The sequence below is a fragment of the Mesorhizobium sp. M0062 genome (assembly GCF_040323125.1).
In the GTDB taxonomy this organism is placed as follows: domain Bacteria; phylum Pseudomonadota; class Alphaproteobacteria; order Rhizobiales; family Rhizobiaceae; genus Mesorhizobium.
Map to the genome: position 1 here is coordinate 391,962 of NZ_JAMYUO010000002.1, position 47,483 is coordinate 439,444.

General features: G+C 63.3%; 37 protein-coding genes and 1 tRNA gene. 23 read left to right on the forward strand and 15 right to left on the reverse strand.

Translation table 11 applies throughout. The features are described 5' to 3' along the window. Nucleotides 1-54: 54 nt before the first annotated feature. Nucleotides 55-1,188 (reverse strand): ornithine/lysine decarboxylase, encoded by a 1,134-nt coding sequence (odc2, locus tag NKJ64_RS04085; RefSeq protein ID WP_023671923.1) that lies wholly within the window; start codon nt 1,186-1,188, stop codon nt 55-57. Nucleotides 1,189-1,727: 539 nt separating this feature from the next. On the opposite strand from odc2, the gene NKJ64_RS04090 reads away from it, so the two are divergent. The 4 genes from NKJ64_RS04090 to NKJ64_RS04105 all read left to right on the forward strand — a co-directional run bounded on the left by NKJ64_RS04090 (nt 1,728) and on the right by NKJ64_RS04105 (nt 5,771). Then, a complete protein-coding gene (locus NKJ64_RS04090) occupies nt 1,728-2,927 on the forward strand; it encodes an amidase (RefSeq protein ID WP_023820666.1) in 1,200 nt (399 codons plus the stop codon). A gap of 2 nt (nt 2,928-2,929) precedes the next feature. Beyond that, nucleotides 2,930-3,829, forward strand: a complete 900-nt coding sequence (locus NKJ64_RS04095; RefSeq protein ID WP_023671925.1) for a LysR family transcriptional regulator — start codon at nt 2,930-2,932, stop codon at nt 3,827-3,829. Nucleotides 3,830-3,918: 89 nt separating this feature from the next. Then, nucleotides 3,919-4,587, forward strand: coding sequence for a DUF1007 family protein (locus tag NKJ64_RS04100; protein WP_023804726.1), 669 nt, complete (start codon nt 3,919-3,921; stop codon nt 4,585-4,587). An 8-nt stretch (nt 4,588-4,595) separates the two neighbouring features. Next, the gene (locus NKJ64_RS04105) at nt 4,596-5,771 is read left to right on the forward strand and encodes a nickel/cobalt transporter (RefSeq protein ID WP_502902855.1); all 1,176 of its coding nucleotides are present in this window, start codon (nt 4,596-4,598) and stop codon (nt 5,769-5,771) included. A 10-nt stretch (nt 5,772-5,781) separates the two neighbouring features. On the opposite strand, the gene denD is transcribed toward NKJ64_RS04105, so the two are convergent. The 4 genes from denD to NKJ64_RS04125 are packed head-to-tail and all read right to left on the reverse strand — an operon-like array spanning nt 5,782 to nt 8,716. Continuing rightward, nucleotides 5,782-6,765, reverse strand: coding sequence for a D-erythronate dehydrogenase (denD, locus tag NKJ64_RS04110; RefSeq protein WP_352462019.1), 984 nt, complete (start codon nt 6,763-6,765; stop codon nt 5,782-5,784). Nucleotides 6,766-6,777: 12 nt separating this feature from the next. Further along, entirely contained in the window at nt 6,778-6,984 is a 207-nt protein-coding gene (locus NKJ64_RS04115; RefSeq protein ID WP_023701051.1) for a hypothetical protein, read from the reverse strand. Between the two features lie 58 nt (nt 6,985-7,042). Beyond that, entirely contained in the window at nt 7,043-8,014 is a 972-nt protein-coding gene (locus NKJ64_RS04120; RefSeq protein WP_023695719.1) for a cation diffusion facilitator family transporter, read from the reverse strand. Between the two features lie 15 nt (nt 8,015-8,029). Next, nucleotides 8,030-8,716, reverse strand: coding sequence for a GNAT family N-acetyltransferase (locus NKJ64_RS04125; protein ID WP_023701049.1), 687 nt, complete (start codon nt 8,714-8,716; stop codon nt 8,030-8,032). Nucleotides 8,717-8,799: 83 nt separating this feature from the next. Here NKJ64_RS04125 and NKJ64_RS04130 point away from each other — a divergent pair, with 83 nt between their 5' ends. Continuing rightward, the gene (locus NKJ64_RS04130) at nt 8,800-9,984 is read left to right on the forward strand and encodes a pyridoxal phosphate-dependent aminotransferase (RefSeq protein ID WP_023701048.1); all 1,185 of its coding nucleotides are present in this window, start codon (nt 8,800-8,802) and stop codon (nt 9,982-9,984) included. Between the two features lie 12 nt (nt 9,985-9,996). Here NKJ64_RS04130 and NKJ64_RS04135 read toward each other — a convergent pair whose 3' ends face one another. Both NKJ64_RS04135 and NKJ64_RS04140 read right to left on the reverse strand, forming a co-directional pair. Then, complete coding sequence (locus NKJ64_RS04135; protein ID WP_023671933.1) at nt 9,997-10,758, reverse strand: SDR family oxidoreductase; 762 nt, start codon at nt 10,756-10,758, stop codon at nt 9,997-9,999. Nucleotides 10,759-11,091: 333 nt separating this feature from the next. Then, nucleotides 11,092-11,829 carry a tellurite resistance TerB family protein gene (locus tag NKJ64_RS04140; RefSeq protein WP_023671935.1) on the reverse strand — a complete coding sequence of 246 codons (738 nt, stop codon included), beginning with the start codon at nt 11,827-11,829 and terminating at the stop codon, nt 11,092-11,094. A 203-nt stretch (nt 11,830-12,032) separates the two neighbouring features. Between NKJ64_RS04140 and NKJ64_RS04145 the strand changes: the two genes are divergently transcribed. Next, nucleotides 12,033-12,395: a YybH family protein gene (locus NKJ64_RS04145; RefSeq protein WP_023671936.1), complete on the forward strand. Its 363-nt coding sequence runs from the start codon at nt 12,033-12,035 to the stop codon at nt 12,393-12,395. A 23-nt stretch (nt 12,396-12,418) separates the two neighbouring features. Here NKJ64_RS04145 and trhO read toward each other — a convergent pair whose 3' ends face one another. Then, nucleotides 12,419-13,345 carry an oxygen-dependent tRNA uridine(34) hydroxylase TrhO gene (gene trhO, locus NKJ64_RS04150; protein WP_352462020.1) on the reverse strand — a complete coding sequence of 309 codons (927 nt, stop codon included), beginning with the start codon at nt 13,343-13,345 and terminating at the stop codon, nt 12,419-12,421. Nucleotides 13,346-13,519: 174 nt separating this feature from the next. On the opposite strand from trhO, the gene NKJ64_RS04155 reads away from it, so the two are divergent. Continuing rightward, entirely contained in the window at nt 13,520-14,158 is a 639-nt protein-coding gene (locus tag NKJ64_RS04155; protein WP_023804721.1) for a 2-dehydro-3-deoxy-phosphogluconate aldolase, read from the forward strand. A 138-nt stretch (nt 14,159-14,296) separates the two neighbouring features. Here the strand turns inward: NKJ64_RS04155 and NKJ64_RS04160 are convergent. The 3 genes from NKJ64_RS04160 to NKJ64_RS04170 all read right to left on the reverse strand — a co-directional run bounded on the left by NKJ64_RS04160 (nt 14,297) and on the right by NKJ64_RS04170 (nt 18,245). Continuing rightward, a tRNA-Gln gene (locus tag NKJ64_RS04160) sits at nt 14,297-14,370 on the reverse strand. 120 nt (nt 14,371-14,490) lie between these two features. Further along, entirely contained in the window at nt 14,491-16,317 is a 1,827-nt protein-coding gene (mepK, locus tag NKJ64_RS04165; protein ID WP_023686395.1) for a peptidoglycan L,D-endopeptidase MepK, read from the reverse strand. A 389-nt stretch (nt 16,318-16,706) separates the two neighbouring features. Next, nucleotides 16,707-18,245, reverse strand: a complete 1,539-nt coding sequence (locus tag NKJ64_RS04170) for a sigma-54-dependent transcriptional regulator (RefSeq protein ID WP_023686396.1) — start codon at nt 18,243-18,245, stop codon at nt 16,707-16,709. 145 nt (nt 18,246-18,390) lie between these two features. Here NKJ64_RS04170 and NKJ64_RS04175 point away from each other — a divergent pair, with 145 nt between their 5' ends. The 12 genes from NKJ64_RS04175 (at nt 18,391) to NKJ64_RS04230 (ending at nt 32,751) form a co-directional block, all read left to right on the forward strand. Then, nucleotides 18,391-20,229 carry a M3 family oligoendopeptidase gene (locus NKJ64_RS04175; RefSeq protein WP_352462021.1) on the forward strand — a complete coding sequence of 613 codons (1,839 nt, stop codon included), beginning with the start codon at nt 18,391-18,393 and terminating at the stop codon, nt 20,227-20,229. 414 nt (nt 20,230-20,643) lie between these two features. Further along, on the forward strand, nt 20,644-21,360 hold the full coding sequence (locus NKJ64_RS04180) for a helix-hairpin-helix domain-containing protein (RefSeq protein ID WP_352462022.1): 717 nt from the start codon (nt 20,644-20,646) through the stop codon (nt 21,358-21,360). A 163-nt stretch (nt 21,361-21,523) separates the two neighbouring features. Then, nucleotides 21,524-22,669: an aminodeoxychorismate synthase component I gene (locus NKJ64_RS04185; RefSeq protein ID WP_352462024.1), complete on the forward strand. Its 1,146-nt coding sequence runs from the start codon at nt 21,524-21,526 to the stop codon at nt 22,667-22,669. Further along, nucleotides 22,618-23,280 (forward strand): aminotransferase class IV family protein, encoded by a 663-nt coding sequence (locus NKJ64_RS04190; protein ID WP_352462026.1) that lies wholly within the window; start codon nt 22,618-22,620, stop codon nt 23,278-23,280. The genes NKJ64_RS04185 and NKJ64_RS04190 overlap by 52 nt, the downstream gene beginning before the upstream one ends. 52 nt (nt 23,281-23,332) lie before the next feature. After that, nucleotides 23,333-24,256, forward strand: coding sequence for a heme-dependent oxidative N-demethylase family protein (locus NKJ64_RS04195; protein ID WP_352462027.1), 924 nt, complete (start codon nt 23,333-23,335; stop codon nt 24,254-24,256). Between the two features lie 2 nt (nt 24,257-24,258). Beyond that, nucleotides 24,259-25,497, forward strand: a complete 1,239-nt coding sequence (locus NKJ64_RS04200) for a hypothetical protein (protein ID WP_352462029.1) — start codon at nt 24,259-24,261, stop codon at nt 25,495-25,497. A 127-nt stretch (nt 25,498-25,624) separates the two neighbouring features. Continuing rightward, nucleotides 25,625-27,070 carry a homospermidine synthase gene (locus NKJ64_RS04205; protein ID WP_023828222.1) on the forward strand — a complete coding sequence of 482 codons (1,446 nt, stop codon included), beginning with the start codon at nt 25,625-25,627 and terminating at the stop codon, nt 27,068-27,070. A 188-nt stretch (nt 27,071-27,258) separates the two neighbouring features. Then, the gene (locus NKJ64_RS04210) at nt 27,259-27,636 is read left to right on the forward strand and encodes an Omp10 family outer membrane lipoprotein (protein WP_023683250.1); all 378 of its coding nucleotides are present in this window, start codon (nt 27,259-27,261) and stop codon (nt 27,634-27,636) included. A 196-nt stretch (nt 27,637-27,832) separates the two neighbouring features. Next, a complete protein-coding gene (locus tag NKJ64_RS04215) occupies nt 27,833-29,860 on the forward strand; it encodes a bifunctional metallophosphatase/5'-nucleotidase (protein WP_023695712.1) in 2,028 nt (675 codons plus the stop codon). Between the two features lie 156 nt (nt 29,861-30,016). Next, complete coding sequence (hemH, locus tag NKJ64_RS04220; protein WP_023828224.1) at nt 30,017-31,081, forward strand: ferrochelatase; 1,065 nt, start codon at nt 30,017-30,019, stop codon at nt 31,079-31,081. A 158-nt stretch (nt 31,082-31,239) separates the two neighbouring features. After that, a complete protein-coding gene (locus tag NKJ64_RS04225) occupies nt 31,240-32,190 on the forward strand; it encodes an SPFH domain-containing protein (RefSeq protein ID WP_023686408.1) in 951 nt (316 codons plus the stop codon). A 96-nt stretch (nt 32,191-32,286) separates the two neighbouring features. Continuing rightward, a complete protein-coding gene (locus NKJ64_RS04230) occupies nt 32,287-32,751 on the forward strand; it encodes an NfeD family protein (protein WP_023686409.1) in 465 nt (154 codons plus the stop codon). An 82-nt stretch (nt 32,752-32,833) separates the two neighbouring features. Here NKJ64_RS04230 and NKJ64_RS04235 read toward each other — a convergent pair whose 3' ends face one another. Beyond that, complete coding sequence (locus NKJ64_RS04235; protein WP_023828225.1) at nt 32,834-33,829, reverse strand: KpsF/GutQ family sugar-phosphate isomerase; 996 nt, start codon at nt 33,827-33,829, stop codon at nt 32,834-32,836. Nucleotides 33,830-33,979: 150 nt separating this feature from the next. On the opposite strand from NKJ64_RS04235, the gene NKJ64_RS04240 reads away from it, so the two are divergent. Further along, entirely contained in the window at nt 33,980-35,764 is a 1,785-nt protein-coding gene (locus NKJ64_RS04240; protein WP_031202662.1) for an outer membrane beta-barrel protein, read from the forward strand. Here NKJ64_RS04240 and galU read toward each other — a convergent pair whose 3' ends face one another. Then, nucleotides 35,765-36,670 (reverse strand): UTP--glucose-1-phosphate uridylyltransferase GalU, encoded by a 906-nt coding sequence (gene galU / locus NKJ64_RS04245; RefSeq protein ID WP_023828227.1) that lies wholly within the window; start codon nt 36,668-36,670, stop codon nt 35,765-35,767. Nucleotides 36,671-36,877: 207 nt separating this feature from the next. Between galU and NKJ64_RS04250 the strand changes: the two genes are divergently transcribed. Together NKJ64_RS04250 and NKJ64_RS04255 are read left to right on the forward strand one after the other, a co-directional pair. Continuing rightward, complete coding sequence (locus tag NKJ64_RS04250) at nt 36,878-38,101, forward strand: lytic murein transglycosylase (protein WP_023828228.1); 1,224 nt, start codon at nt 36,878-36,880, stop codon at nt 38,099-38,101. Nucleotides 38,102-38,205: 104 nt separating this feature from the next. After that, a complete protein-coding gene (locus tag NKJ64_RS04255; protein ID WP_023828229.1) occupies nt 38,206-39,411 on the forward strand; it encodes an SGNH/GDSL hydrolase family protein in 1,206 nt (401 codons plus the stop codon). Here NKJ64_RS04255 and NKJ64_RS04260 read toward each other — a convergent pair. Then, on the reverse strand, nt 39,408-40,862 hold the full coding sequence (locus tag NKJ64_RS04260) for a glutamate synthase subunit beta (protein ID WP_023671207.1): 1,455 nt from the start codon (nt 40,860-40,862) through the stop codon (nt 39,408-39,410). The genes NKJ64_RS04255 and NKJ64_RS04260 overlap by 4 nt on opposite strands. 140 nt (nt 40,863-41,002) lie before the next feature. Further along, nucleotides 41,003-45,754, reverse strand: a complete 4,752-nt coding sequence (gene gltB, locus NKJ64_RS04265) for a glutamate synthase large subunit (RefSeq protein ID WP_027049817.1) — start codon at nt 45,752-45,754, stop codon at nt 41,003-41,005. 508 nt (nt 45,755-46,262) lie between these two features. Between gltB and NKJ64_RS04270 the strand changes: the two genes are divergently transcribed. Further along, nucleotides 46,263-47,312 (forward strand): threonine aldolase family protein, encoded by a 1,050-nt coding sequence (locus NKJ64_RS04270; protein WP_023728416.1) that lies wholly within the window; start codon nt 46,263-46,265, stop codon nt 47,310-47,312. The last annotated feature ends 171 nt before the right edge of the window (nt 47,313-47,483 follow it).

A 47,483-nucleotide genomic window follows, 5' to 3' on the forward strand; every position in this document is an offset into this window, starting at 1 on the left:
GCGAACCCGGGCGGACGCAAACGTCCGCCTGGGGTGATCTGAAGGCCGAAGCCGTCAGATCACGTAGGATCGGAGAGGCTCGAAGCCGTTGAAGGCGACCGCCGAGTAGGTGGTCGTGTAGGCGCCGGTGCCTTCGATCAGCACATCGTCGCCGATGGTCAGCGACAGAGGCAGCGGATACGGCGTCTTCTCGTACATCACGTCGGCCGAATCGCAGGTCGGGCCGGCGAGCACGCAAGGTGCGGTCTCCGAACCGTCATGGCGGGTGACGATCGGATAGCGGATCGCCTCGTCCATCGTCTCGGCCAGACCGCCGAACTTGCCGATGTCGAGGAACACCCAGCGCACATTGTCGTTTTCGGCCTTCTTCGAGATCAGCACGACTTCCGACTTGATGACGCCGGCATTGCCGACCATGCCGCGGCCCGGCTCGATGATGGTCTCAGGGATCGCATTGCCGAAATGCTTGCGCAGCGCCGAGAAGATGGCCTGGCCATAGGCCTGGGCCGCCGGCACGTCACGCAGATAGCGCGTCGGGAAACCGCCGCCCATATTGACCATCTTGAGGACGATGCCTTCGTCGGCGAGCGTGGCGAACACCTTCTTGGCGTCGGCCAGCGCACGGTCCCACGCCGTCAGGTCGGTCTGCTGCGAGCCGACATGGAACGACACGCCATAGGCGTCGAGGCCGAGCGTCCTGGCGTGGCGCAGCACATCGACGGCCATCGCCGGCACGCAGCCGAACTTGCGCGACAGCGGCCACTCGGCGCCTTCGCCGTCGGTCAAAACGCGGCAGAACACGCGGGCGCCGGGAGCGACGCGGGCGATCTTGTCGACCTCCTCGACGCAATCGACGGCAAACAGCCGAATGCCGAGCTGGTAGGCGCGTGCAATGTCACGCTCCTTCTTGATGGTGTTGCCGAAGGAGATACGGTCCGCCGGCGCACCGGCGTCCATCGCCATCTCGACCTCGGCAACGGAAGCGGTGTCGAAGGACGAGCCCATCGCAGCAAGCAGGCGCAGGATTTCCGGCGCCGGATTTGCTTTCACCGCATAGTAGATCCGGGAATCGGGCAGCGCCTTTTCGAAGGCGCGAAAATTGTCGCGCACGACATCGAGGTCGACGACGAGGCAGGGGCCGGACGGACGTCGGGTGGCGAGGAAGTCAAGGATGCGCTGGGTGGCCATGGGGTCTCTCCATAAACGCCTTGCGGCGCGCAATAAGGCTGCGGACGCGGGCCCTCGGCCTCGCGAACACGCGGTCAAACAAAGGCGGGACGGAAATCCATGGAACCAGCCGGTGGAGACCCCGGAACCATGAAACGCCATCTCGCGGCGGTGAACCTTGGCCTTGCCCGGCCTCGGTTCGCTTTGTCTGCCTTGGCTTGGATGGGAGACCCGTCCGCACTGCCGGCAATGAAGGTGTGCCTCTTCAGTAACCCCGGTCTTTGGACGACCGGCAGAACACCAGAAAGGCCCGCACCGTCGTTGCTTCAAGGTGTCCTCGGGCTGGCGGTTGGCCGCTAGACCGACTGGAGGGGTTAGCTCCAGTTACCTCACCGATTTCCCTCACCATTCGAGGATCGGCGGACACCCACAGGCACGTGCGACTTTGGGCAAGCGCGATATAAGATCGAAAGATTTCACAATCAATAAAAATCGTATCCCAGGTTGTAAAATTTCCGGCATCGAACAATGCTGGGCCTACTGTATACGGATATCGAACGATGCCAGGCACGCACGGCCCGCTCAACGCCTTTCTTGACCTGCGCCGCATGCCGGTCGCCAATGCGGAACTGGGGCCGCTGGCCGGGCTCAGGCTGGCGGTAAAGGACATTTACGACGTCGCCGGCTACCGCACCGGTTGCGGCAATCCGGTGAAGTTCGACGAGGCGCATGCCGCGTCCAGCACGGCACCAGCCGTGCAGATGATTCTCGACGCCGGCGCGCGCTTCATCGGCAAGACGCAGACCGACGAGTTCGCTTTCTCGCTGATGGGCCAGAACGCGCATTTTCCGTTTCCGGTGAACCCGGCCGCTCCCGATCGCGTCACCGGCGGTTCCTCGTCAGGCTCGGCGGCGGCGGTGGCCGGCAAGCTTGCCGATATCGCTACCGGCTCGGACACCGGCGGCTCGATCCGCGCCCCGGCGAGCTTTTGCGGATTGATCGGGCTGCGCACCACGCATGGCCGCATTTCGCTCGAAGGCACGATGAAGCTGGCGCCGAGCTTCGACACATTCGGCTGGTTCGCCGACGACATCGAGACCTATGAGACGATCGGCAAATTGCTGCTCGGCCGCGACCCGCATCCATATCCGCTCACCCGGCCGCTTTCGATCCGCTGGCTGGACGCTTTCGTGGCCGGCCCCGCTGAGGCAGCCGAATATGCCAGGATGAGAGCGCTGGCCGCCAGTCTTGTCGGTGAGCCGGCGCCGGTAGAGTACAGCTTCGCCTCCTTCCCCGACGAGCTCTACTGGTGCTTTCGCCGCCTCCAGGCCGCCGAGGCCTGGCAGCAGCATGGCGCCTGGATCATTTCTGGCGAGCGCGATCTCGGGCCGGGCGTCGAGGAGCGCTTTGGTTTTGGCCGCACGATCGACGAAAAGACCGCGCGGGCCGAGGCGGTGCGCCGCCTGACGTTCCGCTCCGAGCTAGCCGCGCTGCTCGGCCAGGACGGGTTTCTTGTCCTGCCCACCGTTCCAGGCCCCGCACCTCTGGTCAAAAGCGAGCCGCAGCAGCTCCAGGCCTACCGCGAAAGGGCCTTGCATCTTTTGTGCCTTTCGGGTCTGTCAGGCTTTCCGCAAATCACCCTGCCGCTGGGCTCGGTTGACGGTGCCCCTTTCGGCCTCTCGCTGCTCGGCCCTCCCGGCAGCGACATTGCCCTGATACGGCTCGGCCGGCGAATTCTCGATGCGGCACGAAAGGCCTGATGATGGATACACTGACCCGCATGCGCGCCTTCATCGACGTCGTCGAGGCCGAAGGCTTTTCGGCGGCCGCGCGCAAGATCGGTCGCTCCAAGGCGCTGCTGTCGAAATATGTGCGCGAACTCGAGGACGAACTCGGCGCGCTGCTGCTCAACCGCACCACGCGGCAGTTCTCGTTGACTGAGGCTGGCCATACCTATTACAGCCGCGCTTCGGAAATCGTGCGCGAGGTCGACAGCCTGGCCGACGCCGTGCGCGAATCCTCCGGCGACGTGCGCGGCAGGATCAAGCTCTCCGCGGCGCGCACCTTCGCCGACGCGCCGATAGGCCAGTCGCTCATCGACTTCGCCAAGCAGCATCCCGACATCGTCCTCGACATCCATCTCGACGACCGCTTTGTCGATCTGGTCGAGGAAGGTTTCGATCTTGCCGTGCGCATCTCGCGGCTGGAGAACTCATCGCTGATCGCCCGCCGCCTGGGGCCGTTTTCGATCAAGCTTTGCGCCTCGCCGGAGCTGATCGCCAAGCACGGCAAGCCGACGCGCCCGCAGGATCTCGCCAACTTGCCCTGCATCGTCGACACCAATGGCCGCTCGCTCGCCAACTGGCGCTTCAGGGGCGATGGCGAGGAGTCAGTCAGTGTCAACGTATCGGGTCCCATCGAGGTCAACAGCCCGATGGCAGCGCGAGCCGCCGCCGTGTCCGGCCTGGGCTTCACCATCCTGCCCGATTTCATCGCCGCCCCCGACCTCGCATCCGGGCTGCTGGTGTCGTTGCTCGACGACCGCATCCAGTCGGGCAGCGGGATTTTCGCCGTCTACCCGCACCGTCGCTATCTGCCGGCCAAGGTCCGTGTCTTCGTCGATTTTCTGGTGCAGTGGTTCAAGAACCGCGAGAGCGCCTGACCCGGTCTTGCCGTGCCGCGGTCCCAATTTCGCCCCGTTTCTGGTAACCTCTCGAAATCTCTCCGAGGCCGATGGAACAGCGACCGAGAATGCATCTGAAACGGCACGCAATCATGCTGGCTTCGGCCTTGGCGGCGCCTTTTGCCGCCGTTGGAGCGGCTGGCGCGCATCCTCATGTCTTCGCCGAGGCCCGCCTCGACGTGATCCTCTCTCCGGATCACCAAAGTGTGAAAGCGCTGCGTCACCTCTGGCGTTTCGATGATCTGTTTTCGAGTACGGTGATGATGGAGTTCGACAAGAACTCCGACCTGAAGCTTGACGACAAGGAGCTGAAGGATGTCGCCGACACCGTTCATGCCTCGCTGGCCGAGTTCAATTATTTCCAGCTCGTCACCGTCGACGGCAAGGACGTGCCGATGACGCCGCCACCGCATCTTATGGCCAATTTCGAAAACGACCAGCTGATCATCCTGTTCGAATCCGAACCCAAGGTGCCGATCAAGCTCGCCGGCAAGATCGATTTCGGCGTCTACGATCCAACCTTCTATACGGCGATCGACTTCACCGAGGATAGCAACATCACGGTGGAAGGCCTGCCCTCGAACTGCACCAAGAGCGTCATCCGGCCTGATCCGGACGAGGCGATCAAGGAAAACCAGAAGACCTTGACGGACGCGTTCTTCAACGACCCGACAGGCACCGACATGAGCAAGATCTTCGCCACCAAGCTCGAACTGAATTGCCCGCCAGAAGGATAGATCCGGTGATGAAACCGTCCCTGCGTTTGGCATTCGGCCTCGTGGCCGCTGCCCTGCTGATGACGCACTTTCTCGGGCAGGCCCATGCCCAGAGTTCACTCGGCATCGGTGTCAATGACGGCATGGCGCCCACCACCGGCCCGTTCGCCCACATCCTGATGTGGATCAATCTGCGCCAGCAGGAATTCTACCGCGCACTGGCCACCGCGATGAAGGCGATGCGCGAGGACGGCAGCAAGATGTGGCTGCTGATCGGCCTGTCCTTCGCCTATGGTATTTTCCACGCCGCGGGCCCCGGCCACGGCAAGGCGGTCATCTCGTCCTACATGGTGGCCAATGAAGTGGCGCTCAGGCGCGGTATCCTGCTGTCCTTCGTCTCGGCGCTGCTGCAGGGCCTGACCGCGATCCTGGTGATGCTGCTTGCCTATTTCGTCCTGCGCGGCACCGCGATCTCGATGACCGACGCAGCCTGGTTCATGGAGATCATGAGCTATGTCTTCGTCACTTTGTTCGGCGCCTGGCTGCTGTGGCGCAAGCTCGGGCCTACGGTCCTGCGCTGGTTCGGCAAGGCGCCCGCCTACAGCCGCCTGTCGGCAGCCCACGCCGGTCATTCCCATAGCGGCCATTCGCATGCCGCTCACAGCCACGCGGCGCATGCGCATTCGCACGCCTTGCATGTGCATCACGACCATTCGCATGATCATCACGATCACGCTGCGCACGACCACGACACACACGATCATTCCCATCACGACCACGCTCATCACGATCACGCCGCTCACGATCACCCAGCCGGCGAGGTCTGTGGTACGTGCGGCCACTCACATGCGCCCGATCCGGCGCTGTTGTCGGGCGACCGCTTCGACTGGCGCACGGCCTGGTCGGCTGTAGCCGCCGTCGGCATCCGCCCCTGCTCCGGCGCGCTGATTGTGCTGAGCTTCGCTTTGCTCAACGGCCTGTGGCTCGGCGGCCTGCTGTCGGTGCTGGCGATGTCGATTGGAACCGCCATCACAGTCTCGGCGCTGGCAACGATCGCAGTCACCGCCAAGAACTGGGCGGTCTATTTCGCCGGCGACGGCCGCATGGGCAACCGCATCCACACAGTCGTCGAAATCGGCGGCGCCGCCTTCGTCTTCCTGTTCGGGCTGTTGCTGTTGTCGGCGAGCCTGTCCGGAGCTGTGTGACCTCGGCGGGTCAGGCCTGACCCGCGATCATTCCGCCCAGCTCATCCTCGATATGAGCGCGGATGATTTCATCGAAACTGTTTTCGGCGCTGAAGCCGAGGTCCCTTGCACGGCGCGCCTCGAAGCGCGTCGGCCAACCCTTGACGATCGCCCAGATCGTTTCGTCGGGCTCCTCACGGATCAGGCTCGCCACCTCGGCGCCTGCAGTGCGCTCCAGCGCCTCGATCTGCTCGCCGACGGTGACGGCAACGCCGGGCATTGTGAGGTTGCGGCGCGGCCCGACAGCGGCACCGTCGAGCCCAGCGGCATGGATCAGGAAACCGACCGCAGAGCGCGGGCTGGCATGGGTGTGCAGCACCGAGCGCGGCACCGGCAGGATCGCCTCGTGGCCGCTCAGCGGCTCGCGGATGATGCCGGAGAAGAAACCTGACGCCGCCTTGTTCGGCTTGCCGGGCCGCACGCAGATGGTCGGCAGCCTTATGCCGATGCCGTCGAAGAAGCCGCGCCTGGAATAGTCGGCCAGCAGCGCTTCGCTCATCTGCTTCTGCGTGCCGTAGGAGGTCAGCGGCGTCGGATGAAAGTCGTCCGGGATGACATCGGGGAACGGCGCGCCGAACACCGCGATCGACGAGGTGAAGACCAGACGCGGCGAAAAGCCCGCCAGCCGGACCGCATCGAACAGAGCCCGTGTGCCATCGAGATTGACGCGGTAGCCGAGATCGAAATTCGCCTCCGCCTCGCCCGACACGATGCCGGCGAGATGGAACATGACGTCGGGGCGTGACGCCACCAGGCTCTCGGCAGCACCGGCGTCGACAAGGTCGCCCGTATGCGTGGCGATGCTGACGCCATCCATCGCCGGCGCCTGCGGCGGCACGATGTCGTGCAGGTCGAGCCCGGTGATCTTGCGGCCGTTGAGCGTGCCGTCCTTGGCCAGCCGGTCGACAAGTTTGCGGCCGACCATGCCGGCGGCGCCAGTAATCAGGATGCGCATTTCGAAAGCCTCTTATTTGCCCTTGTTCTGGTTGCGGCCCCGCAACCAGAACACCAGAAAAAATGCCAGCACGAAGGCGATGCCGACGATGCCGGCAAGTACGGTCGAGACATTGCCGACGGCCAGCATCACGGTCGGCAAATAGAACGCCGCGATGCCGAACAGCAGCATGATCCAGGCTGCGGCAATCAGCGCGTTTCGCGTGTCGCGGTCCATCATGCCGTCCCACCACAGCGGGAACTCGTCAACTCGGATGCCAATGCCATGAAATTCCCTGTCAGTGATAATGGCCGTGATGCGGTGGCGCACCATGGTCGTGGTCATGATCGTGCTCGTCATGGCTGTCGGCGCACTGGCCGAATTCCGGTTCAACCGTGGCGTGGCTGATGCCGTGTTCGGCGGCGAGCCGCTTCTTGATGGCGCTGACCGCCTGGTGCGGATCGACGCCATCGTTGAGGCAGGCATGCAGCGTCGCCATGTTGCTGGACCCGTCGAGCGACCAGACATGCATGTGATGCACTTCGCGCACGCCGTTGACGGTGCCGGCAATGTCCTTGGCGATGAGGTCGCGGTCGAGGCTTGCCGGTACGCCTTCGAGAAGGACGTGGGCGGCTTCGCGCATCAACGACCATGCGGTGGACAGGATCAGCACCGAGACCAGCACCGACAGAATCGGGTCGATCGGCGTCCAGCCGGTGGCCAGGATGACCAGCGCCGCCACGATCGCCGCCGCCGAACCGAGCAGGTCGCCCAGCACATGCAGGATGGCGCCGCGCATGTTGAGGCTGTCGTGGTCGCCGCCATGCAGCACGAAGAACGAGGCGAAGTTTACCAGAAGGCCGGCGATCGCCACCACCAGCATCGGCCCGCCCAGCACCGGCGCCGGCGTCATCAGCCGGCCCCAGGCTTCGTAGACGATCCACAAAGCAATGGCGAAGATGGCGATGCCGTTGGTGTAGGCGACCAGCGTCTTGACCCGGCCGAAACCATAGGTCAGGCGCACTGTCGCCGGCCGTCCGCCAAGATGGAAGGCGTACCAGGCAAGGCCAAGCGCGATCGAGTCGGCGAGCATGTGGCCGGCGTCGGCCAGCAGCGCCAGTGATCCCGTCAAAAGGCCGCCAAGCACTTCGGCCACCATGAAGCCGGCGGTCAGGCAGGCTGCGATCAGCACACGCTTCTTGTCGGTCGAGCCATGCACGTGGCCGGCGCCATGCCCAGCATGCGAACCATGATCATGGCTGTGCGCCATCGGAAAAAACTCCTGTTACGCGCCGAACTCGGCGCGGAAATCCTCGAGCCGCCGCTTCTGCCGGCCTTCGCCATCGAAATTGGCGGGATCGAGCCATGCCTCATAGGCTTTGCGCAGCGCCGGCCATTCCTTGTCGATGATCGAGTACCATGCGGTATCGCGGTTTTCACCCTTGACCACAAGATGCTGGCGGAAAATGCCCTCGAACTTGAAGCCGAACCGTTCCGCCGCGCGCTTTGACGGCTCGTTGCGGTTGTTGCATTTCCACTCGTAGCGGCGATAGCCGAGCCCGTCGAAAATATACTTCATGAACAGGAACTGCGCCTCGGTCGCTGCCGGCTTGCGCGAGATCAGCGGCCCCCAATAGATGTTGCCGATCTCGATGACGCCATAGGTGGGATCGATGCGCATCAGCGTCTGTCGCCCGGCGACCTTGCCGCTGGCCTTGTCGATGACGGTGAAGAACAGCGGATCCTCGCTCGCCTCGACCTTGTCCAGCCATGGCTGGAAATCGGCGCGGGTTTGCGGCGGGTAGTCGGGCAGCCAGGCAAAGCGTCCATCGATGTCGGGCACGGACGACGCCTCGTACAACCCATCGCCGTGCTTTTCGGCGCTCAGCGGTTCGAGCCGGACATAGCGGCCGTCAATGGGCTTGCGCTCGGGCCGCGGACGCGCTTGCCAATCTTTGAGATTTTCCGACACGCAAAACTCCAATCCGTTTGACTTTTGTGAGCAGACGCTCACAAAAACGCGGCCTAACAGCAAGAACCACACGGACGGGAAAAATGCTCCACACGATTTCGGCCTTCGACCGCCTCGGCGAGGAAAACGCCTTTGCCGTGCTGGCGCGCGCCACTGCACTGGCTCAACAGGGCCGCGACATCGTCAATCTCGGCATCGGCCAGCCCGACTTCAAAACGCCGCAGCACATTGTCGAGGCCGCGATCAAGGCGCTGCGCGACGGCCACCATGGCTACACCCCGGCCAATGGCCTGCTGGCGACGCGCGAAGCGGTGGTGCGGCGCACGCTGACCACTACCGGCGTCGAAGTCTCGCCCGAGAATGTAATGATCCTGCCCGGCGGCAAGCCGACCATGTTCGCGGCCATCTTGATGTTCGGCGAACCCGGCGCCGAGATCCTCTATCCAGACCCAGGCTTTCCGATCTACCGCTCGATGATCGAGTTCACCGGCGCCGCGCCCATTCCGGTGCCGATCCGCGAGGAGAACGGCTTTGCCTTCTCGGCCGAAGAGACGCTGGCGCTGATCACGTCGAAGACCAGACTGCTAATCCTCAACTCACCGGCCAACCCGACCGGCGGCGTCACGCCGCGCGCCGAGATCGAGAAGTTGGTGGAGGGGCTGCAAGCGCATCCGCAGGTCGCTATCCTCTCCGACGAAATCTACGACGTCATGACCTATGACGGCGAGACGCATTTTTCGCTGCTCAATTTTCCGGAAATTCGCGACCGGCTGATCGTGCTCAACGGCTGGTCGAAGACATGGGCGATGACCGGCTGGCGCATGGGCTGGTCGATCTGGCCGAATGGCGACAAGGGCGGGCATCTCTACGACAAGGTCCGCAAGCTGGCGGTCAATTGCTGGTCCTGCGTCAACGCGCCGAGCCAGTTCGCCGGCATCGCCGCCATCGACGGCCCGCAGGACGATGTCGACAAGATGATGCGCGCCTTCGACAACCGCAGGAAGATCGTGGTCGAGGGGCTGAACGCGCTGCCCGGCGTCTCCTGCATTACGCCGAAAGGCGCATTCTATGCCTTCCCGAATGTTTCGAAGACCGGCTGGAAGGCCAAGAAGCTCGCCTCGGCACTGCTCGAGGAGGCCGGCGTGGCGCTGATCGGCGGCCCCGATTTCGGCATTCTCGGCGAAGGCTACATCAGGCTTTCCTACGCCAATTCCGAAGAGAACATCTTGCACGCGCTGGAGCGGATCGAGGCGTTTTTGAAGAAGTAGGCCTTCGGCTGTTCACCCACGCCCCACGAACGGCATCTTGGTCGCCATCACCGTCATGAACAGCACGTTGGCGTCGAGCGGCAGGCTGGCCATGTGGACGACGGCGTCGGCGACGCGCTGGACGTCCATCACCGCTTCGGCGGCGATGGTGCCATTGGCCTGCGGCACGCCGACCGTCATTGCGTGCGCCATATCGGTCAGCGCGTTGCCTATGTCGATCTGGCCGCAGGCGATGTCATAGGGCCGGCCGTCGAGCGCCAGCGTCTTGGTCAGCCCCGATATGGCGTGCTTGGTCGCGGTGTAGGGCACCGAGCCCGGCCGTGGCGCATAGGCCGACACAGAGCCATTGTTGATGATGCGGCCGCCCATTGGCTTTTGCTTGCGCATGACGCCGAAGGCGGCGCGGGCGCATAGGAACGATCCGGTGAGATTGACGCCGACAATATCGTTCCAGACCTCGACCGGGATCTCGTCGATCGGCGTCGACTTGTAGCTCATGCCGGCATTGTTGAAGAGCAGGTCGACGCGGCCGAAGGCTGCGGCCACCGTCTCGAACAGGTCATCGACTTCGCCGGCCTTGCTGATGTCGCAGGCAACTGCCAGCGCCTTGGCGTCCGCTTTCCCGGCTTCGGTAATGGCGGCGTCGAGCACCGCTTTGCGGCGGCCGCAAAACACCGTGTTCCAGCCCGCCTTGAGCAGCGCCGTGGCGACGCTCTTGCCGATGCCGGTGCCGGCGCCGGTGACGATGGCGGTTTTCTCTGTGAGGGCTGTCATGGATTTTGCTCCTGCGCGCCGCGCATCCCCGGCACAGATCGGGGTGCATCCGAATGCACCGACCCATCGCAAATGAGGGCGATCATGGCAAGCCGGACACTAATGCATGTCGCTCAAAAGTGGCCCCGGTTCTGAGAGAACGACATGCATCCGGACAAAAACATGAAGCGCCACGCGCTTTATGTGATCGGTCCGACAAAAAGGGCGGTCATTGGCGACCGCCCCCTGATCTGAACCGGGCTTGGGAGGAGGAAAAGCCGATCCGACTAACTAAAATCATGCGCTTCCTCGGTAAACGAGAAGTTAACGCTTTTCCCGCCGCGGCTGCGTTGTCTACCAGCGCGGGTTCGGCGCCGTGCCTGACGGAACCGGCACCTTGGCCGCCGACACCGTCGCCTCGACATGATCGACGAGCGCATCCGGCAGGCCGAGCCGGCCGGCGAGCAGGTCGAGATAGCCGCGTTCGGCGCGCGTATCGGGGTCGATCGTCAGTCGGGACGCCGTGTAGAGCTCGAGCCTCTGCTCATCGGTCTTGGCGCCTGCGACCAGCGTATCGAGGTCGAGCGGGCTGTCCAGCTCGGCCATCAGAAACTTTTCCGCTTCCGTGCCGATGCCGGCCAGACTGAGCTTGCCGGCGATCTTTTGGCGTTCCGCGTCATCGACATGGCCATCGGCCTTGGCCGCCGAGATCATCGCCCGCACCAGGGTCAGCGTGAACTCGTCCTCCCCCTGTGGCGCCTGTGAAGGATGAAAGCCGGTGTCGGCGGGCGGCGGCAGCAATTCCGGCTGGCCGGCCGCCGGCGCCTGCTCGGGTGCATTGCCGGCCTTGTAATTCTGGTAGGCCTTGTAGGCGAGACCGCCGATCGCAGCCAGTCCGCCGAGCTTCACGGCCGTGCCGGTGACCTGCCGTCCCGTGCCGGTTCCAAGCAGCACCGCGGCCAGCGCACCGGCGGCCAGCGGATTGTCCTTGGCCATCTGCACAGCCTGCCCGGCCTTGTCGCGAACGGTGCCGGTTGTGCCGGGAACTTGCGAGCCGAGCAGATCGTCGAGAAGCTTCTTGGGGTCGAACATGGTGCCTCCAGAAAAGGGCCCGCGCCAACGTGGACGGGCAGGTTTTGGACGTTGCAGACGTAGGTCCCGATTGTTGACATTACAATGACGGACCGGCGCTTTGCTATCGGCGCCGGCAATGCCGCAAATCAAATTCGATGTGTCGAAACCCGCCTCGGCTTCGGTTAGTGTCGCCGCAACGTCGGCGAGGGAGGAGTTTTGCCGTGACCGATCAGCCAGACCGCGACCAAGCACGAGATCCCCAGGATCTGGAGCGCCTGCTAATTGATCGGCAATGGGCGGGAGACATTGAGGGCATGGTAGCGCTGTTCGAACCCGATGCCGTCATCGACACCGGAGCAGCCGAATTGACGCGTGGCCATGAGGCGATCCGCGCTTTGTTCGAAGCCTTTGCCGCGAGCTGGCGAAAATTCCAGCGCGGCGAGCAGCGCCCGGCGGCCATTAACGGCGACCTCGCGTTGACGTCGACCAGGCTTGCCGACGGCTCGATAACCTCAGAGGTCGCGCGCCGGCAGGCCGACGGCACATGGCTGTGGGTGATCGACCGCTATTCTGTCGTGTGGTGATCCAGTCAGGGCGTCGGCGGCACTTAACTGCCGATATGTCCCCTGCCCTGCGCCTGCGCAAGTTCGACCTGGCGCTGGCGCTCGGCATAGCGGGTGCGATCCTCATCCGAGCGTGCCTCGTAGCAATGCGGGCATGACACGCCGGTGGAAAAATGCGGCGACAGCCGGTTCTCCGGCGTCAGCGGATGCCGGCAGGCGCGGCAGAGTTCGGCCTCGCCTTCGGTCAACCCATGCGACACCGAGACCCGCTCGTCGAAGACGAAACACTCGCCCTGCCACAGGCTGTCTTCGGCCGGCACCTCTTCAAGATATCTGAGGATGCCGCCCTTGAGATGGAACACATCCTCGAAGCCGAGCGACTTCACATAGGCCGTCGCCTTTTCGCAGCGGATGCCGCCGGTGCAGAACATCGCAACCTTGCGGCCGTCGAGTTGGTCGCGGTGTTTTTCCACCCAGGCCGGGAATTCGCGAAAGCTCGACGTGCGCGGGTCCACCGCGCCCTCGAACGTCCCGATCGACACTTCGTACGCGTTGCGTGTGTCGATGACGATGGTGCCGGGGTCCGAGATCAGCGCGTTCCAGTCGGCCGGCGCGACATAGGTCCCCGCACCCGTCGCCGGGTCGAGGTCTTCGACGCCCATGGTGACGATCTCGCGCTTCAGCCGCACCTTCATGCGATGGAACGGCATTTCGGCGGCAGTGCTGTATTTGACCTCGAGATCGGCAAGACCCTCGATGGCCTCGAGATAAGCGATCAGGTCGGCTATGTCGGCTTCGCTGCCGGCGACCGTGCCGTTAATGCCCTCCTGCGCCAGAAGCAGCGTGCCCTTGATGCCGCGCCCGCAGCAGAAGGCGGCAAGCGGCGTGCGCAAGACCCGCAGCGCCTCGAAGTCGCCCAGCCTCGCAAATTTGTAGAGCGCGGCAACGCGCACGGGTTCACGGTTGGTCATCGCCAAGCCACTAAACCGTGGTCAAAGCGGATTCAAGGCAGAGCTAAAGACACTTCGTCGGTATTCGCCCGCAGGCTCGTTGGCCGACATGTGACATCGCGGCAGGCCGGGTTTCGTGGACTCGGAATCGGCCTTCTGCTAATCGGTTGAAATCACCTAGGGAGAGACAAGCCAATGCTCAGCAAGACCGAAACGCTCCTGTCGCTGCTCAATGGCCAGCCGGTCATTCCGGTGCTGAAGATCGCCAATGTCGCGGACGCCGTCCTGCTCGCCCGGGCGCTGGCCGCCGGCGGCCTGCCGGCAATCGAGATCACGTTGAGAACCGCCGATGCGCTGGAAGCGATCCGCCGCGTCGCCGGTGAGGTCGAGGGCGCCATTGTCGGCGCCGGCACAATTCTCGATGCCAAGCAGTTCGACGAGGCAGCGGCCGCCGGATCGAAATTCATCGTCAGCCCCGGCATCACGCGAGAGTTGCTGGCGGCGACCAAGGACAGCGACGTTCCCTTGCTGCCCGGCGCCATCACGCCCGGCGAGATCATGGCTGCCCGCGAGGCCGGCCTGCGGTTCCTGAAATTCTTCCCGGCCGAACAATCCGGCGGCATCGCCTCGCTGAAGGCCTTTGCCTCGCCGCTGGCCGACGTGAAATTCTGCCCGACCGGCGGCATCTCGGCCAAGAACGCCGCCGACTATCTCAGCCTGTCCAACGTTATCTGCGTCGGCGGCTCGTGGGTGGCGCCGGACGAGTTGGTCAAGGCCGGCAAGTGGGATGAGATCGAGGCGCTCGCACAGACCGCGAGCAAGCTCGGAAAATAACCTCCGCTACTTTGTCTTTGCGCAATTCCCAAGGGAAGCGCTCCGCGCTTTTCCGGGAAAATCACAGTGTTCCCGGAATTGCACTCGGCACAAAAACCCGCCAGCTGCGCCGACCGGGTTTGCTACGCGTTGAGATTTTGGTTCCCGCTCATGGGCTCGAACCACGATTCACGCCTTCAAAGGGCGCTGTCCTACCATTAGACGAAGCGGGAATGCAGCTTGGTGGTTAGCATTCTGTGGCGATGGAAGCCAGTGCTCGAGATCTCGCTAAAAACAAAAGCCGCACAGGTTGCCCAGCGCGGCTTCGAGTCGATAACGCCCCGGTCACGCCCTTACTTCGTCTGGAAGCGGGCGACCGAAAGGAATTTTACGGCATTGCCGGTGAAGCGGTTGGCATCGGCCATCTGGTTGTCCGCCTGGAAGCCTGCGGTGTAGACCTCGCTCGGCGGCGTATGCACGATGTTGTAGGCATAGCGCGGCGCTGTCGTCGGGCTGGAAACGGTGGCGATGTTGTCGCCGCTGCTCAGCGCCCAGCGGGCCGCCTGCGGTTCGGCCGCCACCACCACTGCCTTCGGTCCTGGCTTCAGGTCGCGGGCCGAAGCCCTGGCTTCCTTGCGTGTCGTCTTGACGCCGGCGCCGATCACCGAGGCTGGATCGGTACCGGCGGGACGGGCAGCAATAGCGCCGCGCGGCGATGCGGCATCGACACCTGACGGATCGTTGAACGCAGAGCGCGGCTCAAGCGACGCAACCTGATAGTCGTCGGTAGCACCGGCTGTATCGGCGGCGCTGGCCTGTTCGAGAACCGCCTTGACCTCGTCCGGACGCTGCGACGGCAGCACCGAGAACGCGTCGGTTGCGGTCTGCTTGTGGGCAGCCGTATCGGCCAGCGCCAGCAGAACGCCCTTGTCCTGCGGCGCAAGCTCAGCCGGCGGCGAAGAGCGGTCGGGACGCCAGGTCGGCAACGGGACGTTGACCGCGACCTGCGCCGGAGCGGCAGCTTGATCGGCCCCCTGGTCGGCATTGCTCGCATCGGCCGTGCCGAACGGCACATTGGCCGGCGCCTGCGCCGTCGCCACCGTCTGTTCGGTGGTGGCATCGGCCACGCCGAACGGCACGGTCTCAGGTTGTTGCGCGCCGACATCGGCCTTCGGCCGCGGTGCGAAAGCGGGCAGCGGCACTTCCTTGGCGGGCAGCGCGGCGATGATCGTCTCCGGCGTGTCCTGCGGCTCCGCATCGTCAGCGCTGTCGTCGGCAAGCTGCGGAATGTTGGCGCGCTTGGCGTTCTGCGGCGACACGATCGCGATGCCAGGCAGATTGCTGTTGTTGTTGCTCGTGGCAGCCAGCACCGGCTTCACGCTTCTCGGCGGCGGCGCGGCGGTAGCGACATCGGCGCTGTCGTCGGCTTCGTCTTCACCGCCACCGCCAAAGAACGCGGACAGGAAGCCACCGGATTTCTTGGTGCTGCCGCCTGCGCTGGCCATCATGATGGCAGGAGAACCGGCGCCCTTGCGTGCCTTGTAGGAGGCGAGCGCTTGGTCATAACCCGGCAACGGCCTGCCGTCGCTCGGCACATGCAGCGTCTTGCCATTGGGGAACAGGCTGACCAGTTCCTGGCGGCTGATGCCTGGCCAATGCCGCACATTGCCGACGTCCATGTGGACGAAGGGCGAACCCGACGACGGATAGTAGCCGACGCCGCCGCCCTGCATCTTCAGGCCGATGTTGCGCAGCTTTTTCAGCGGCACACCCGGAATGTAGAAGTCCATCGCCTTGCCCAGCATATGCTGGCTTTCCTTGGCGACACCGCGGCTGCGGCTGCGCAGCATCGAATTGGTCGACGGCGAGCGATAGCCGCAAACGACCTGGATGTAGTCGGTGGCGCCGGCCTGCCGGTAAGCTTCCCACACCAGATCGAGCAGGCGCGGATCCATCTTGGTCGGTTCGTTGCGACGCCAGTCGCGCAGGATGATGTTGATCTTCCTGAGGCCTGCCGGATCGTAGCGGCCATTGCGCTTGTAGACGATCTCGGCCTTTTCGTGCGTGTGGAGGTGATAGAGCTTGAGCGAGCGCGTTTCAGCGCTGGCGCCGGCAGCAGTTGCGGCGAGGAAAGCGAACGCAACGATCAACGCTGCCAGCCATCTCGGCCAGACGCCCATGTGATCGCGCCGCCCGTTTCTGTGTCGTTCGACTTTGTTCAAATCAAAAGGCCTTGCAGGCTGCCGTTTGTCCCCGGATTTGTCCAAACGGATGCGTGGTTCTCACATCCGAATATCGATCCTAATGGTTAATCATCGCTTATTGAAGCCGAAATGCGGTAACACCGTGGCGATATCCCGTCAAAAATAATACACAGGATTTCTTGGTAAACTGCTGGTTTAGATCAAGATTCAGCCTTTTCCCGCTACACGATCTGTTACCGCTGGCCTTAATGCGTGAACAACGGCGTCGCATCAGCCATATTCCCGCCCCAACCCCTTATGCAGCGCCGGATGTGGCATGGCAAGCTGGTCCCGGCGTTGCGTTGGCAAGCTGTGGAATTCGGCGTTCAGGAGGCAAGGCGGTCGAGGCGGCCGGTTTCCGGGTCGATGCCGTATTCCTTGAGCTTGCGGTAGAGCGTCGAGCGGCCGATGCCGAGACGCCGTGCGACCTCGCTCATCTGGCCGTTGTAATGGTCGATGGCGAGCTTGATCATTTCGAGTTCGACATCGGCCAGCGCACGCACATTGCCACGCTCGTCCAGCGCCCTCAATGTGCCGAAACGCTGAAGCAACCTGGCCGGAGGGGCGAGCTCGGCAGCTGCCGTACCGGCGTCATCAGTCTGCGCGCCATCGCCTTGCGATCCGGTGCTCAAGGCCATGCCGGGGTCCGACAAGGACGCATCGGCGTCGAGATTGACGGTGCCGTCGACCTGCGCCCGGATCTGCGGAAATTCGTCAGTCGTGAGCACATCGCCTTCGGCAAGCACCGAGGCCCTGAACACGGCGTTTTCCAGCTGCCTGATGTTTCCCGGCCAATCATAGGCCTGCAGCATGGCCAGTGCGGCATCCGAGATGCCGTGCAGGCGATTGCCCGCCGGCGCCACCTTGTCCATGAAATGCTTGACCAGATAGGGGATGTCGTCGCGGCGGTCGCGCAGCGGCGGCACGACGATCGGGTAAACGTTGAGCCGGTAGAACAGGTCCTCGCGAAACTTGCCGTCCTTGACCTGCTGCAGAAGGTTGCGGTGCGTGGCCGAGATCAGCCTGATGTCGACCCTGACGGTGGAACGGCCGCCGACCGGATCGACCTCGCCATCCTGCACGGCGCGCAACAGCTTGACCTGCACGTCGAGCGGCAGGTCGCCGATCTCATCCAGGAACAGGGTGCCCGAATGCGCCTCGACGAACTTGCCGGTGTGCTTTTCGGTGGCGCCGGTGAACGAACCTTTTTCGTGACCGAACAGGATCGATTCGACCAGATTGTCGGGGATGGCGCCGCAATTGACGGTGACGAACGGCTTTGTGCGGCGTTCGCCGCTGCCCTGGATGGCGCGCGCCACCAATTCCTTGCCGACGCCCGATTCGCCCTCGATCAGGATCGGGATGTTGGAGGCCGCAGCCTTCTGGCCGAGGCGGATCACCCGGTCCATCGCCGGGCTGTGCGTGATCATGTCCTTGAAGGTCAGGTGGCCGCCGCGACGCCGCGACGTGCGCTTGACCTCGTCCTCGACCGCCTCGACCTTGAGCGCGTTGCCGATCGCGGTCTGCAGCCGGTCGGGAGACGCCGGCTTGACGACAAAATCGAAGGCGCCGTGGCGCATCGCCGAGACCACCGTTTCGATGCCGCCCTGCGCAGTCTGCACAATGACGGGAACAGTGATGCCGCGCTCGCGCATCGCCTTCAGCACGCCGATGCCGTCGAGGCCCGGCATGACAAGGTCGAGGATGACTGCCGAAATATCCCTCGCATTGGGTCCGTCAAGCGCGCTCAGACCGGCCTCGCCGCCATCGGCAACGATGGCGCTGTGGCCGAATTTCGTCACCGCCGCTTCGAGCAGCCGGCGCTGCACGGGATCGTCATCGACTATAAGAATGGAACCTGTCATGACTGATTTGAGTTGCCCGCCTGGGAAATTCCCATGGATCATCTTGGCACAGGGTTCTAAACAAGGTTTCAAAAAACCCGGTGAACGAATTCCTTAGGATTTGACCGGCTTGTCCTTTCCCCTTGATTCCAGAAGGTAATTGTTGATGAGCAGGATTCTCGGTCGGCAGCTTGCGGCGGTAGCGTCCGGTCAGGGCGCGGCGGAACTCGGCGACCTGCCGGAATGGAATCTCGCCGATCTTTATTCCGGCATGGAGGCGCCCGAACTGAAGCGCGACCTTGCCAAGGCGGCGGCCGATGCCGTCGCCTTCGAGAACCGCTGGAAGGGCACGCTGGCTGCGGAGGCCGAGCGCGGCAGCGCCGGCAGGCTTGGCGAGGCGCTGACAGCCTATGAGGCGCTGGAGGAACTGATCGGCCGCATCGTGTCCTATGCCGGCCTGATCTATGCCGGCAACACCGCCGATCCGCAGCGCGCAAAGCTCTATGGCGACATCCAGGAGAAGATGACCGACGCCAGCGCGCATCTTTTGTTCTTCGCGCTGGAGCTGAACCTGATCGACGACAAGGCGCTAGAAGCAGCCCTCGCCGCCGACGCCGGCTTTGCCCATTACCGCCCCTGGGTGCTCGACCTCAGAATGGACAAGCCCTACCAGCTCGAGGACCGGGTCGAGCAGCTGTTCCATGAGAAATCGATCACCGGACGCGGTGCCTGGAACCGGCTGTTCGACGAGACGATGACCGATCTGCGCTTCGACATAGACGGCGAGGAACTGACGCTGGAGCCGGCGCTGAACCGCCTGCAGGACGCCGATGGGGAGGTCCGCCGCCGCGCCTCCGAAGCGCTGGCCGCAACCTTCCGCAAGAGCCTGCGCACCTTCACGCTGATCACCAACACGCTGGCCAAGGACAAGGAGATTTCCGACCGCTGGCGCGGCTTCGAGGACATCGCCGATTCACGCCATCTCGCCAACCGCGTCGAGCGCAGCGTGATCGATGCGCTGGCGTCGGCCGTGCGCGAAGCCTATCCGCGCCTGTCGCATCGCTACTACGCGATGAAGGCGCGCTGGCTCGGCATGGAGGTGATGAACCACTGGGACCGCAACGCCCCCTTGCCCGAGACGCCGCAGGCCGTGATCCCTTGGGACGACGCCAGGAACACCGTGCTGTCGGCCTATCAGCGCTTTTCCCCCGATATGGCGGAGATCGCCCGCGTCTTCTTCGACCGCAACTGGATCGACGCGCCGGTCAGGCCCGGCAAATCGCCCGGCGCCTTCGCCCATCCGACCGTGCCTTCGGCGCACCCTTACGTGCTGCTCAACTACATGGGCAAGCCGCGCGATGTGATGACGCTGGCGCATGAACTCGGCCACGGCGTGCATCAGGTGCTGGCCGGCGGCCAGGGCGCCCTGATGGCTTCGACGCCGCTGACTTTGGCCGAGACGGCCTCGGTATTCGGCGAGATGCTGACCTTCCGTTCGCTGCTCGACCAGACCACCGACAAGCGCGAGCGCAAGGCGATGCTCGCCCAGAAGGTCGAGGACATGATCAACACGGTCGTGCGCCAGATCGCCTTCTACGAGTTCGAGCGCAAGGTGCATGCCGAGCGCAAGAATGGCGAACTGACCTCCGACAAGCTCGGCCAGTTCTGGCTCGAGGTGCAGGCCGAAAGCCTGGGGCCGGCGATCAAGCTGCGCGAGGGCTATGAGGTCTTCTGGACCTACATCCCGCACTTCGTCCACTCCCCCTTCTACGTCTACGCCTATGCCTTTGGCGACTGCCTGGTGAACTCGCTCTACGCGGTCTACCAGAACGCCGAGCATGGCTTCCAGGACAAGTATTTCGAGATGTTGCGCGCCGGCGGCACCAAGCATCACTCGGAGCTTCTCGCCCCCTTCGGCCTCGACGCCACCGACCCCGCCTTCTGGCAGATCGGGCTTGGCGTGATCGGCGGCCTGATCGACGAGTTGGAAGCGCTCGACAGTTAATGCGCGCACCCATTGGACCGATGGCGCAGAGTGACAGGTTCAGCAGCGGTCTCGACTTTGCTGAATCGCAGAACAGTTTAGCCGGAATGCATGTGACGGCAGCGCTGTTCTTGTTCTAAATACCTGTTCTTGAATAACTCTCCGGCGAAATTTTCCGTTAGCTTTCCCGAAGCCGTATGATAGCTTTCCGACCGAAGCTCAGCCGGGCGCGCGGCTTAAGGCCGGACAGCATCCCGGCCCATGGCAGCGGCCTGGCGGATGCGACAGCGACGGTTGGCAATGGGCGGCAAAGCCGAACTACGACAGTCGACGACAGACCGGCTGTTCCCTGAGCCGCCGAACCACATTGGATGATCCGATCTGCCAAGGTCATGACTTGGGACGGCGGCGGACGGATCCGACTGGAGAGAGACGATGACCTTCTTTTACATTGTCCTGGCGTTCCTTGTAGGCGTGTTGGTTGGCTGGTTTATCTGGGGCCGGCTGCGCGGCGAACTTGACAGCCTGCGCGGCGATCTCGACCGCACCCGCAGCGAGCGTGACAGACTGCGCGCCGACGCCGATCGTCTGACTGGCGAACTCGACGCCTGCGGCAAGACCCGCGCCGATCTCGAACGCCGGCTGCGTGAAACATCAGCTCCATCCGCCAAGCCTTCAAGTTCGGCGCCGGCGACGCTGGTATCGACAGCGGCAAAGGCCAAGTCCGCCCCGGCCGCGAAACCGGCCCCCGCCAAACCCGCCGCGGCCAAACCAGCTGCGGCCAAATCCGCGGCCGCAAAACCAGCGGCCAGCAAACCTGCCGCCGCCAAGGCCGCGCCCAAAGCCGCTGCTTCAAAGCCCGCCGCCGTCCCGAAGAAAGCCGCCCCGGCAGCTGGGAAGGCCGATAATCTGCGCCGCCTGATCGGTATCGGCCCGGTCAACGACAAACTGCTCAAGGGCCTTGGCGTCACGACCTACGCGCAGATCGCCGGCTGGACCGCGGCCGACGTCAAGCGCATCGAGGACACGCTGAATTTCGACGGCCGCATCGCCCGCGAAAAGTGGGTCGAGCAGGCCAAGCTGCTTGCCACCGGCGACGAAAAGGAGTTCGCACGCCAATTCCCGAGCGCCGGGACCGCCAACAACAGCTGATCCGTCATCGGCAACATAACCAGAAGGCGGCGCTTTCGGGCGCCGTCTTTGTTTTTGCATTCGCCACTGTCTTTGCGCCCTGCGACGCCGCTCCCTCGATTGCACGCCGCCCGGCCCCCATATAGAGCGGTTCTGGCGTCATCGACCGCAGTACCCGAGCCCCATGCCCCTGCCCTCTGCCATTTTCCGCAACGATGAAAGCGGCCGTCAGTTGGTCTTCGACCACCAGGCCGACATCATCATTGCCTATGATGCCAAGGATTTTCTGCCGGCGCTGGTGGCCGCGCAGGCGGCGAGCGATGCCGGCAAATGGCTGGCCGGCTATTTCTCCTACGAAGCGGGCTATCTGCTCGAACCGAAACTGGTGCCGCTGCTGCCTGAAGGCCGGCGCGCGCCACTGGTTTGTCTGGGTGTGTTCGATGCTCCGGTCGAAGAGGCCGTGCCGCGCAACGATGCGCCGGCCACCAATGGCCCCATCCTCGACGCCAAGGCCAGTTGGTCCGCTCAGGACTACGCCAAACGCTTCGCGCGCCTTCACGACCACATCCGCAAGGGCGATTGCTACCAAGGCAACCTGACCTTTCCGGTCCGTGCCCAATGGTCGGGCGATCCGCTTGCTGCCTTCGACGCACTGACAGGACGCCAGCCGGTCAAGTATGGCGCGCTGATTTCGCTCGGCGATCCCATCGTCTTGTCGCGTTCGCCCGAGCTGTTCTTCGAGATCAATGCCGAAGGCATGATCGAAACCCATCCGATGAAGGGTACCGCACCGCGCGGCGCGACCAAGGCCGAGGACGCGCGGTTGAAGTCCTTCTTGCGCAGCGACGAAAAGAACCAGGCCGAGAACCGAATGATCGTCGATCTCCTGCGCAATGACATCTCGCTGATCAGCGAGGTCGGCACGCTGGAAGTGCCGGAACTGTTCCGCATCGAGAGCTACCCGACCGTCCATCAGATGGTGAGCCGTGTGCGGGCGAAGCTTCTGCCTGATCTCGGCATCCGCCAAATCTTTGGCGCGCTGTTTCCCTGTGGCTCGATCACCGGCGCGCCGAAAATCCGCGCCATGGAAATCCTGCACGAGCTGGAAGAGACACCGCGCGACGTCTATTGCGGCGCCATCGGCTGGATCGCGCCTGCCGGCATGATGCGCTTTTCGGTGGCGATCCGCACCATATCGCTCTTTTCCAGTGGCGAGGCCGTTTACAATGTCGGCGGCGGCGTCGTCTTCGATTCGACGGCGCAAGAGGAGTATCAGGAGTGTCTGCTGAAGGCGCGCTTCGCGACGGGGACACCGCCGATTTCGAGCTGATCGAGACGATGCGCTGGGAGCCCGGCCAGGGCTTTCTGCGCTTCGAACGCCATCTCGCGCGCCTTTACGGCTCGGCGGAAGAACTCGGCTTTGCCTGCGATCCGCAGCGGATCGGCGAGGTGCTGGCGAATACTATCGGGGCGCAGCAAAAGGCGCTGCGCACCCGGCTCGTCCTGCAGTGCAATGGCGAAGTGACCGCCTCGGTCCAGCCCTATGAGCCGTTCGCCGCCGACAAGGTCTGGCGGCTGCAGCTGGCACGGGTGCGGCTCTCCTCCACCGACACGCTGCTGCGCCACAAGACCGGCCGGCGGCAAGTCTACACTCACGCCCGCTCCGAATATCTGATCACCCAGGCCGACGAAGTGTTGCTCGCAAATGAGCGCAGTGAAATCTGCGAAGGCACCATCACCAACGTCTTCGCCGATTTCGGTGATGGCATGCTGATGACACCCAGGCTCGACTGCGGCCTGCTGCCTGGCGTATTGCGCGCCGAGCTGCTGGACGAAGGCCGCGCCCAGGAGGCGATCTACAGCTATGACGAGTTGAAATCCGTCAAAACACTGTTCGTCGGCAATTCTCTGCGCGGCTTGATCCCGGCAACATTGGCCTGATACGAAGCGGCTGCGAGAATAACCGCCGGCATTGGACACTTTCTAGCGAAGCATGAATTCTCGTCAGCCCACGCACACGCCCTATGATGGCTCCTCAAAGCTCTTCACCATCGGGCTGAAGCCGCTCGAGCTCGACAAGTGGATCGAGGTCGACCGGTATCTCTTCGACCATCTCGCCGAAAAGCGCCGGCTCTATGCCGAGATTCCCGACAAGGTGTTTGTCGAGGAAGACGGCACGCGCGACACCCAGCGCGAAGTGCGCGGCCTCATCGAAGCACATCTGCTGTCGACATTTCCCGGGATGTACCGGCGCACCAATGCCGGGGTTGAGGTCATTGGCGCCAAAGCCGACTCTGACGCCACCTTCCCCGATGCCCCGCTGGTCGCAGCGTCGCTGCTCGTCCAGGAAGACCTGATCCTGATGCGCCGTGACGACACCGGCTGGCGGCTCGCCGCCGGCTCGCTGTGTTTCCCGTCATCCTGGTCGCTGGTCGAGAAATTCGGCCGGCCGCTGCAGCAGATCCACGCACCGGTGCCGGGCTTCGGTCCGGGCACCAGGCCGGCCGAGCTCATCAACCGCATGTTCGACGGCCTTCAGGGTCAGGCCGTCGAACGCTTCAACTGGTCGATCCAGGCCGGCGACGCGCTCTATCACCCGCTCTCCAATGTCGAGCGCATCGACCGCGCCACCAGGCGCCCCTCGCGATTTCCCGACGGCGACGTCAACACCCACGCCTTCATCCGCGTGGAGCGCCAGACGCTGCGCAAACTGCCTCTGTCGCGCGACATCCTGTTCACCATCCGCATCCATCTCGACCCGCTGAAAGTGCTGGCGCGGCATCCCGACCGGGCAACGCTTGCCGCCTCTTTCGCGGCGCAATTGCAGGCGCTGGATGAGGCTCAACTCGACTACAAGGGGATGACATCAGACCGTGACCGGCTGGTGCAACGCCTGCAAACCATGGCTAAGGAGTGACGATGATCCGACATGTTCTGAAGCTAGCCGTCCTGCTCGGTGCATTCCTGGCGTTGCCGGCAACAGCGCATGCGGAACCGGTGACCTATGCGGGGAAGCTCGGCAACATCGACATCGTCGTCGAGTTTACCGGTGATCCGGCGACGGCTGGAGAGGCACTGGCGGCGCGCTATTTCTACCGCTCCAAGGGCGTCGATATTCCTCTGCAGGCGAAGTCGAGCAAGGGCGCCACCTTTCAATTGGCCGAGGAAGAAGCCTGCGATGCCAAGAAGTGCGGCGACGGCCAGGCTCCACCCATCGGCGCCGTCTGGCGGTTGAGTTCCGCCGACAAGGGCAAGACGCTGGAAGGCACCTGGACGGCCAAAAAGACCCTGCCGCTGAAGCTGACAAGGATCGCCAGCCGTGCCCAGACGGAGACGCCGGCGACGACGCCACGCGATCTCTATGATTTCACCGACATGACATTCTCGGGCGACGATGCGCCGATCACCATGGCGGCATCGCCCTACGACTATCTCAAGCTGGATTTTGCGCCCAAGGCAGACGCCAAGGAAGGTTGGCCGGATGCAGCCTACAACTATGTCACCGATCCGCGCACCAAATTCGCCAGGCCGCGCATCGTCGATCTCGCCGGCAGGGCGCCGATCGAAGCCGCCAATGCCTTGCTGCAGAACCGCCATTGGCATGACAGCCTCAGCGCCTTGACGTGCGCGGCGCTGCAATATGCCGGTTTCCACGACGGGCCGCCGATGGAGGGCATGGACGACGATTCGCTTGGCGGCTATGAAGACACGACGTCCAAAGTTACGTCATTGACGCCGAAGCTGATGAGCTGGTCGGAATCCGGCAGCCTCTATTGCGGCGGTGCGCATCCGAACAACTATTCCGACGCCTATGTCATGGACGTGCGCCGTGGCGCCTTGCTTACCCTTCAGGACATGTTTTCCGATACGGTCGACGGCAAGCCAGGCCCCTCGCTGGCCACCTTCGTCAAGGAGAAGCGCAAGAAGCCAAGCGACCAGACCGAGGTGGATTACGAGGCCGAATGCGGCATCGACGATTTGATCGGCGACTATCTCGGCGCCAGCCTGAAGCGCGATGGCGACAGGCAGGTTCTGGTCTTCGGACTGCAAGGTTTGCCCAACGTCATCCAGGCTTGCGCCGGCGATCTCGTTGAAATCCCGGACTCCGAAGCACAAGCGCTGCTCACGCCGGAATTCGCGAAACTGCTCGAACCGTAGGCGCATCTGCGCCGTCGGGAACTAACCTTATCCCTGCTTTTCGCTTTATTGTGACAATGATCTATGGTTTGTCGCGCGGCGGTCGAACGGCCGTTTTGGCGCGTTGCTTGAAGGAGTGCTCGATAAAATGGCGAATGAAAACTGGCCCGTTTACGGTGAAATCACCGGCCCTGTCGTGATGATCGGCTTTGGTTCGATCGGACGGGGAACGCTGCCTCTGATCGAGCGCCATTTCAAATTCGACAAGTCGCGCATGACGGTCATCGACCCGCTCGACACCGACCGCAAGCTGCTCGACGAGCGCGGCATCGCCTTCGTGCAGGAGCACGTGACCGAGAAAAACTACAAGAAACTGCTGACGCCGCTTTTGACCAATGGTGGCGGCCAGGGCTTTTGCATCAATCTGTCGGTCGATACCGGCTCGGTCGACCTGATGCGGCTCTGCCGCAAGCTCGGCGTGCTCTACATCGACACCGTCGTCGAGCCGTGGCTCGGCTTCTATTTCGACGCCAAGGCCGACAATGCCAGCCGCACCAACTACGCGCTGCGCGAAGCCTTGATCAAGGAGAAGCACGACAAGCCCGGCGGCGCTACCGCGGTTTCGACCTGTGGCGCCAATCCGGGCATGGTCTCGTGGTTCGTCAAGCAGGCGCTGCTGAACCTTGCCGGCGACCTCGGCCTCGAGTTTTCCGAACCCGCGCAGGACGACCGTGACGGCTGGGCGAAGCTGATGAAGAAGGCCGGCGTCAAGGGCATCCACATCGCCGAGCGCGACACCCAGCGCACCAAGAAGCCGAAGCCGATGAACGTGTTTTGGAACACCTGGTCGGTCGAGGGTTTCATCTCGGAAGGGCTGCAGCCGGCCGAGCTCGGCTGGGGCACGCATGAGAAATGGATGCCGAAGAACGGCAAGGAGCACAAGCATGGCTCCAAGGCTGCGATTTATCTCGAACAGCCCGGCGCCAACACCCGCGTGCGCTCCTGGTGCCCGACGCCGGGCGCGCAATACGGTTTCCTGGTGACGCACAATGAGGCGATCTCGATCGCCGACTTCTTCACCGTGCGCGGTAAGAAGGGCAAGGTGCAATACCGCCCGACCTGCCACTATGCCTATCACCCCTGCAACGACGCCGTGTTGTCACTCCACGAAATGTTCGGCGCTGCCGGCAAGCCGCAGCCGGTCCACCATGTGCTTGACGAAAACGAGCTGGTCGATGGCGTGGACGAGCTTGGCGTGCTGCTCTACGGCCATGCCAAGAACGCCTACTGGTACGGTTCGCAGCTGTCGCTGGCCGAAGCCCGCAAGCTGGCGCCCTACCAGAACGCTACCGGCATGCAGGTCACCTCGGCCGTGCTCGCCGGCATGGTCTGGGCGCTGGAAAACCCGGAAGCCGGCATCGTCGAGGCCGACGAGATGGACTACAAGCGCTGCCTGGAAGTGCAGTCCCAGTATCTCGGACCAGTCAAGGGCTACTACACCGACTGGACGCCGCTCGATAACCGTCCGGGCCTGTTTCCCGAGGACCTCGACAAAAGCGACCCGTGGCAATTCCGCAACATCCTCGTTCGATAGCGGTTCCATACCCCTGCCTCACTGCCTTGCAATCGCCCGGAAATCGGGCGATTGAAGGGATGCGGACGAGAGCAGTGTGCATCCATTTGGACGCACGAGGGACGGCTCTGGAAACTTGAGGCCACGCACATCGTGTTCTCCAAAACGTCGTTTGACGATTGGGCCGATGCGTCAGGAGAGGATTTGATATGACGATTGCGCGCAAAATTCTTTCTGCGGGCGCGGCGGGCGCTCTTGCGACGATGCTTGCCGCCTGCACCACCGGCGGCTCCGACGGGCCACCGATCTCATCGCAGGCGCGAGGCGTCGAAGGCTCATGGCTGAACGCCGAAGGCAAGGCGGTCTCGACATTGAACGGCGGCGTCTTCACCACCGTTTCGGCGGAGACCGGTGAGAAATTCGCTGACGGCAGCTACACCAAGACCGGCGCCACCTCGGTCGAGATCAACGGAACCTCGCTTATCCGGCAGCAGCCAATCGCTTTCAACTGCCTGCTGGTGTCCATAAACCAGCTGAATTGCACCAGCTCCGCCGGGCAGAACTTCGTGCTGACCAGGCGCGGCTGAACCTTTCCCATGCGGCTTTGCGGATGGCGGCGGCGCGATGCCGCCGCCTTTTTATGCCGGCAAACCGATGCCGGTTATCCGCCCTGATTCTTCTTGCATCGCCACAACCGCGATGTGAACATACCCGAAATGCTGGCTGTTATCCTGCAGTCGGGCAAGAGCGTTAAACGCCTTTGATCATATCCGGGAGACGAAGATGAAGAAGCTCGCCGCCATTGCCGCCCTCTCTGCCTCGACACTCGGCCTGTCGGCCGCACCATCCTTTGCCGACTACACGTTGAACATCCTGCATTTCAACGATTGGCACAGCCGCATCGAAGGCAACAACAAATACGAGTCGACCTGCTCGGCCGAGGAAGAGACCAAGGGTGAGTGCATCGGCGGCGCCGGCCGGCTGGTCACCGCGATCGCACAGGAGCGCAAGAAGCTCGAAGGCCAGAACGTGCTGCTGCTCAATGCCGGCGACAGCTTTCAGGGATCGCTGTTCTACATCACCTACAAGGGCACGGCGGAGGAGGAATTCCTCAATCAGATCAAGCCCGACGCGGTGACGCTCGGCAACCACGAATTCGACGATGGCGAGAGCGCGCTGGTGCCTTATCTCGACAAGGCGAAGTTCCCGATCGTCAGCGCCAATGTCGTGCCCAACGACAAGTCCGGCGCCGCAGGCAAGATCAAGCCGTCGATTGTGCTTGAGGTCGGCGGCCAGAAGATCGGCATTGTCGGCGCCGTGACCAACGACACGCCGGAACTCGCCTCTCCCGGCCCCAACATTACCATAGAGGACGACGTGAAGTCGATCACCGCCGAGGTCGAGAAGCTGAAGGCGCAAGGCGTCAACAAGATCATTGCCGTCACCCATATCGGCTACAGGCGCGAGCGCGATGTCATCGCCAAGATCCCGGGCATCGATGTGGTGGTCGGCGGCCACAGCCATTCGCTTCTGTCCAACACCGACCCGAAGGCGGAAGGCCCCTATCCGACGATGGTCGACAACCCCGACGGCTCCAAGGTGCCTGTCGTGCAGGCCGCGTCCTATTCGAAATATCTCGGCGAATTCAAGGTCGTGTTCGACGACAATGGCAACGTCAAGGAAGCCAGCGGCGACCCGATCTTCCTCGACAAGTCGATCACTCCCGATCCGGCCGTTCTTGCCCGCATCAAGGAACTCGGTGCGCCGATCGAGGCGCTGAAGAACAAGGAAGTGGCCGAGACCACCGAGGCCATCGACGGCAGCCGCGAAAGCTGCCGCACCAAGGAATGCGCGATGGGCAACCTCGTCTCCGACGCCATCCTCGACCGCGTCAAGGGACAGGGCGTCGAGATCGTCGTCTCGAATGGCGGCGGCCTGCGTGCTTCGATCGACAAGGGCACCGTCACCATGGGCGAGGTGCTGACCGTGCTGCCGTTCCAGAACACGCTGGCGACCTTCCAGATTTCCGGCAAGGATCTGGTTGCCGGGCTGGAAAACGGCGTCAGCCAGGTCGAGGACGGCGGCGGCCGCTTCCCGCAGGTGGCAGGTCTCAAATACTCCTTCGACAAGTCGGTCGCGCCCAATGCCGGCCGAGTCAAGTCGGTCGAGGTGATGCAGAACGGTGCCTGGGCGCCGATCAATCCGGACAAGGACTATCTGGTCGCCACCAACAATTACGTCCGCCAGGGCGGCGACGGCTACAAGGTCTTCGCCGAGAAGGCCAAGAACGCCTATGATTACGGCCCGGGCCTCGAACAGGTGGTCGCCGACTATCTCGCCGCGCACCGGCCCTACACGCCCAAGCTCGACGGCCGCATCACCGAGGTTGCCGCAACCGTAGCGGCTGCCCCGGCCGCCGAGCCGGCAAAACCAGCCGAACCGGCACCTGCTCCAGCGGAACCGGCAAAACCGGCCGAGGCTGCACCGGCGGAGCCGGCGATGCCCGCATTGCCGGCAGGCTCCGGCGACATCACCACCACGCCGCCGACTGTCCCGGCGGAAACCGCCCCGGCAACGCCGGCTCCGGCCGAACCGGCAAAACCGGCCGAAGCCGCACCTGCTCCGGCAAAGCCGGCTGACGCCGCCCCGGCCGAAGCCAGCCATGTCATCGTCGCCGGCGATACCTATTGGGATCTCGCCAAGAAGGCCTACGGCGACGGCGCCAAGTGGAAGGTGATCTCCGAGGCCAACAAAGGCTACGAACCACGCCGGCTTCCTGTCGGCGCGACCTTGACCATTCCGGCGAAGTAACCTCGCTTCGCACTTGCGACCAGCAAAACCCGTCCGGGTAACCGGACGGGTTTTTGGCTTTCAAGGTAAGGTGCGGCCAGACGCAGCATTGAAAACTTGCTCCGCATCGCTAGTTTCGCCCGACATCGTCGGTTTTCGCGGTGTCGGGAGACCTTCATGACGCTTTCCACGCCTGTCGACCCCAAAGCCGCGAAAGCGCTCGACCCGCTACCGGCCGGACATCCGCCGGTAAAGGCAGGCAAGATCGGCGTCATGTTGGTCAATCTCGGCACGCCCGACGGTACCGATTTCAAGCCGATGTGGCGCTATCTCCGCGAATTCCTGTCCGATCCGCGCGTCATCGAACTCAACAAGGCGATCTGGTATCCGATCCTCTACGGCTTGGTGCTGACCACCAGACCGAAGAAGTCCGGCGCCAATTACGCCAGGATATGGAACCGCGAGAGGAACGAGTCGCCGCTGCGCACCTACACCCGGGCGCAGGGCGAAAAGCTGGCCGCAGCGCTCATCGACCTACCCGATGTCGTGGTCGACTGGGCGATGCGCTACGGCAACCCCTCGACCGCGAGCGTCGCTCAAAGGCTGGTCGAGCAAGGCTGCGACCGCATCCTGTCGTTCCCACTCTACCCGCAATATTCGGCGACCACGACCGCCACCGCCAATGACCAGCTTTTTCGCGCGCTGATGAAAATGCGTCGCGCACCGGCGGTCCGCAGCGTGCCGCCCTACTATGACGAGCCGGTCTACATCGAGGCGCTCGCCCATTCGATCGAACGGCATCTGGCAACGCTCGACTTCGAGCCGGAGGTGGTCATCACCTCCTATCACGGCATCCCGAAGCCCTATTTCGAAAAGGGTGATCCCTATCACTGCCACTGCCAGAAGACGACACGACTGTTGCGTGAACGACTGGGGTGGGATGAAAAGAAGCTGATCATCACCTTCCAGTCGCGCTTCGGCGTCCAGGAATGGCTGCAGCCCTACACCGACAAGACGATCGAGAAACTGGCGAAGGACGGCGTCAAATCGATCGCCATCGTCAATCCAGGCTTTTCCGTCGACTGCATCGAGACGTTGGACGAAATCGGCCGCGAGGCGGCCGAGACCTTCCATCACGCCGGCGGCGAGAAATTCGCCCACATCCCGTGCCTCAACGACAGTGCAGAAGGCATGGCGGTGATCGAGGCGATGGTGCGGCGCGAGCTGTCGGGCTGGGTCTGAGGCCGCCACGTTGCGGCGATCGACCGCCGCAGTTGCGCTATTCCATGCACTAATAATCAACGATCACCTGATTGTAACATTATTGAAACACACCTAAGTGTTTGGTGAAGTCGGTTGCATGGAATCAACGCCATGGCCGGCATCTGAGGGAGATTCAAATGGACTTCAGTGGTTTCGGTATTGCGATTGGTGCGCTTGCCTTTCTGGTATTGGTGCTTCTTATCAAAGGCATCCGGACAATCCCGCAAGGCTATAATTATACGGTGGAGCGCTTTGGTCGTTACACCAAAACACTAAGCCCCGGCCTCAACCTCATCGTGCCGTTCGTCGACCGCATCGGCGCCAAGATGAACATGATGGAGCAGGTGCTCGACGTTCCGAGCCAGGAAATCATAACGCGCGACAACGCCATTGTCGGCGTCGACGGCATCGCCTTCTACCAGATCCTCAATGCGGCGCAGGCCGCCTACCAGGTCGCCGGCCTGGAGAACGCCATCCTCAATTTGACGATGACCAACATCCGTACCGTCATGGGCTCGATGGACCTCGACGAATTGCTGTCGAACCGCGACGCCATCAACGAACGGCTGCTGCGCGTGGTCGACGAAGCGGCCCATCCGTGGGGCATCAAGATCACCCGCGTCGAGATCAAGGATATCAATCCGCCGGCCAACCTCATCGAATCGATGGGTCGTCAGATGACGGCTGAACGTAACAAGCGTGCGCAGATCCTCGCCGCCGAAGGCCTCAAGCAGTCGCAGATCCTCGAGGCCGAAGGCCGCAAGGAAGCCGCCTTCCGCGACGCCGAGGCGCGCGAACGCTCGGCCGAAGCCGAAGCGCGAGCCACCCAGGTTGTATCGGAAGCCATCTCCAAGGGCGACGTGCAGGCACTCAACTACTTCGTGGCGCTCAAATACACCGAAGCGATGGGCAAGATCGGTACCGCCAACAACAGCAAGGTCGTGCTGATGCCGATGGAAGCGTCGGCACTGATCGGCACGCTCGGCGGCATAAGCGAGATCGCCAGGGAGGTGTTCCGCAGCGAAGGCACCGCCGGCGCCGCCAGGCAGGCCGCCCGCCCTCCGGTGGTTCGCCCGAATGAGAACTGAGACCTGACGAGAACTGAGGTCGCGAGCATGATCCCGAAAAGTGGGAACCGGTTTTCGGAAAAGATCATGCTCCACAGGAAGTAGGAGCGCACTCCCATGTTCGACCGCATCATTTCCGAACTTGGTCCGTGGAACTGGATGGTTCTGGGCTTCGTCCTCCTGGTGATGGAGGTCATCGCGCCAGGAATATTCATGCTGTGGATCGGCATCGCCGCATTGGTGATCGGTGTGATTTCCCTGCTCGTCTGGGACGCAAGCTTCTGGGCCTGGGAAGTCCAGGTCCTCGCCTTCCTGGCCCTGTCGCTGGTCTCGGCCCTTGCCGGAAAGAAGCTGGTTGGTGGGCGTAATACCCCTAGCGACCAGCCGCTGCTCAACCGGCGCGGCGCGCAGTTGGTCGGCAGGATGGCAACGCTGGCCGAGCCGATCAAGGACGGTCGCGGCCGCATCAAACTCGGCGACACACTGTGGCGCGTCTCCGGTCCCGACCTGCCGGCCGGCACGCAGGTGCGCGTCGTCAGTTCGGCCGACACCGATCTGGAACTGACCGTCGAGGCCGTCTGAGCGCCCGAAGGCCCGCAGCGCATTTGGCAGCAATCGAAGCGCGCCGCGTAGGTCACCCCAACGCAATGCGGTTTTAGTTTCCTCAGGCTGCGCCGATACGCAGCAAATCGTGGAAGTGAACCACCCCAACGGGCATCCTGTTTTCCGTCACTACCAGCGCACCGATATTGTATTCGTTGAGAAGCGCGATCGCCGTTCCGGCCAGCGTCTGCGGATCGACCGTCTTCGGCGTGCGGGTCATGATGTCGTCCACGGCGATATCGGCCAGGTTTCGATGCAGATTGCGCGCGACATCACCGTCAGTGATGATCCCGACCAGCTCGCCCTTCCCGTCGACGACACAGACACAACCGACTTTCTTGTTCGACAACGTCATGACCGCTTCCGGCATCTTGGTACCGAGCGCCGCTAGCGGAATCTGATCGCCGACCCGCATGATCTCGGAGACGAGAGTCAGATTGGCGCCGAGCTGGCCGCCGGGGTGGAATGTGCGGAAATGGTCGGGCGTGAAGCCGCGCGCTTCGAGCAGCGCTATGGCCAGCGCATCGCCGACCACCAGTTGCAGCAGGGTCGATGTCGTCGGCGCCAAACCGTGCGGGCAGGCTTCCGGCGCGGACGGCAGGAGCAGCACCACGTCGGCCGCGCGCGCCAGCGCCGAGGCCGCGCCCGCGGTAATCGCAATCAGCGGGATCGAGAAGCGCCTGGAATAGGCGACGATGCCCATCAATTCTTTGCTCTCGCCGGACCATGACATGGCGATGATGGCATCGTCTCTGGCGATCATGCCAAGGTCGCCATGATTGGCCTCCGCCGGATGGACGAAGAAGGCAGGCGTGCCGGTCGAAGCCAGACTGGCCGCGATCTTAGTGCCGATATGGCCGCTTTTGCCGACGCCGGTGACTATGACGCGGCCATTGATGCGCGACACCATGTCGACGGCGCGGGCGAAAGGTTCGGCCAGTTCGTTCTCCAGCGCGGCGGCCAATGCCGCCACGCCGGCCTGTTCCGTGGCTACCGTTCTCAGCGCCGAGGCGATCGAAGCCTCCAAAGGCTTCTTTTCTTGGGATCCCGCATGCATGGCTGATGCGATTAGCGCTTTGCCGTTCGCCTGTCCAACAGAATTGCCGTCCAGCCATGTCCGACGGGCCGCCCTTCAACCCTCCGTTAACCATCCCCGTTTACGGTTCGGTAAGTATGGCGCGCTTGCGCCGCGCAAGCAGTGGTGACGATGTCGCGGGCCCAGCCTCAAGAGAAAAAAGGTCGAACGGGCAGAGCCTTTTGCGCTCTGCTTCTGGCGACGAGCGTGCTCGCTTTGCTGCGGCCAACTGCGCTTCATGCCCAGGAGACCGAGCTGCGCGGCGAGGTTTCGGAATCGGCGATCCTGTCCGACCAGCAGCGCCGGGCCAGGCAATTGAGCAAGGCCAACACGCAGGTCAAGCCCGCCCCTGCCGACACCGCCCCCACGGGAAACACGCCAACGGCCTATGTGCCGGCCAGCGATGGCGCCTTGCCTGACGACACCGACCCGTCACAGGCCGGCGCGAACAGCATTTTCGACCCGCCGGCGACCATCGACGATTCGTTCGCCGACAAGCCGGCAACCGTCCAGCCACGCCGTCCGTCGACGGCAAAGCAACGCGCCGCCGCGGATGCAGACAAGGCCAAGGACAAAACCAAGGCTGCCGACAAGAAGAAGCCTGGCAAAGCCACGGACCAGACCACCACCGGAACGACTCCGGACGGCACTGCGGCAGACGACGCCGATCAGGACACAGCCAACCGCCGTGTCCTCACCGTCGACGGCGTCGACCGACGAAAGCTCGACCCTGGCGCCGAGCGCGCCGACGCCATCGAGGGCCAGAAGAAGAAGCTCGAGGACGACCCGTACGCGGCAACCGGCATCAAGGTCGGCTCGTTCCTGCTGCGGCCGACGCTCGAGCAGGGCGTTGCCGTCACGTCGAACGCCGATTCCAGCGCTGGCGGCAAGTCGGCGGTGCTGTCCGAAACGGCGCTGCGTTTCTCCGCCGCCTCCGATTGGCGCGAGAATTCGGCGGTCATCGACGGCTACGGCAATTTCCGCAACACCATTTCGGGCCAGAAGATCAATGAGGCACGCGGCCGTATCCAAGGCACGTACAATGTCGACCTCGACAATGAACTGCGCGCCATCGCCAAGCTCGGCTACGAGATTGCGCCGGAATCGGCCTCCGCGCCCGACGCCATTGCCGGCGTCACCTCGCAGCCGATCCGCCAGACTGTCGACGGCAGCCTCGCCGTCGAGAAGGATGTCGGCAAGCTGCGCTTTGCGCTGACCGGTGCGGTCTCCCACGACATCTATGGCGACGCCAAGCTAACGGACGGCACCGTGTTGTCGCAGAAGGATCAGGACAACACGCTCTACACCGCAACGTTGCGGACCGGCTATGAAATTTCCCCGGCTCTGACGCCCTTTGCCGAGATTGAGCTCGGCCGCCGGGTATATGACCAACGGATCGACAACAAGGGCTTCGAGCGCTCTTCGACCCGGCTTGGCGCACGCGCCGGTGTCGAAGTCGACATGGGCGAGAAGCTCAAAGGTGAGTTCTCGGCCGGCTGGCTGCGGGAAGCGATCGACGACAAGAACCTGGAGGCGATTTCGGGAGCCACCATCAATGCCGACCTCAAATGGTCGCCCGAGCGCGGTACCATCATCGGCCTCACCGGGCGAACCACGGTCGAAGGCACGACGAATGCCGGTGAGAGCGGCGACATCCTCTATTCCGGCCGCCTCACCGGCGAGCGGCAGATCCGCGCCGACCTGACCGGCAACGCAGCCCTTGGGCTCGACTGGCGCAATTACACCGGCTCCGACGGCCATGACATGACGCTGAGTGCAGAGGCCGGGCTGACCTGGTGGCTGAACCGTTACGTCGGTCTCACCAGCCGCGCCCGCACCGAAAAGCTGACCAGCAATCTGCCCGGGCGCAACTACACCGCCAACAGCATCTATTTGGGGCTGAAGCTGCAGCGGTAGCTAAAAAGCAGCGCCGCGACGCTCGGACGGCTTCATCTCATCGAGCAGCGTGCGGATGACGCCGGCCATGTTCTCGTTCATGTCGCTGCGCCACAGCGCGAAGGCGACATTGGCCTCGACGAACCCTTCCGGCGAGCCGCAATCGAAGGTGCGGCCCTGAAAGTGGTAGCCAAAGAAGGGCTGCTGCTTTTCCAGCTTCAGCATCGCGTCGGTGAGCTGGATCTCGTTGCCGGCGCCCTTTTCCTGGCTTTCCAGGATCTTGAAAATCTCGGGCTGCAGGATGTAGCGGCCGTTGATGTAGAGATTGGACGGCGCGGTGCCGGTCTTCGGCTTTTCGACCATCTCGGTGATGCGGAAGCCGTGATGCGTGTCCTCGCCGCGGCCGACAATGCCGTATTTGTGGGTTTCGGCCGGATCGCATTCCTGCACCGCGATGATGTTGTTGCCGGTCTCCTCGTAGAGCTCGACCATGGCCTTCATGCAGCTCTTTTCGGACTGCATGATCATGTCGGGCAGCAACAGCGCGAAGGGTTCGTCGCCGACCAGTTCCCGGGCGCACCAGACGGCGTGGCCGAGACCCATCGGCACCTGCTGGCGGGTGAACGAGGTCTGCCCCGGGCCCGGCTGCAGCCGCTGCAAGCGGGCCAGCTGATCGTCCTTGCCGCGCTGTGCCAGCGTATCATAGAGCTCGAACTGGATATCGAAATGGTCTTCTATGACCGCCTTGTTGCGGCCGGTGACGAAGATGAAATGTTCGATGCCGGCCTCGCGCGCCTCATCGACGACATACTGGATGACCGGCCGGTCGACGACGGTCAACATCTCCTTGGGAATGGCCTTGGTGGCCGGGAGAAACCGTGTGCCGAGACCGGCGACCGGGAAAACTGCCTTGCGAACTCGCTTCATGCGTCAATTATCCGTTTGAGGGCGTGCCCGGCAATCCCGCCTCGCGACATTTTCGCGCCGGAATTGGGGATTATCGGGCCATTGAGGGAAACATCAACCGGTAAAGCATCCAGGTGTCTTTTCGTTCCAGGCGCCGCCTATGGTAAACCAATTGCTAACCCGGTTCGGCGATGAATGGTCTTTCCTGAGATAGAGAAAGGGGAAAATATGTCCGTTCGCAGTGCCGCAAAACTCTTTACCAGCGTGCTGACGGCGGCCAGCCTCTCGCTCGCCTTGCTGATGCCGGCCGGACCGGCCTTCGCCGATGCCGGGTTTCGGCAATGGGTCGCCGGCTTCCGCGCCACGGCCGTGGCGGGCGGCGTTTCCGGCGCGGTCTACGACCGAGCGTTCCGGGGCATCAATGAGCCCGACCCGGTGGTGCTGGAAAAGGCACGCACCCAGCCCGAGTTCACCGCGCCCGCCTGGGACTATTTCGACAACCGCGTCCATGACCAGTCCGTTGCCGTCGGCCAGCAGATGGCCAGGAAATGGAAGCCGTGGCTGGACCGGATCGAAGCCAGGTTCGGCGTCGACCGCTACATCCTGCTCGCCATCTGGTCGATGGAATCGAATTATGGCGAGATCCTCAAGCGCGACGACATCATGCGCAATGTCATCCGCTCGCTGGCAACCCTCGCCTATGGCGACGCCAAGCGTTCGAAATTCGCCCGCACCCAATTGGTCGCCGCGCTGAAAATCCTGCAGACCGGCGACATCGACGAAAGCCACCTGATGGGCTCCTGGGCCGGCGCCATGGGCCAGACCCAGTTCATCCCGACCAGCTACCAGCATTATGCCGTCGACATGGACGGCAACGGCAAGCGCGACATCTGGAATTCGATCCCCGATGCGTTGGCGACATCAGCCAATCTGCTGAAGAAGAATGGCTGGCAGGGCGGCAAGACCTGGGGCTACGAGGTCACCATTCCAGCCGGCAAACTGCCTGCCGGCTCGAAGACATTGGCGCAGTGGCAGGCGCTCGGCGTCGCCAGGGCCAATGGCAAGCCGTTCAAGAACGCAACCGACACGGCGACGCTGAAAGTGCCGGACGGCCGCGGCGGACCGGCATTCCTGATGATCAAGAACTTCTCCGTCATCAAGGCCTACAACAACGCCGACAAATATGCCCTGGCCGTCGGCCTTCTTGCCGACGAAATCGCCGGCTCTAATGGTCTGGTGCAGGACTGGAAGCGGCCTTTCACCAAACTGTCCTTCGAGGAAAGGCAGGAGTTGCAGAAGCGGCTTTCGCAGCACGGACTTTACGACGGCAAGTTCGACGGCAAGATCGGTGACGGTACGAAAACCGCCATCATGACCTATCAGGCAACGGTCGGCTTGACCCAAGACGGGTATCCGAGCATGGAAGTGCTCAAATGGCTCAGAAAGAAATAGAGCCGGCGACGGCAGCGCGCATCTGCGACGCGCAAGGGATGCCGTAGCATCGGTCTGTGCATGATCCCCTGCGAGGGCCATGCACCAAGTGATGGAGAGGGTGCTTGGTTCCGGCAGCGCGTATCCGTGTGATCGCTTTCCGCTTGCCGATCCTCATTCTGGCCATCGTCGTCCTGGCGACGGGGGTCGCCGGCAGTTTCCACACACCGGCTTTGGCGCAGGAGCAACCGCAGAACCGCGGCTGGTCGCTGCGCGACCTTCTGTTCCCGCGCCGCAGCGAACGCATCGAGCCGCCGCTCGACGTCCGCAAGGCAAAGCCGAAGGTCAAGAAGAAGCCCCGTGCACCCGTTGAACCTTCCGCTCCGATTGTCGAGAAGACACCGGATGCCCGCGTCATTCTGGTGATCGGCGATTTCATGGCCAACGGCCTGGCCGAAGGCCTCGAAACAGCCTTTGCCGACAATGCCAACGTCAGGATCGTCGAGCGCGCCAACGGTTCTTCGGGTTTCGTGCGCGATGATGTCTACAACTGGCCCGAACAGGTCAAATCGCTGGTCGAGACCGAAAAACCCTCCGTGGTCGTCGTCATGCTCGGCTCCAACGACCGCCAGCAGATGCGCGTCAACGATGTGCGCGAGCAGCCGCGCTCCGAGAACTGGACCAAGGAATACGAACGCCGGACCGAAGCCTTGGGAAAGGCACTGGCGGCGACCAAGGTGCCTTATCTGTGGGTCGGCATGCCAGCCTTCAAGACGCCGAAGATGACCTCCGACATGCTGGCATTCAACGACATCTACCACTCGGCAGCCGAGAAGAACGGCGGCGAATTCGTCGATGTCTGGGATGGGTTCGTCGACGAGAACGGCGCCTTTGTCTCGACCGGCCCCGACATTAACGGCCAGGCCGTGCGGCTGCGCTCCGACGACGGCATCAACGTCTCGAAAGCCGGCAAGCGAAAGCTCGCCTTCTACACCGAAAAGCCGCTGGCCAAGATCCTCGGCCTGGCAGCGCCGGGAAGCGTGGTGACGGCTGCCGCGCCGGCCGGCGCCCCGGTCGAGGCGCGGTCGCTGCCCGCCGCCCCGATCGTGGTCGACCGCACCGTTCCAATGCTGCTCAACGATCCGGCGCTCGACGGCGGGACCGAGCTTCTCGGTGCGGCGGCGGCGCCGAAAGCCAATCCGGATCTGCCCGGCGAAAAACTAATCCTCGAAGGCAAGGCGCCCGAGGCCTCGCCCGGCCGCGCCGACGACTTCTCCTGGCCGCCCAAGGCCGCTGCCGCGACGGATACGACGACGGCGATCAACCGTTAACGGGGGAGTACCGTCGACCCCATCAGCGCTTCATCGATCGAGCGCGCGGCCTGGCGGCCTTCGCGGATCGCCCACACAACCAGCGACTGGCCGCGGCGCACATCACCTGCGGCGTAGAGCTTGTCGACGCTGGTCTTGTAGTCGCGATCATTGGCTTCGACATTGCGGGAACGGCGGCTGTCGGTGGTGATTTTCATCTCACCGTCCAGCTCTTTCGCGACGCCGGCGGCAGCCGGTCCGGCAAAGCCGATGGCGATGAAGGCGAGGTCTGCACGGATGACGAATTCGGTGCCGGCGATCGGCTTGCGCTTCTCGTCGACTTCGCAGCATTTGACGCCGGTCAGTTGGCCGTCCTCGCCGATGAATTCGAGCGTCGCCACCTGGAATTCGCGCTCCGCACCTTCGGCCTGTGAGGACGAGGTGCGCATCTTGGTCGCCCAGTAAGGCCAGACCGAAAGCTTGTCTTCCTTCTCCGGCGGCTGCGGGCGGATGTCGAGCTGGGTGACGCGCACCGCGCCCTGGCGGAAGGCGGTGCCGACGCAGTCGGACGCGGTATCGCCGCCGCCGACGACGACGACATGCTGGCCGCCGGCGATGATCGGATGCGACGGCCAGGCCACCGACTGGATCGGCTCGCCGCCGACGCGACGGTTCTGCTGCACCAGATAGGGCATGGCGTCATAGACGCCGCCGAGATCGTCGCCCGGAATGTTGGCCGGACGCGGCGATTCCGAACCGCCGCAATAGAGCACCGCATCGTATCCGGCGAGCAACTCTGCCACCGGCTTGTCGACGCCGACATTGACGCCGCAATGGAAGGTCACGCCCTCGCCCTGCATCTGCTCGATGCGGCGGTCGATATAGTGCTTCTCGATCTTGAAGTCGGGAATGCCGTAGCGCATCAGCCCGCCGGGACGGCTCTCACGCTCATAAACGCTGACCTCGTGGCCGGCGCGGCCAAGCTGCTGCGCCGCCGCCATCCCTGCCGGGCCGGAGCCGATGACAGCGACCCGCTTGCCCGTCTTCTTCTCTGGCGGATAAGGCCGGATATGGCCGGTTTCATAAGCCTTGTCGGCGATTGCCTGTTCGACAGTCTTGATGGCAACCGGAATGTCCTCGAGGTTCAGCGTGCAGGCTTCCTCGCAGGGCGCGGGGCAGATGCGGCCGGTGAACTCGGGGAAATTGTTGGTCGAATGCAGGTTGCGGATCGCATTGTCCCAGTCGCCATTGTAGACGAGGTCGTTCCAGTCCGGGATCTGGTTGTGGATCGGGCAACCGGTCGGCCCGTGGCAGAACGGGATGCCGCAATCCATGCAGCGCGCCGCCTGTTTCTCGACCTCCTTGTCCGACATCGGCAGCGTGAATTCACGAAAATGCCGGATGCGGTCGGAGGCCGGCTGGTACTTGTGCACCTGCCGGTCGATTTCGAGAAAGCCTGTTACCTTGCCCATAGTCCAGTTCCTGCTGTCCAGATGGTGCGGTTTTCGCACCCGTTAACCCCTTGAGGCAGCCGTGGCAACCTTGCATCCGAGGTCAAACTGTCGCTGAAAGTTCCGCCGGGAAGCCTGCGCCTCCCGGCAAGTCGAAAAACCTATTCCGCCGCCACGCCCATGCGCATGCGTTCCATCTCGATCAGCGCGCGGCGGTATTCGACCGGCATGATCTTGCGGAATTTCGGCCGGAAGGTCGTCCAGTCGTCGAGTATCTCGCGGCCGCGTACCGAACCGGTGAAATGGACGTGGTTCGAGATAAGCTGGTAAAGCCGTTCCTCGTCATGGGTGGTCATGTCGCCCGAGACGTCGACGCGACCCTTGTGGTCGAGGTCACCGCCATGATGCAGCAGCCTTTCCATCAGATCGTCTTCTTCCGGAACCGGCTCCAACTCGACCATCGCCATGTTGCAGCGCGCGGCGAAATCGCCGGCCTCATCCAGAACATAGGCCACGCCGCCCGACATGCCGGCAGCGAAGTTGCGACCGGTCTGGCCGATGACGACGACGATGCCGCCGGTCATGTATTCGCAGCCATGATCGCCGACGCCTTCAACGACGGCGGCGACGCCCGAATTGCGCACCGCGAAGCGCTCGCCGGCGACACCTGCGAAATAGGCCTCGCCCTCGGTCGCGCCATAGAGGACGGTGTTGCCGACGATGATCGATTCCGCCGCGACGATCCTGGACTCCTCCGGCGGCCGGATGACGATGCGTCCGCCCGACAGGCCTTTGCCGACATAGTCGTTGGCCGCACCGACGAGATCGAACGAGATGCCGCGCGCCAGGAAGGCGCCGAACGACTGGCCGGCGGTGCCGGTCAGCTTCACCTGGATCGTGTCCTCGCGCAGGCCCTTGTGCCTGAAGCGCTTGGCGACTTCGCCCGACAGCATGGCGCCCGTGGAGCGATCGACATTGCGGATGTCGACCTCGATCTTGACCGGCTGCTTGCTTTCGAGCGCGGGCTTCGCCAGTTCGATTAGCTTGCGATCGAGTACATCGTCGATCGGGTGTTTCTGCCGTTCGGTCCAGTGCACCGCCTCATGCGGCGCGTCCGGCTTGAAGAACATCTTGCCGAAATCGAGCCCGCGCGCCTTCCAATGCTGGATCATCTCGCGCTTTTCCAGCAGGTCGCTGTCGCCGATGATCTGGTCGATATGGGTGTAGCCCATCTCGGCCAGCAGCCCTCTCACCTCTTCCGCAACATAGAAGAAGAAGTTGATGACATGCTCGGGCGTGCCCTTGAAACGCTTGCGCAGAACCGGGTCCTGCGTCGCGACGCCGACCGGGCAGGTGTTCAAGTGGCACTTGCGCATCATGATGCAGCCGGCCGCGATCAGCGGCGCGGTCGAGAAGCCGAACTCGTCGGCACCGAGCAGCGCACCGATGATGACGTCGCGCCCCGTGCGCAAGCCACCATCGACCTGCAGCGCAACGCGCGAGCGCAGCCCGTTCAGTACCAGCGTCTGGTGCGTCTCGGCAAGGCCCATTTCCCATGGACTGCCGGCATGCTTGAGCGAGGTCAGCGGCGACGCGCCGGTGCCGCCATCATAGCCGGAGATGGTGATGTGGTCGGCGCGCGCCTTGGCGACGCCCGCCGCAACCGTACCGACACCGACTTCCGACACCAGCTTTACCGAGACGTCGGCCGCCGGGTTGACGTTCTTCAGATCGTAGATCAGCTGCGCCAGATCCTCGATCGAATAGATGTCGTGATGCGGCGGCGGCGAGATCAGGCCGACGCCGGGCGTCGAGTGCCGGACCTTGGCGATGGTGGCGTCGACCTTGTGGCCGGGCAGCTGGCCGCCCTCACCGGGCTTGGCGCCCTGCGCGACCTTGATCTGCATGACATCGGAATTGACGAGATACTCGGCGGTGACGCCAAAGCGCCCCGAGGCGACCTGCTTGATCGCCGAACGTTCGGGGTTCTTGCTTCCGCCGGGCAGCGGCAGATAGCGGTCGGCCTCTTCGCCGCCCTCGCCGGTGTTCGACTTGCCGCCGATCTGGTTCATGGCGCGCGCCAGCGTCGTGTGTGCCTCGCGCGAGATCGAGCCGAACGACATCGCCCCGGTCGAGAAGCGCTTGACGATATCGGCCGCCGACATCACGTCCTCTATCGCCACCTTCTTGCGGCCGGTCTCTTCCGCAAGCTTGATCCTGAACAGGCCGCGTATGGTCTGGGCACGGGCCGTCTCGCTGTTGATCTGCGCGGAATACTCCTTGAACGTCTCCCACGAGCCCTGACGCACGGCGTGCTGCAAGGTGGCGACGGCGTCGGGCGACCACATATGGGCTTCGCCGCGCATGCGGTACATGTACTCGCCGCCGACCTCGAGGCTGTTGCGCAGCACCGGATCGTTGCCGAAACCGTCGGTGTGGCGGCTGAGCGTCTCGGCCGCGACCTCGTCCAGACCGACACCTTCGATCAGCGTCGCTGTGCCGGTGAAGTACTTCTCGACGAAATCCGACTTCAGCCCGATGGCGTCGAATATCTGCGCGCCGCAATAGGACTGGTAGGTGGAGATGCCCATCTTCGACATCACCTTGAGGATGCCCTTGCCGATCGACTTGATGTAGCGCGAGACCACCTCGTAGGCGTCAACCTCAGCCGGCAGTTCGCCACGCTTGTGCATGTCGAGCAGCGTATCGAAGGCAAGGTAGGGGTTGATCGCCTCGGCGCCGTAGCCGGCGAGACAGCAGAAATGATGCACTTCGCGCGGCTCGCCGGATTCCACGACCAGGCCGACCGCGGTGCGCAGACCCTTGCGGATCAGATGGTGGTGCACGGCAGCCGTCGCCAGCAGTGCCGGAATGGCGATACGGTCGGGACCGACCTGGCGGTCGGACAGGATGATGATGTTGTAGCCGCCGGCGACAGCGGCTTCCGCCCGCTCGCACAGACGCTCGACGGCGCCCTGCATGCCGGCCGCGCCCTCGCTCGACCCGTAGGTGATGTCGATGGTCTTGGTGTCGAAACGGTCCTCGGTGTGGCCGATCGAGCGGATCTTTTCCAGATCGCCATTGGTCAGGATCGGCTGGCGCACTTCGAGCCGCTTGCGGCGCGAATTGCCGACCAGGTCGAAGATGTTCGGCCGCGGCCCGATGAACGACACCAGGCTCATCACCAGCTCCTCGCGGATCGGGTCGATCGGCGGGTTGGTGACCTGGGCGAAATTCTGTTTGAAATAGGTGTAGAGCAGCTTCGACTTGTCCGACATCGCCGAGATCGGCGTGTCGGTGCCCATCGAACCCACGGCTTCCTGGCCGGTGGTCGCCATCGGCGACATCAACAGCTTGGTGTCTTCCTGCGTGTAGCCGAAAGCCTGCTGGCGATCGAGCAGGCTGACATCCTTGCGCAGCGCGCGCGGCTCGACCGGCTTCAGATCCTCGAGGATCAGCTGCGTGTTGTTGAGCCAAGTCTTGTAGGGATGCCTGGTGGCGATCTCCGACTTGATCTCCTCGTCGGAAATGATGCGGCCCTTGGCGAGGTCGATCAAAAGCATGCGGCCGGGCTGCAGCCGCCACTTCTTGACGATCCTCTCCTCCGGCACCGGCAGCACGCCGGCCTCTGACGCCATGATGACGCGGTCGTCGTCGGTGACGATGTAGCGCGCCGGCCGCAGCCCGTTGCGGTCGAGCGTGGCGCCGATCTGGCGGCCGTCGGTGAAGGCGACCGCGGCCGGCCCGTCCCACGGCTCCATAAGCGCTGCATGGTATTCGTAGAAAGCCTTGCGATCGGCATCCATCAGCTTGTTGCCGGCCCAGGCTTCCGGGATCAGCATCATCATGGCGTGGCTGAGGCTGTAGCCGCCCTGGAACAGGAATTCGAGCGCATTGTCGAAGCACGCCGTGTCGGACTGGCCGTCATAGGAGATCGGCCACAGCTTGGAGATGTTGTTGCCGAACAGTTCGGAATCGACCGAGGCCTGGCGCGCCGCCATCCAGTTGTTGTTGCCGCGCACCGTGTTGATCTCGCCATTATGCGCGACCATGCGGTAGGGGTGCGCGAGCTTCCATGACGGGAAGGTGTTGGTCGAGAAGCGCTGGTGGACGAGGATCAGCGCGGTCTCGAAACGCGGATCCGACAAATCCTTGTAATAGGCGCCGACCTGGTAGGCCAGGAACATGCCCTTGTAGACGATGGTACGCGCCGATAGCGACACAGAGTAGGCGCCGATATCCTTGTTGTTGTTCTCGGCGTAGATGCGGCCGGAAATCACCTTGCGCAGCAGGTACAGCCTGGCCTCGTATTCCTCGTCATCTGGAATGTCCGATGTGCGGCCGATGAAGACCTGGCGATGGAACGGTTCGGAGGCCGCAATATCGGGCGCCTTCGACAGCGATGAATTGTCGACCGGCACGTCGCGAAAGCCGAGCAGCGGCAGCCCTTCTGACTGCGCCGATTCGGCGATGATCTCTTCGATATGGGCGCGCAGTGCCGCATCCTGCGGCATGAACCAGTGGCCGACGCCGTATTGGCCTGCCGCCGGCAGTTCGACGCCCTGGGCCGCCATCTCTTCGCGGAAGAAATGATCGGGAATCTGCACCAGCACGCCGGCGCCGTCGCCCATCAGCGGATCGGCGCCGACAGCGCCGCGATGCGTCAGGTTTTCGAGCACGAAGAGCCCGTCCTTGACGATCTGGTGCGACTTCACGTTCTTCATGTTGACGATGAAGCCGACGCCGCACGCGTCATGCTCGTTGCGCGGATCGTAGAGACCCTGCGCGGCCATGCCATTGGTGGTCAGGCCGTTGGTGGTCTGGCCTTCTTTGGTCAGAACGGTATTTTTAACGGCTGCCGCTTTCGTCTGCGCGGCCTGGCCGATAATCGCAGATGGCGTCAGTTCCGTCATCGTCCTGTCCTCCGTTCCGGCCCCTTGCACGTCTAGCATTTGGGGCGCTGGTCTACCTTGGGAAGCGACTGGCTTCCGCTCTCATCTTGCGGCACGTCTTTTCGAAATCCTTGGCGGACCGTGCGGTGCACCGCCGGTTCGTATCCGGTATCGTACAGGCCACAGCCGAGCCGTCTACCCGTCGCTCGCGGCAACGGCCGGAGTGGCCCAAATGATACGCCAATCCAGCCTGACTTGTGCGACAAAATAAGACAGCACTACTGTCCTAAATTTTTATGTCAGAAATCCTGGGCGTACACAAGACCGATTCACCAAATTCTTGGACGTTTGGCGACAGAAAATTACGTCGGGCGCTGTCGAAACGAAATTTCGGTCCCGGCACTCCTTCGTGATCGCCTTTGGCTTTACCGCTTTTTCAGCCCTTGGCCCTTGCGCGTCAAACCCCGAAACGGCCATGGTCGCGCTCTTGTCGCAACCAGACTTTCTCAACCAGACAGGGACTTTCCTGATGTTCTTTGCATCCGACAACTGGGCGGGCGTCCATTCCAACATTGCCGCCGGGCTGTCAGCCAACGCCGGCGGCTTTTCGACCGCCTATGGCGATGGCGATCTCGACCGCGCCGTCTACCAGCGTTTCAGCGAGATCTTCGAACGCGAGGTCGCGGTGTTCTTCGTCGCTACCGGCACGGCGGCCAACTCGCTGTCCCTGGCCGCTTACAACAAGCCCGGCGGCATTTCCTTTGCGCACCGCGAATCGCACATCATCGAGGACGAATGCGGCGCGCCGGAATATTTCAGCGGCGGCTCGCGTCTCCATGCTGTCGACGGCGCCCTGGGCAAGATCGATCCGCACAATCTTGAACGGGCCGTCGCCCGTTTCGCACCCGAAATCGTCCATTGGGGACGCCCGACGGCCGTCTCGATCACCCAATCGACCGAAGTCGGCACAGTGTACGGGCTCGACGACATTTCCACCATTTCGGAGATCGCCAAACGCTTTTCCCTGCCGCTGCATATGGACGGCGCCCGTTTTGCCAACGCATTGGTCGCGCTTGAGACGACGCCGGCCGAAATGACCTGGAAGCGCGGCGTCGATATCGTCTCGTTCGGCGGCACCAAGAACGGCTGCTGGTGCGCCGAAGCGGTGGTGCTGTTCGATCTAGACCGCGCCAAGGAGCTGTCCTTCCTGCGCAAGCGCGCCGCACAGCTGTTCTCCAAGTCGCGCTTCATCGCAGCGCAGTTCGACGCCTACTTCACGGACGGCCTGTGGCTGGACATGGCCCGTCATGCCAATGCCATGGCCGCGCGCCTGGCGGCTGCGATCGAGGATTCGGCAACGGCTAAGCTCGCCTGGTTGCCGCAGGCCAACGAGGTGTTCGCGGTGATGAAAAAGGCGGAAGCCGAAAGGCTGCAATCCCTCGGCGCCGCCTTTTACGACTGGCACAGGCCGCACGGCTTCGACGGCCATGTCGGCGACGACGAGTTGCTCTATCGCTTCGTCACGAGCTTTGCCACGACTTCAGATGAGGTCGATCGCTTCGGGCAGATGATCGCCTGAACCCGCGAGACCGCGCCAATGACAAAGCCACCTCTCGGCTCAACCATGCGGCTGGTTCGCCCGGCGCCAAACGTGCTCGGCTTCTACGATGGCCGCGTTGACGGCGTTCGCGCCTGGTCGGACGAGCCGAACTGGCTGGACGACGGCGCCTATGCCCTCGGCATCTGCACC

What these genes read in the sequence shown, in the direction of transcription:
- NKJ64_RS04195 (WP_352462027.1), top strand. Translation starts at nt 23,333, where the DNA reads ATGAATTCTCGTCAGCCCACGCACACGCCCTATGATGGCTCCTCAAAG.
- hemH (WP_023828224.1), top strand. Translation starts at nt 30,017, where the DNA reads ATGACGCTTTCCACGCCTGTCGACCCCAAAGCCGCGAAAGCGCTCGAC.
- NKJ64_RS04240 (WP_031202662.1), top strand. Translation starts at nt 33,980, where the DNA reads ATGTCGCGGGCCCAGCCTCAAGAGAAAAAAGGTCGAACGGGCAGAGCC.
- galU (WP_023828227.1), bottom strand. Translation starts at nt 36,670, where the DNA reads ATGAAGCGAGTTCGCAAGGCAGTTTTCCCGGTCGCCGGTCTCGGCACA.
- gltB (WP_027049817.1), bottom strand. Translation starts at nt 45,754, where the DNA reads ATGACGGAACTGACGCCATCTGCGATTATCGGCCAGGCCGCGCAGACG.
- NKJ64_RS04200 (WP_352462029.1), top strand. Translation starts at nt 24,259, where the DNA reads ATGATCCGACATGTTCTGAAGCTAGCCGTCCTGCTCGGTGCATTCCTG.
- NKJ64_RS04230 (WP_023686409.1), top strand. Translation starts at nt 32,287, where the DNA reads ATGTTCGACCGCATCATTTCCGAACTTGGTCCGTGGAACTGGATGGTT.
- NKJ64_RS04235 (WP_023828225.1), bottom strand. Translation starts at nt 33,829, where the DNA reads ATGCATGCGGGATCCCAAGAAAAGAAGCCTTTGGAGGCTTCGATCGCC.
- NKJ64_RS04225 (WP_023686408.1), top strand. Translation starts at nt 31,240, where the DNA reads ATGGACTTCAGTGGTTTCGGTATTGCGATTGGTGCGCTTGCCTTTCTG.
- NKJ64_RS04155 (WP_023804721.1), top strand. Translation starts at nt 13,520, where the DNA reads ATGCTCAGCAAGACCGAAACGCTCCTGTCGCTGCTCAATGGCCAGCCG.
- NKJ64_RS04135 (WP_023671933.1), bottom strand. Translation starts at nt 10,758, where the DNA reads ATGACAGCCCTCACAGAGAAAACCGCCATCGTCACCGGCGCCGGCACC.
- NKJ64_RS04170 (WP_023686396.1), bottom strand. Translation starts at nt 18,245, where the DNA reads ATGACAGGTTCCATTCTTATAGTCGATGACGATCCCGTGCAGCGCCGG.
- denD (WP_352462019.1), bottom strand. Translation starts at nt 6,765, where the DNA reads ATGCGCATCCTGATTACTGGCGCCGCCGGCATGGTCGGCCGCAAACTT.
- NKJ64_RS04270 (WP_023728416.1), top strand. Translation starts at nt 46,263, where the DNA reads ATGTTCTTTGCATCCGACAACTGGGCGGGCGTCCATTCCAACATTGCC.
- mepK (WP_023686395.1), bottom strand. Translation starts at nt 16,317, where the DNA reads ATGGGCGTCTGGCCGAGATGGCTGGCAGCGTTGATCGTTGCGTTCGCT.
- odc2 (WP_023671923.1), bottom strand. Translation starts at nt 1,188, where the DNA reads ATGGCCACCCAGCGCATCCTTGACTTCCTCGCCACCCGACGTCCGTCC.
- NKJ64_RS04140 (WP_023671935.1), bottom strand. Translation starts at nt 11,829, where the DNA reads ATGTTCGACCCCAAGAAGCTTCTCGACGATCTGCTCGGCTCGCAAGTT.
- NKJ64_RS04105 (WP_502902855.1), top strand. Translation starts at nt 4,596, where the DNA reads ATGAAACCGTCCCTGCGTTTGGCATTCGGCCTCGTGGCCGCTGCCCTG.
- NKJ64_RS04250 (WP_023828228.1), top strand. Translation starts at nt 36,878, where the DNA reads ATGTCCGTTCGCAGTGCCGCAAAACTCTTTACCAGCGTGCTGACGGCG.
- NKJ64_RS04095 (WP_023671925.1), top strand. Translation starts at nt 2,930, where the DNA reads ATGGATACACTGACCCGCATGCGCGCCTTCATCGACGTCGTCGAGGCC.
- NKJ64_RS04260 (WP_023671207.1), bottom strand. Translation starts at nt 40,862, where the DNA reads ATGGGCAAGGTAACAGGCTTTCTCGAAATCGACCGGCAGGTGCACAAG.
- NKJ64_RS04205 (WP_023828222.1), top strand. Translation starts at nt 25,625, where the DNA reads ATGGCGAATGAAAACTGGCCCGTTTACGGTGAAATCACCGGCCCTGTC.
- NKJ64_RS04210 (WP_023683250.1), top strand. Translation starts at nt 27,259, where the DNA reads ATGACGATTGCGCGCAAAATTCTTTCTGCGGGCGCGGCGGGCGCTCTT.
- NKJ64_RS04100 (WP_023804726.1), top strand. Translation starts at nt 3,919, where the DNA reads ATGCATCTGAAACGGCACGCAATCATGCTGGCTTCGGCCTTGGCGGCG.
- NKJ64_RS04180 (WP_352462022.1), top strand. Translation starts at nt 20,644, where the DNA reads ATGACCTTCTTTTACATTGTCCTGGCGTTCCTTGTAGGCGTGTTGGTT.
- NKJ64_RS04130 (WP_023701048.1), top strand. Translation starts at nt 8,800, where the DNA reads ATGCTCCACACGATTTCGGCCTTCGACCGCCTCGGCGAGGAAAACGCC.
- NKJ64_RS04215 (WP_023695712.1), top strand. Translation starts at nt 27,833, where the DNA reads ATGAAGAAGCTCGCCGCCATTGCCGCCCTCTCTGCCTCGACACTCGGC.
- NKJ64_RS04185 (WP_352462024.1), top strand. Translation starts at nt 21,524, where the DNA reads ATGCCCCTGCCCTCTGCCATTTTCCGCAACGATGAAAGCGGCCGTCAG.
- trhO (WP_352462020.1), bottom strand. Translation starts at nt 13,345, where the DNA reads ATGACCAACCGTGAACCCGTGCGCGTTGCCGCGCTCTACAAATTTGCG.
- NKJ64_RS04120 (WP_023695719.1), bottom strand. Translation starts at nt 8,014, where the DNA reads ATGGCGCACAGCCATGATCATGGTTCGCATGCTGGGCATGGCGCCGGC.
- NKJ64_RS04115 (WP_023701051.1), bottom strand. Translation starts at nt 6,984, where the DNA reads ATGATGGACCGCGACACGCGAAACGCGCTGATTGCCGCAGCCTGGATC.
- NKJ64_RS04175 (WP_352462021.1), top strand. Translation starts at nt 18,391, where the DNA reads ATGAGCAGGATTCTCGGTCGGCAGCTTGCGGCGGTAGCGTCCGGTCAG.
- NKJ64_RS04090 (WP_023820666.1), top strand. Translation starts at nt 1,728, where the DNA reads ATGCCAGGCACGCACGGCCCGCTCAACGCCTTTCTTGACCTGCGCCGC.